At 69.7% G+C, this 57671-nt stretch carries 49 protein-coding genes and 1 pseudogene (1 of these 50 running past the window's edge); 19 read left to right on the top strand and 31 right to left on the bottom strand.

Going from position 1 to position 57671, the window contains the following annotated elements; translation table 11 throughout:
- The first annotated feature begins 73 nt into the window (after positions 1-73).
- From ACFYP5_RS14375 to ACFYP5_RS14395, 5 genes are all read left to right on the top strand, one after another.
- Complete coding sequence (locus ACFYP5_RS14375; protein WP_389034964.1) at positions 74-922, top strand: hypothetical protein; 849 nt, start codon at positions 74-76, stop codon at positions 920-922.
- On the top strand, positions 919-1944 hold the full coding sequence (locus ACFYP5_RS14380; protein WP_389034966.1) for an isopenicillin N synthase family dioxygenase: 1026 nt from the start codon (positions 919-921) through the stop codon (positions 1942-1944). The genes ACFYP5_RS14375 and ACFYP5_RS14380 overlap by 4 nt, the downstream gene beginning before the upstream one ends.
- A 43-nt stretch (positions 1945-1987) precedes the next feature.
- A complete protein-coding gene (locus ACFYP5_RS14385) occupies positions 1988-3526 on the top strand; it encodes an amino acid permease (RefSeq protein WP_389034969.1) in 1539 nt (512 codons plus the stop codon).
- 157 nt (positions 3527-3683) lie between these two features.
- Positions 3684-4643 (top strand): ADP-ribosylglycohydrolase family protein, encoded by a 960-nt coding sequence (locus ACFYP5_RS14390; RefSeq protein WP_389034971.1) that lies wholly within the window; start codon positions 3684-3686, stop codon positions 4641-4643.
- A gap of 278 nt (positions 4644-4921) precedes the next feature.
- Entirely contained in the window at positions 4922-5359 is a 438-nt protein-coding gene (locus tag ACFYP5_RS14395; protein WP_389034974.1) for an SPW repeat protein, read from the top strand.
- A 183-nt stretch (positions 5360-5542) separates the two neighbouring features.
- Here the strand turns inward: ACFYP5_RS14395 and ACFYP5_RS14400 are convergent, their stop codons facing one another.
- The gene (locus ACFYP5_RS14400) at positions 5543-6190 is read right to left on the bottom strand and encodes a TetR/AcrR family transcriptional regulator (protein WP_389034976.1); all 648 of its coding nucleotides are present in this window, start codon (positions 6188-6190) and stop codon (positions 5543-5545) included.
- Between the two features lie 201 nt (positions 6191-6391).
- On the opposite strand from ACFYP5_RS14400, the gene ACFYP5_RS14405 reads away from it, so the two are divergent.
- The 4 genes from ACFYP5_RS14405 to atzF are packed head-to-tail and all read left to right on the top strand — an operon-like array spanning position 6392 to position 13016.
- Entirely contained in the window at positions 6392-7210 is an 819-nt protein-coding gene (locus tag ACFYP5_RS14405) for an urea amidolyase associated protein UAAP1 (protein ID WP_389034978.1), read from the top strand.
- A complete protein-coding gene (locus ACFYP5_RS14410) occupies positions 7207-7842 on the top strand; it encodes an urea amidolyase associated protein UAAP2 (RefSeq protein ID WP_389034980.1) in 636 nt (211 codons plus the stop codon). The genes ACFYP5_RS14405 and ACFYP5_RS14410 overlap by 4 nt, the downstream gene beginning before the upstream one ends.
- Positions 7839-11363, top strand: coding sequence for a 5-oxoprolinase/urea amidolyase family protein (locus ACFYP5_RS14415; protein WP_389034982.1), 3525 nt, complete (start codon positions 7839-7841; stop codon positions 11361-11363). The genes ACFYP5_RS14410 and ACFYP5_RS14415 overlap by 4 nt, the downstream gene beginning before the upstream one ends.
- Before the next feature lie 9 nt (positions 11364-11372).
- Entirely contained in the window at positions 11373-13016 is a 1644-nt protein-coding gene (gene atzF / locus ACFYP5_RS14420; RefSeq protein WP_389034985.1) for an allophanate hydrolase, read from the top strand.
- Between the two features lie 124 nt (positions 13017-13140).
- Here atzF and ACFYP5_RS14425 read toward each other — a convergent pair whose 3' ends face one another.
- The 12 genes from ACFYP5_RS14425 to ACFYP5_RS14480 form a co-directional block, all read right to left on the bottom strand.
- Positions 13141-15972 (bottom strand): DEAD/DEAH box helicase, encoded by a 2832-nt coding sequence (locus tag ACFYP5_RS14425; RefSeq protein ID WP_389034988.1) that lies wholly within the window; start codon positions 15970-15972, stop codon positions 13141-13143.
- 50 nt (positions 15973-16022) lie between these two features.
- On the bottom strand, positions 16023-16913 hold the full coding sequence (locus ACFYP5_RS14430) for a diacylglycerol kinase (protein WP_389034991.1): 891 nt from the start codon (positions 16911-16913) through the stop codon (positions 16023-16025).
- A gap of 18 nt (positions 16914-16931) precedes the next feature.
- The gene (gene tatC / locus ACFYP5_RS14435) at positions 16932-17882 is read right to left on the bottom strand and encodes a twin-arginine translocase subunit TatC (RefSeq protein ID WP_389034993.1); all 951 of its coding nucleotides are present in this window, start codon (positions 17880-17882) and stop codon (positions 16932-16934) included.
- A 62-nt stretch (positions 17883-17944) separates the two neighbouring features.
- The gene (gene tatA, locus ACFYP5_RS14440) at positions 17945-18235 is read right to left on the bottom strand and encodes a Sec-independent protein translocase subunit TatA (RefSeq protein WP_030918467.1); all 291 of its coding nucleotides are present in this window, start codon (positions 18233-18235) and stop codon (positions 17945-17947) included.
- A gap of 241 nt (positions 18236-18476) precedes the next feature.
- A complete protein-coding gene (locus ACFYP5_RS14445; protein ID WP_030918463.1) occupies positions 18477-18674 on the bottom strand; it encodes a hypothetical protein in 198 nt (65 codons plus the stop codon).
- A 43-nt stretch (positions 18675-18717) separates the two neighbouring features.
- Positions 18718-18987 (bottom strand): hypothetical protein, encoded by a 270-nt coding sequence (locus ACFYP5_RS14450; protein WP_389034996.1) that lies wholly within the window; start codon positions 18985-18987, stop codon positions 18718-18720.
- An 18-nt stretch (positions 18988-19005) separates the two neighbouring features.
- Positions 19006-19962, bottom strand: coding sequence for a helix-turn-helix transcriptional regulator (locus tag ACFYP5_RS14455; RefSeq protein WP_389034999.1), 957 nt, complete (start codon positions 19960-19962; stop codon positions 19006-19008).
- A gap of 13 nt (positions 19963-19975) precedes the next feature.
- On the bottom strand, positions 19976-20929 hold the full coding sequence (locus ACFYP5_RS14460) for a helix-turn-helix transcriptional regulator (RefSeq protein WP_389035001.1): 954 nt from the start codon (positions 20927-20929) through the stop codon (positions 19976-19978).
- Between the two features lie 140 nt (positions 20930-21069).
- The gene (locus tag ACFYP5_RS14465; protein ID WP_266987638.1) at positions 21070-21441 is read right to left on the bottom strand and encodes an FKBP-type peptidyl-prolyl cis-trans isomerase; all 372 of its coding nucleotides are present in this window, start codon (positions 21439-21441) and stop codon (positions 21070-21072) included.
- Positions 21442-21484: 43 nt separating this feature from the next.
- Positions 21485-22420 (bottom strand): FKBP-type peptidyl-prolyl cis-trans isomerase, encoded by a 936-nt coding sequence (locus tag ACFYP5_RS14470; protein ID WP_389035005.1) that lies wholly within the window; start codon positions 22418-22420, stop codon positions 21485-21487.
- A gap of 125 nt (positions 22421-22545) precedes the next feature.
- On the bottom strand, positions 22546-23907 hold the full coding sequence (pafA, locus tag ACFYP5_RS14475; protein WP_313936447.1) for a Pup--protein ligase: 1362 nt from the start codon (positions 23905-23907) through the stop codon (positions 22546-22548).
- 9 nt (positions 23908-23916) lie between these two features.
- Positions 23917-25176, bottom strand: a complete 1260-nt coding sequence (locus tag ACFYP5_RS14480; protein WP_389035008.1) for an MFS transporter — start codon at positions 25174-25176, stop codon at positions 23917-23919.
- Positions 25177-25315: 139 nt separating this feature from the next.
- Between ACFYP5_RS14480 and ACFYP5_RS14485 the strand changes: the two genes are divergently transcribed.
- Positions 25316-26347, top strand: a complete 1032-nt coding sequence (locus ACFYP5_RS14485) for a LacI family DNA-binding transcriptional regulator (RefSeq protein WP_389035011.1) — start codon at positions 25316-25318, stop codon at positions 26345-26347.
- A 68-nt stretch (positions 26348-26415) separates the two neighbouring features.
- Here the strand turns inward: ACFYP5_RS14485 and prcA are convergent, their stop codons facing one another.
- The 6 genes and pseudogenes from prcA to arc all read right to left on the bottom strand — a co-directional run bounded on the left by prcA (position 26416) and on the right by arc (position 32232).
- The gene (prcA, locus tag ACFYP5_RS14490) at positions 26416-27231 is read right to left on the bottom strand and encodes a proteasome subunit alpha (RefSeq protein ID WP_389035014.1); all 816 of its coding nucleotides are present in this window, start codon (positions 27229-27231) and stop codon (positions 26416-26418) included.
- Positions 27232-27289: 58 nt separating this feature from the next.
- Positions 27290-28135 carry a proteasome subunit beta gene (gene prcB, locus ACFYP5_RS14495; RefSeq protein ID WP_389035016.1) on the bottom strand — a complete coding sequence of 282 codons (846 nt, stop codon included), beginning with the start codon at positions 28133-28135 and terminating at the stop codon, positions 27290-27292.
- Positions 28087-28272: pseudogene (locus ACFYP5_RS14500) on the bottom strand (endonuclease domain-containing protein); the annotation flags it as partial. The pseudogene ACFYP5_RS14500 and the gene prcB, both read right to left, overlap by 49 nt.
- A gap of 106 nt (positions 28273-28378) precedes the next feature.
- A complete protein-coding gene (locus tag ACFYP5_RS14505; protein ID WP_266421631.1) occupies positions 28379-28597 on the bottom strand; it encodes a ubiquitin-like protein Pup in 219 nt (72 codons plus the stop codon).
- A gap of 120 nt (positions 28598-28717) precedes the next feature.
- Positions 28718-30229, bottom strand: coding sequence for a depupylase/deamidase Dop (gene dop / locus ACFYP5_RS14510; RefSeq protein ID WP_389035020.1), 1512 nt, complete (start codon positions 30227-30229; stop codon positions 28718-28720).
- A 236-nt stretch (positions 30230-30465) separates the two neighbouring features.
- A complete protein-coding gene (arc, locus tag ACFYP5_RS14515; protein WP_389035023.1) occupies positions 30466-32232 on the bottom strand; it encodes a proteasome ATPase in 1767 nt (588 codons plus the stop codon).
- Between the two features lie 241 nt (positions 32233-32473).
- Between arc and ACFYP5_RS14520 the strand changes: the two genes are divergently transcribed.
- Positions 32474-32785, top strand: coding sequence for a ferredoxin (locus ACFYP5_RS14520; protein WP_030968477.1), 312 nt, complete (start codon positions 32474-32476; stop codon positions 32783-32785).
- A 39-nt stretch (positions 32786-32824) separates the two neighbouring features.
- Here the strand turns inward: ACFYP5_RS14520 and ACFYP5_RS14525 are convergent, their stop codons facing one another.
- The 3 genes from ACFYP5_RS14525 to ACFYP5_RS14535 all read right to left on the bottom strand — a co-directional run bounded on the left by ACFYP5_RS14525 (position 32825) and on the right by ACFYP5_RS14535 (position 35867).
- Complete coding sequence (locus ACFYP5_RS14525; RefSeq protein ID WP_389035025.1) at positions 32825-33406, bottom strand: hypothetical protein; 582 nt, start codon at positions 33404-33406, stop codon at positions 32825-32827.
- A gap of 256 nt (positions 33407-33662) precedes the next feature.
- Positions 33663-34568, bottom strand: coding sequence for a tRNA (adenine-N1)-methyltransferase (locus ACFYP5_RS14530; RefSeq protein WP_030918422.1), 906 nt, complete (start codon positions 34566-34568; stop codon positions 33663-33665).
- A gap of 51 nt (positions 34569-34619) precedes the next feature.
- Entirely contained in the window at positions 34620-35867 is a 1248-nt protein-coding gene (locus ACFYP5_RS14535; protein WP_389035341.1) for a site-2 protease family protein, read from the bottom strand.
- 171 nt (positions 35868-36038) lie between these two features.
- Between ACFYP5_RS14535 and ACFYP5_RS14540 the strand changes: the two genes are divergently transcribed.
- Entirely contained in the window at positions 36039-36884 is an 846-nt protein-coding gene (locus ACFYP5_RS14540; protein WP_389035343.1) for a RecB family exonuclease, read from the top strand.
- Positions 36885-36893: 9 nt separating this feature from the next.
- Positions 36894-37565 carry a response regulator gene (locus ACFYP5_RS14545; RefSeq protein ID WP_389035028.1) on the top strand — a complete coding sequence of 224 codons (672 nt, stop codon included), beginning with the start codon at positions 36894-36896 and terminating at the stop codon, positions 37563-37565.
- 45 nt (positions 37566-37610) lie between these two features.
- Here the strand turns inward: ACFYP5_RS14545 and ACFYP5_RS14550 are convergent, their stop codons facing one another.
- The 3 genes from ACFYP5_RS14550 to metH all read right to left on the bottom strand — a co-directional run bounded on the left by ACFYP5_RS14550 (position 37611) and on the right by metH (position 43909).
- Positions 37611-39212, bottom strand: coding sequence for an ABC transporter substrate-binding protein (locus ACFYP5_RS14550; RefSeq protein ID WP_389035029.1), 1602 nt, complete (start codon positions 39210-39212; stop codon positions 37611-37613).
- A 363-nt stretch (positions 39213-39575) separates the two neighbouring features.
- Positions 39576-40277 carry an HAD family hydrolase gene (locus ACFYP5_RS14555; protein ID WP_389035032.1) on the bottom strand — a complete coding sequence of 234 codons (702 nt, stop codon included), beginning with the start codon at positions 40275-40277 and terminating at the stop codon, positions 39576-39578.
- A 119-nt stretch (positions 40278-40396) separates the two neighbouring features.
- Positions 40397-43909 carry a methionine synthase gene (gene metH / locus ACFYP5_RS14560; RefSeq protein WP_389035035.1) on the bottom strand — a complete coding sequence of 1171 codons (3513 nt, stop codon included), beginning with the start codon at positions 43907-43909 and terminating at the stop codon, positions 40397-40399.
- A 239-nt stretch (positions 43910-44148) separates the two neighbouring features.
- On the opposite strand from metH, the gene ACFYP5_RS14565 reads away from it, so the two are divergent.
- From ACFYP5_RS14565 to ACFYP5_RS14585, 5 genes are all read left to right on the top strand, one after another.
- Positions 44149-44913 carry an IclR family transcriptional regulator gene (locus ACFYP5_RS14565; RefSeq protein WP_313936456.1) on the top strand — a complete coding sequence of 255 codons (765 nt, stop codon included), beginning with the start codon at positions 44149-44151 and terminating at the stop codon, positions 44911-44913.
- A gap of 231 nt (positions 44914-45144) precedes the next feature.
- Positions 45145-45936 carry an MIP/aquaporin family protein gene (locus tag ACFYP5_RS14570; protein ID WP_030918401.1) on the top strand — a complete coding sequence of 264 codons (792 nt, stop codon included), beginning with the start codon at positions 45145-45147 and terminating at the stop codon, positions 45934-45936.
- Positions 45937-45991: 55 nt separating this feature from the next.
- Entirely contained in the window at positions 45992-47518 is a 1527-nt protein-coding gene (gene glpK / locus ACFYP5_RS14575; RefSeq protein ID WP_389035038.1) for a glycerol kinase GlpK, read from the top strand.
- Between the two features lie 5 nt (positions 47519-47523).
- Positions 47524-49134 (top strand): FAD-dependent oxidoreductase, encoded by a 1611-nt coding sequence (locus ACFYP5_RS14580; protein ID WP_389035040.1) that lies wholly within the window; start codon positions 47524-47526, stop codon positions 49132-49134.
- A 352-nt stretch (positions 49135-49486) separates the two neighbouring features.
- Positions 49487-50158 (top strand): FadR/GntR family transcriptional regulator, encoded by a 672-nt coding sequence (locus tag ACFYP5_RS14585; protein WP_389035042.1) that lies wholly within the window; start codon positions 49487-49489, stop codon positions 50156-50158.
- A 123-nt stretch (positions 50159-50281) separates the two neighbouring features.
- On the opposite strand, the gene ACFYP5_RS14590 is transcribed toward ACFYP5_RS14585, so the two are convergent.
- The 5 genes from ACFYP5_RS14590 to ACFYP5_RS14610 form a co-directional block, all read right to left on the bottom strand.
- On the bottom strand, positions 50282-51334 hold the full coding sequence (locus ACFYP5_RS14590) for an ABC transporter permease (protein ID WP_389035045.1): 1053 nt from the start codon (positions 51332-51334) through the stop codon (positions 50282-50284).
- Positions 51331-52854, bottom strand: a complete 1524-nt coding sequence (locus tag ACFYP5_RS14595; protein WP_389035048.1) for a sugar ABC transporter ATP-binding protein — start codon at positions 52852-52854, stop codon at positions 51331-51333. The genes ACFYP5_RS14590 and ACFYP5_RS14595 overlap by 4 nt, the downstream gene beginning before the upstream one ends.
- Positions 52855-52856: 2 nt before the next feature.
- Complete coding sequence (locus ACFYP5_RS14600) at positions 52857-53897, bottom strand: sugar ABC transporter substrate-binding protein (RefSeq protein ID WP_389035050.1); 1041 nt, start codon at positions 53895-53897, stop codon at positions 52857-52859.
- An 85-nt stretch (positions 53898-53982) separates the two neighbouring features.
- Positions 53983-54762 carry an SDR family NAD(P)-dependent oxidoreductase gene (locus ACFYP5_RS14605; protein ID WP_389035053.1) on the bottom strand — a complete coding sequence of 260 codons (780 nt, stop codon included), beginning with the start codon at positions 54760-54762 and terminating at the stop codon, positions 53983-53985.
- Entirely contained in the window at positions 54759-56105 is a 1347-nt protein-coding gene (locus ACFYP5_RS14610) for an L-fuconate dehydratase (RefSeq protein WP_389035055.1), read from the bottom strand. The genes ACFYP5_RS14605 and ACFYP5_RS14610 overlap by 4 nt, the downstream gene beginning before the upstream one ends.
- A gap of 256 nt (positions 56106-56361) precedes the next feature.
- Between ACFYP5_RS14610 and ACFYP5_RS14615 the strand changes: the two genes are divergently transcribed.
- Positions 56362-57423 (top strand): PAC2 family protein, encoded by a 1062-nt coding sequence (locus ACFYP5_RS14615; RefSeq protein WP_389035058.1) that lies wholly within the window; start codon positions 56362-56364, stop codon positions 57421-57423.
- Between the two features lie 69 nt (positions 57424-57492).
- Here the strand turns inward: ACFYP5_RS14615 and ACFYP5_RS14620 are convergent, their stop codons facing one another.
- Positions 57493-57671: the end of an NPCBM/NEW2 domain-containing protein gene (locus ACFYP5_RS14620; RefSeq protein ID WP_389035061.1), read on the bottom strand. 2869 nt of this gene lie beyond the right edge of the window; the window shows 179 of its 3048 coding nt (coding positions 2870-3048); its start codon lies beyond the right edge, outside the window — the gene reads right to left on this strand; it ends in the stop codon at positions 57493-57495.

Raw genomic sequence — 57671 nt, forward strand, 5'->3', positions numbered from 1 at the left:
GGAAACAGGTTCTCCCTAATTTCTGTCATCCGACAGGAATGCGGCTCCGGCCGCTGCGCCGCAAGGGGCCGCCATGTCCGCGAAGCCGCACGCCATCCCGCCGTCCGTCCCCGAACTGACCGGTGTCTGGCACCGTTCGCTGCTCGTCGACGCGGACGGGCGCCGGGACACCACCACTTCGGTGACCTGGCTGCAGGGCCCTGCCCGGTACGCAGATCTGCGGCAGCCCGCGAACCACCCCCGCCACCCCGGCGTCACCTCCCTGTCCTGCCTCCCCTTCGAGGATCTTCTGGCACTCACCCGTCAGGAGGCCTTCGCAGGGCGGCTGCGGCAGCGCTCCGACGTGTTCCACTGGACCCGCACCCTCGATTTCGGGCCCGCCGGACTCCCGGACGCCGGGCGGCTGCGCCGTGAGGGCTCCGTGCTCGTCGAGACGGGCGTGCACGTCGCGTACCTCGAACACTGGCGCCCGGTGCGCAGCGCCGGACCGTCCGCCGCCGTCGAGCTGTTCGATCCGGAGAGCGGCTGCACGGGGCTGCTGGTCCGGGCCGGCGACCGGTTCGCCCTGGTGCGCGACCGCGCCGAACCGCTGCCCGCCGATGCCTCGCCGGCCGAACTGGTACGCGGCGCAGCCGACATCGGCCGGGCCCGTGCCCTCCTCGACTTCGAGCTCTCCCTCGGGCGGATCGAACACTGCCGGTGGACCGTCGAGCGCTCGACGCTGCCCCACCGTGTGGGTGCCGAGACGGCCCCGGCCCTCGACGGCTGCGCGGGACTGGTGGTGAACGACGTGCGGCCCGACGGGACCCCGTACACCCGGGCCTTCGAGGTCACCGCCGCCGAGGGACTTCTCGCCGCCCTCCACTCCACCGGAACCACTGCCCTCGCCGCATCCGCGCCCGCCCCGGAAGGCATCCGTTGACGTCCCCGACCTCCTTCACCGAGCTCCCGGTCGTGGACATCACAGCCCTGCGCATCGGCCGCCGCCCCGATGAACGCGCCGACGCGGTGGCCGAGTTGGGGCGCGCCGCCCGCGAGACCGGCTTCCTCTACCTCTCGGGTCACGGAATCGACCCCGCTCTCTTCGACCGGCTCCTCGATGCCGCGAAGGCGTTCTTCGCCCAGCCCGCCGAGGAGAAGATGGCCTGCTGGATCGGGAAGTCGTCCAACCACCGCGGTTACGTCCCCGAGGGCGAGGAAGTCTTCGCCGGCGCCACCGCCGACCGCAAGGAGGCCTTCGACCTCTCCCTCGAACTCCCCGACGTCACCGGTCCGTTGCTCGGACCCAACCAGTGGCCGGCACTGTCCGGGTTCCGTGAGCCGGTCACCGCCTGGTACGACGCCGTCCTCGCCCTGGGCCACACCCTGTTCGGGGGTTTCGCCGAGGCGCTCGGTCTGCAACGGGACGCGTTCGCCCCGTATCTCACCCGGCCCACCAGCCAGCTCCGGCTCATCCACTACCCGTACGACCCGACGGCGGAGGACCGTCCCGGCATCGGCGCCCACACCGACTACGAATGCTTCACCCTGCTGCGCCCCACCGCCCCCGGCCTGGAGGTGATGAACGGCGCCGGCGAGTGGATCGACGCACCGCCGCTCGACGACTGCTTCGTCGTCAACACCGGTGATCTGCTGGAGCTCTGGACCAACGGCGAGTTCGCCGCCACCTCCCACCGGGTCCGCAAGGTCACCGAGGAGCGCTACTCCTTCCCGCTGTTCTGCACAGTCGACTACGACACCCCCATCGCCCCGCTGCCTGCCTTCACCGGTCCCGGCAGACCCGCGCGCACCGGTGTCATCGCCGGCGAGCACCTCTACGCGCAGACCATCCAGACCTTCGGCTATCTCGGGCGGCGGACGGCCGACGGCAAGACGACGCTGCCGGAGGGCGCCCTGCCCCTCTCCTCGTTCGGCCAGGAAGCACGCCACGCCCCTCGTTCCTGAACTCCCTCCCTCCCCTTCCCCGTCCCTGAGAGCAGGTGCTGCCATGTCCGTCACCGCCCCCACCGACGTACTCCCCGATCCACCCGTCCCCGCAGAACCCGGCTCCCCCCTGCAGGAGTTCGGGTACCGTCAGGAGCTCCACCGCAGCCTCGGCCGCTACGCCTCGTTCGCCGCGGGCTTCTCGTTCATCTCGGTGCTGACGACGGTCTTCCAGTTCTTCGCCGTCGGCTACTCCTTCGGCGGCCCGGTCTTCTTCTGGGCGTGGCCCGCGGTGCTGACCGGCCAGCTGCTGGTCGCCGCCTGCTTCGCCGAACTCGCCGCCCGCTACCCGATATCGGGCGCGATCTATCAGTGGTCGTCGCGGCTGTCCAACCCGACCTTCGGCTGGTTCGCGGGCTGGATCATGGTCATCGGCCAGATCGTGGTGGTCGCCGCGGCCGCACTGGCCCTGCAGATGGTGATGCCGCCCATCTGGCCGGGGTTCCAGCTGATCGGCGGCGACCCCGCGCCGTTGTCCCCGACGGGTGCCATGAACGCGGCACTGCTCGGCACCGTCCTGCTGGTCCTCACCACGCTGGTGAACATCCTCGACAACCGCGTGATGTCGGTCGTCAACCGGGTCGGTGTCACCGCCGAGATCATCGGCGCCGTGCTGATCGTGGTGCTGCTCCTCACCCACTCGGAACGCACCCCTTCCGTCACCTTCCATACCGGTGGCGCCGGGACGGGGGTGTTCGGCGCGCTGCTGGTGGGTTCGTTCACGGCCGCGTACGTCATGATCGGCTTCGACAGCGCGGGCGAGATGAGCGAGGAGACCCGCGACCCGCGCCGTACCGCGCCTCGTACCGTCCTCTCCGCCCTGGGCGCTGCCGGTCTGCTCGGCGGACTGCTGGTGCTGGGCGGGCTGCTGGCGGCACCCAGCCTGACCGACGGTCATCTCGCGGTCGACGGCATGAGTTACGTGCTGACCAGCAGCCTCGGCGACGGAGTCGGCCGGGTGCTCCTGGTCGACGTGGTGATCGCCATCGCGGTGGCGACGCTCGCCGTACAGACGGCGGCCTGCCGCATGCTGTTCTCGATGGCCCGCGACGGCCGGCTGCCTTGCTCGGCCCTGCTGTCGAAGGTGAACGCGCGTACCGGTATGCCGACCGCTCCGGCAGTCGTCGTGGGTGTGCTCTCGGCGGTCCTGCTGCTGCTCAACTTCGCGTCGCCCGACGCCTTCCTGGCGATCGGCACCACCTGCATCGTGATGCTTTACCTCGCGTACTCGATGGTGACGGGTCCGCTGCTGGTCCGCCGGCTGCGCGGTACGTTCGCCGCACGGACGGACGCCGTGGACGAGCAGGGCCGGCCGCTGTTCTCGCTGGGCCGCTGGGGCATTGCCGTCAACGCGCTCGCGCTGCTGTACGGGCTGGTGATGACCGTCAATCTGGCCTGGCCGCGGGCCGCGGTATACGACCCTGCGGGCGGGCACTGGTACTTCCAGTGGTTCACGGTCCTGTTCCTTGCCGCGACGGTCCTGATGGGCGCGGCGTACCAGGTGTACCGGAGCAGGTCGGTCTCCCGAAGGGCTGTCCCGTAATCCCTGGTGGATCGGCGCGCGGCGTCGGATGCGGTGCATCGCCAGGCGGAGGGGCGTCCTCATACTGGACGTTCGGGCGTTCCGACAACGCAGCGAGGTGCCGTAGCTGTCGTCGTGCGCCCGCCAGGGATTGCGGGACAGCTCTTAGGCTGAGTCCATGGACCAGGGGAGCAGGCAGGACCGGGTGGTGGGCGCCGTCGTCGGATCGGCGGTCGGTGACGCGCTCGGGGCGCCGTTCGAGTTCGGTCCGGCGGGTGTGTACACGACCCGGTTCCCGGAGGGTGCCGGCGCGATGTGCGGGGGCGGCGGCTGGGATCCGGGCGAGGCGACGGACGACACCCAGATGGCTGTCCTGGTCGGTGAGTCCCTGCTGGAGCGGGACGGGCTCGACCTCGCCGACATGTTCGGCAGGTTCCGGCAGTGGGCGGCGGGCGAGCCGAAGGACATCGGGCTGCAGACCGAGTACGTACTGACGAGCGGCGACCCCTGGGACGTGGCCGCCGCACTCCACTTCCAGGTCGAGGGGCGGGCGGCGGGCAACGGCTCGCTGATGCGGGCGGCGACCTCCGCCGTGTACTTCGCGCGGGCCGACGGCCCGGAGCCGGCGGCGCGGGCGGCAACAATGCACGCCGCCCGCCGGATCGCGGCACTGACGCACGGCGACCGGGCCGCCTGGGAGGGCACCGCCGTCCTCCATGACCTGATCCGGGTGGCACTGAACGGCGACGACCCGCTCACCGCCCTCCCGGGCGCGCTGGCCGCCGTATCCGACGATCAGCGCGAACGCTGGGCGTCGGTCCTCGCCCCCGACTGGCACCCAGGCCTGGCGACGGAGTTCAACGGGGCGGTGTGGCCGTGCCTGGGCACCGCGGTCTGGGTGCTGCGTACGACACGTACCTTCGAGGCCGCGCTGGCGGCCGCCATCGACGTGGGCGGGGACACCGACACGGTCGCGGCCGTGACCGGCGGCCTGGCCGGGGCGGTGCACGGGAGGAGTGCGATCCCGTCGCGCTGGACGGAGCCGCTGCATGTACCGCTGCCGGGGTTCGGGGACCGGGTCCTGAGAACGGCGCAGCTGACGGCCCTGGCCCGTCGCCTGGATTCGCACAGTTCCTGAGGGCTGTCCCGTCATCCTTGGCGGGCGCACGACGACGGCCACGGCACCTCGCTGCGTTCTCGGAACGCCCCAGTACGACCGCTATGAGGACGCCCCTCGCCTGGCGATGCACCGCAACCGACGCCGCGCGCTGATTCACCACGGATTACGGGACAGCCCTTATGGGCGAAACATGCACATAAGGCCCAGATAAGCGCAGAATGGTGGGAAGAGGCGCCTACCGCACGTCACCCTCACACCCCGCGGTCGGGCCTGCAGGATCGAAGGAGACGACTCTCATGTCCAACGTCTCACACACCCGCGCTGACATAGCCAGTCACCCGGATGTTTCCGAAATGCGGGAACGCTACGCCCGCATGCTCGGCGGTCGCGATGTGGCACTCGTGGACGGACCGGTGTTCCTCGTCGGTCTCTACTGCGCCATCTCGCCCTGGGTGCTCCACTTCACCGCGAGCCAGCCCACACTCGTGCAGCACAACCTGATCATGGGGATCGCGATCGCGGTGCTGGGACTCGGGTTCACCGTGATGCCGGCCCGGATGTACGGCCTGAGCTGGGCCATCTGTGCCATGGGTATCTGGATGATCCTGTCGCCGTGGATCGTCGGCAGCAGCCCCGACATGGGCGTCATCCTCAACAACGTCATCATCGGCGGTCTGGCTCTGGTGCTCGGGCTCGTATGCGTCGGTGCCTCGATGAAGAGCAGTCGGACCTAGCACCTGCCCGGCGGATCGCCGCCGGGCCGGACGGAGGACGGAAAGCCGTCGGCCGGTCCGCACCGAGCGGGCCGGCCGAGGCGTGCCCCGCCCGCACCCCGCATGCCTGCGGGCGCCCGGCCGGCCGACGCGTGGCCGGCCGGCCTCGATGCCACACACCCCCTGGCCAAGCGGGCAGGCCCGTCAGTCGGGCCGCGCCCCCACAATTCGCGTCCCCACAATTCTCAACGCCGCATCCGCCGTCGCCGCCGCGAACGCGGCTGCCGACCGTTCCGGCCCCGAGCGGCGGACCAGGATCACGCCCTCGATGAGGCCGAAGACCAGATCGGTACGGAGCGCCAGTTCCCCCTCGTCCAGCGCCGCCCCTGCCCGGGTCGCCGCCAGCAGCTTCCCGTACGCCCCTTTCAGCTCGTCCCGCACCCGGTGGAAGCCGGCGAACCGCTCGGCCCGCACCTCGGGCAGTACGTAGAGGGCGCCCAGGTTGTACGGGCCGCCGCACAGCAGCGCCACGTCGGAGCGACACAGCTCCCACAGCCGGTTCTCGGCGGCTGTCGCATCGTCGGCGAGCAGCTTCCCGGCCAGCGCCAACGACGGAGTGACCGTGGATTCCAGGAGCTCCGCCAGGAGGTCCTCCTTGCCCGCGACGTAGTGGTACATCGTCGCCTGCCGCATGCCGGCCCGTTCCGCGACGGCCCGGGTGGTGGTCGCGGCGTACCCGCGGGTGGTGAACAGTTCGGCGGCGGCGGTCAGCAGTTCTTCGCGCGCGGACAGTCCGCTGTCCGCGCGCTGCTGGGCGCGCGGCCGGCCGACCCGTCTCCCGGTGGTGGACATGGGTCGATCGTCGCACATCGGTGCCCGCCCCGATCTTGGTGAGCACTCGGTAACTCCCGTGCAACGGACGGGCAATGGCCCCGACTCGCCCGCGTCCTAATTTCTGTCACGCGACAGAAATGCGTGACGGAAATGCACCGACAAGGGTGCGCGACAGCAGTGCGCGATCGACCCAGTCACGTCGAGCCGGAGGGTCCAGCCATGGCGACAGCGACGACACACGGAGCCCGGGACCACGCCCGCGCCCAGCACGGCACCCGTACCGGAACGATGCCGGTGGTACCCGCGAGCGACTGGCCCGCGGCCGTGCCCGGCACGCCGGTCTGGGCCGAGACCGTGGCAGGGGGCAACTACACCCACCGGGTACTCGCCCGCGGCACCGAGCTCCGGCTCACCGATCTCGCGGGCGACGCCTGCGCCCATCTGCTGCTGTACGTGGACGGGCGTCCTTGGGAGCGGCTCAACACCGCGGACACCGTCAAGGTCCAGTGGAACGCCTACCTCGGCGCCGACCGGCTGCTCCTCTCCGACCAGGGGCGGGTCCTCGCCTCGGTGGTCGCCGACGGCTCGGGCCGGCACGACGCCCTGTGCGGCACGTCGACCCTCGTACGCAACACCGAGCGGTACGGGGACGGCGCCCCGCAGTCGCCGTCCCCGGCCGGCCGGGAGCTGCTGAAGCTCGCTGCCGCGAAGAACGGACTCGGCCCGCGCGATCTGCCCCCCTCGCTCTCCTTCTTCCAGGGTGTCGAGGTACGGGAGGACGGCGCCCTGGACTTCACCGGCTCCGCCGGACCGGGCGCGTCGGTGACGCTCCGCGCCGAGCAAGCCCTGACCGTGCTCATCGCCAACGTCCCGCATCCGCTGGACCCGCGCCCCGACTACGTCTGCACCCCGCTGGAGGTGCTGGCCTGGCGCGCCCGCCCGACTGCGCCCGGGGACCAGCTCTGGGACGCCACACCGGAGGGCCGCCGGGCCTTCCTCAACACGCTCGACTTCCTCACCGCCAGGGGGCTCGCATGACCGTCGCCACCACTGTCACCGGCACCGTCCGCAGCTCGGAGGTGATCCCCGCGCGAGCCGCCTGGTCCGCCGTCGTCCACGCCGGCGAACAACTCACTCTGACCGATCTGCACGGCAACCAGGCCGTGGACTTCCTGGTGTACGACGCCCAGGACACCGCCGTCCGTTACAGCGCCCCGGACACCGTCCACGCGCAGGGCAGCATCTTCCTCACCACCGGCAGCGTGCTGCTGTCCGACGAGCACACCCCGCTGATGACGGTCACCGAGGACACCTGCGGCCGCCACGACACGGTCGGCGGCGCCTGCTCCAAGGAGTCCAACACCCTGCGCTACGGACACCACACCTGGTCGCAGCACGCCTGTGTGGACAACTTCCTCGTGGAGGGCGCCCGGTACGGGCTCGGCAAGCGCGATCTGGTCTCCAACATCAACTGGTACATGAACGTCCCCGTGGAGAAGGACGGCACGCTCGGCATCGTCGACGGCATCTCCGCCCCCGGTCTGCGGGTCACCCTGCGAGCCGAACGGGACGTCCTGGTCCTGGTCTCCAACTGCCCGCAGATCAACAACCCCTGCAACGGTTTCGACCCGACGGCCGTCGAAGCCACCATCAGCGAGGCCACCCCATGACGAACTTCGACACACTGCTGGTGGCCAACCGGGGCGAGATCGCGGTACGGATCATCCGCACCGCTCACCGCCTCGGTCTCCGTACGGTCGCGGTCTTCTCCGATCCCGACCGCTCGGCGCCCCATGTCCGCCTCGCCGACACGGCGGTACGGCTGGGTCCCGCGCCCGCCAAGGAGTCGTACCTCGACGCCGACCTGGTGCTGAAGGCCGCCAAGGACACCGGGGCAGGGGCCATCCACCCCGGCTACGGCTTCCTCTCCGAGGACGCCGGGTTCGCCCGGCGCTGCGAGGACGCGGGGATCGTCTTCGTCGGCCCGACCGCCGAGCAGCTGGAGCTGTTCGGAGCGAAGCACACCGCTCGCGCGGCAGCCGAGGCCGCGGGCGTACCGCTCGCCCCCGGCACCGGGCTGCTCCCCGATCTGCCGTCGGCGGTGGCCGCGGCCGGCCGCATCGGCTATCCCGTGATGCTCAAGGCGACCGGCGGTGGCGGCGGTATCGGCATGTCGGCATGTCGATCCGCCGACGAACTCGTCGACGCCTGGGAGCGGGTGCAGCGGGTCGCCGCCGCGTCCTTCTCCTCCGCCGGTGTCTTCCTCGAACGCCTCGTGGAGGACGCCCGCCATGTCGAGGTGCAGGTCTTCGGCGACGGCCGGGGCCGGGTGGTGACCTTCGGCGACCGCGACTGCTCCCTCCAGCGCCGCAACCAGAAGGTCCTGGAGGAGGCCCCCGCCCCGGGGCTGCCGCCGCACGTCCGTGAACAACTGACCGCGTCCGCGCAGGATCTGTGCGGTGCGGTCGGCTACCGCTCGGCGGGCACGGTGGAGTTCGTCTACGACGCGGCGCGCGCGGAGGCGTACTTCCTGGAGGTCAACACCCGCCTCCAGGTCGAACACCCGGTCACCGAGGAGATCTACGGCGTCGACCTCGTCGAGTGGATGCTGCGCCTCGCCCAGGGCGACACGGATGTCGTACGCGAACCGGATGCGCCGCGCGGCCATGCCGTCGAGGCCCGGGTCTACGCCGAGGACCCGACCCGCGACCACCGCCCCGGCGCGGGCCTGCTGACCCGGGTCGCGTTCCCCGAGGGAGTCCGTGTCGACACCTGGGTCGAGACGGGGACGGAGGTGACGACGTCGTACGACCCGATGCTGGCGAAGGTCGTCGCGTACGGCACCGACCGCGACGAGGCCCTCGCCCGGCTGGACGCCGCACTCGCCGCCACCCGGATCGACGGCATCGAGACCAACCTCGGACTGGTACGGGCCGCTCTGGCCGACGACCGGGTCCGCACCGCCGCGCACTCCACGGCCACGCTCGCCACCGTCGGCGACCCGACGCCGCGCATCGAGGTGATCTCCGGCGGCACCCTCACCACGGTGCAGGACTGGCCCGGCCGCACGGGGTACTGGCAGGTCGGCGTCCCGCCGTCGGGCCCGATGGACGACCTGTCGTTCCGCCTCGGCAACACCGCGCTCGGCAATGACGCGGGCGCACCCGGCCTGGAATGCACGCTTCAGGGCCCGGCCCTGCGGTTCACCCACCCGACCACGGTCTGTGTCACGGGCGCGCCCGCCCCCGTGACGGTCGACGGCGAACCGGTCGCGCTGTGGGAACCCGTCACCGTCCCTGCGGGCGCCACACTCTCGGTCGGCGCACCCGACGGACACGGTCTGCGTACGTACGTCCTCTTCGCCGGCGGCGGCCTGGACGTGCCCGGCTTCCTGGGCAGCGCGGCGACCTTCACCCTCGGCGGCTTCGGCGGACACGGCGGCCGGGCCCTGCGCACGGGCGATGTCCTGCACGGCGGCACGGTGCGCACCCCGAGCGCCCCCGTACCGGACGCCGACCGTCCGCGCATCGGTGGCAGCTGGCACATCGGCGCGGCCGAAGGCCCGCACGCCGCACCGGAATTCTTCACCGCGGAGGACATCCACGACTTCTACGCCGCCGACTGGAAGGTCCACTTCAACTCGGCCCGCACCGGTGTCCGCCTGGTCGGCCCCAAACCGCGCTGGGCCCGCTCCGACGGCGGCGAGGCCGGACTCCACCCCTCGAACATCCACGACACGCCGTACTCCGTGGGCGCCGTCGACTACACGGGAGACATGCCCGTGCTGCTCGGCCCCGACGGGCCGTCGCTGGGCGGCTTCGTCTGCCCGGCGACCGTGGTGACGGGCGAGCGGTGGAAGCTGGGCCAGCTGCGGCCCGGCGACACGGTCCGCTTCACACCGGTGACGATCGCCGGCGAGCGGCGCCCGGACATCGTCGACGGCGGCATCCTGTACCGGAGCGACGACGTCACGTACCGCCGCAGCGGCGACGACAACGTGCTGGTCGAGTACGGCCCGATGCAGCTGGACCTGGCCCTGCGGATGCGGGTGCACGCCCTGATGGAGGCGCTGACCGCGGCGGCCGTACCCGGCATCACCGGACTCACACCCGGCATCCGCTCGCTCCAGATCCAGACGGATCCGGAGCTCCTCCCCCAGCACCGGCTCCTGGCACTCCTCCACGCCACCGAGGCGTCGCTCCCGCCGACGGACGCTCTGACCGTGCCGTCGCGGACCGTGCATCTGCCGCTGTCCTGGGACGATCCGGCGACCCGTGAGGCCATCGCCCGCTACATGGCCGGGGTACGCGACGACGCCCCCTGGTGCCCGTGGAACATCGAGTTCATCCGCCGGGTGAACGGCCTGGACTCGGTCGACGACGTGTACCGCACGGTCTTCGACGCCGAGTATCTGGTGCTGGGCCTCGGCGACGTCTATCTGGGCGCGCCGGTCGCGACCCCGCTCGACCCCCGGCACCGCCTGGTCACCACCAAGTACAACCCGGCCCGCACCTGGACGGCCGAGAACTCGGTCGGCATCGGCGGCGCCTATCTCTGCGTCTACGGGATGGAGGGGCCGGGCGGTTACCAGTTCGTCGGGCGCACCACCCAGGTGTGGTCGGGGTGGCAGCAGCGCGGCGCTTTCGAACCCGGCTCACCGTGGCTGCTGAGGTTCTTCGACCGGATCAAGTGGTACCCGGTGGAGGCGGACGAACTCCTGGAGCTCCGCGCGGACATCGCGTCCGGCCGGTTCGTACCGCGGATCGAGGAGGGCGAGTTCTCCCTGGCGCGGTACGAGAAGTTCCTGGCCGACAACGCCGACTCGATCGCCGGTTTCCGCACCCGTCAGGGCGCCGCCTTCGCGGCGGAACGGGATGCCTGGGAGGCGGCCGGGGAGTTCGCACGGGCGGAGGCCGCCACGGAACCGGCGTCACCGGCCGCCGAAGTGACGGTGCCGTCGGGCGGCCGGCTGTTGGAGGCCGAGTTCGCGGCGTCGGTCTGGCGGCTGAACGTCGCCGCGGGCGACACGGTGACGGCGGGTCAGCCTCTTCTCGCACTGGAGGCTATGAAGATGGAGTCCCGGGTCCACGCCCCGGCGGACGGCGTCGTCGTGGAGATCCTCACCCGGCCGGGCGCCCAGGTGGAACCGGGCACGGCACTGCTGGTCCTGGCCCCGCCCCCCACGAACTGAGGAGCACACATGACCACGCCCACACCCGTGCTGGCCCGGGTTCGCGCCGCCCATGCCCGGATCGAGGCCGTCGACCGCCCGGAGATCTGGATCGACCTGCGCCCGCTGCCCGAGGTGGAGGCCGAGGCCGGAACTCTCGACGCCCGCGTGGCCGCGGGGGAACATCTCCCCCTCGCCGGCCGCTTGCTGGCCGTCAAGGGCAACATCGACGTCGCCGGCCTGCCCACCACCGCGGGCTGCCCGTCGTACGCGTACGAACCGACAGCCGACGCCCCGGCCGTGGCCCGCCTCCGTGCGGCCGGAGCCCTGGTGATCGGCACGACCAACCTCGACCAGTTCGCGACGGGGCTGGTCGGCACCCGCTCCCCCTACGGAGCGGTCCGCCACGCCCATGACCCGTCCCTGATCAGCGGAGGCTCCAGCTCCGGATCCGCGGTCGCCGTCGCGCTCGGCATCGCCGACCTGTCGCTCGGCACCGACACCGCGGGCTCCGGCCGGATCCCGGCCGCGTTCAACGGGATCGTGGGCCTGAAGCCGACCCGCGGCCTGGTCCCGACGGAGGGTGTGGTCCCGGCCTGCGCAAGCCTGGACTGTGTCACCGTCTTCGCCCGTACGCTCCCCGAGGCCGAGCAGGCGCTCGCCCTGATGAGCACGGCCGCGCCGCAGTCCGCGCCCGCCCGGACACCGGGTCCCTGGCGGATCGCGGTCCCGGCGACCGGGCAGCTGGGCGAGCTGGACCCCGGCTGGGCGGAGGCGTACGAGGCAGCGGCCGGCCGCCTCCGCGCGGCGGGCGCGCACCTGCAACCGGTGGACCTGGCCCCCTTCCTCGAAGCGGCCGCCCTGCTGTACGAGGGAGCGTTCGTGGCCGAGCGCTACACGGCGGTCGGCGCATTCATCGACACAGCCCCCGCCGCCGATCTCGACCCCACCGTCGCCCACATCATCACGGCGGCCCGGGACGTCCCGGCACACCGTCTGTTCGCCGACCGGGACCGACTGGCGGTTCTGCGCGAAGCCGCCATGACGGCCCTCTCCGACGCCGACGCCCTGCTCCTGCCCACCGCCCCGGGTCACCCCGCGCCGGCGGAGGTGGCCGCGGACCCACTGGGCGCCAACGCACGGCTGGGCCGGTTCACCAACTCCACCAACCTGTTCGACCTGTGCGCGGTGGCCGCCCCGGCAGGCGACGTGGCCGGACGCCCCTTCGGCGTGATGCTGATCGGTCCGGCCCACACGGATGAACGCCTGGCCCGCATCACCGCGCTGCTGACCCCGCCCGCCAGGCTCGTCGTCGCAGGCGCTCATCTGACGGGCCAGCCCCTGAATCCTCAACTTCTCGCCGTGGGTGCCCAGTTGCTCCGTACGACGACCACAGCCCCCGTGTACCGCCTGCACGCCCTGCGCACCGAGCCGCCCAAGCCCGGCCTGGAACGGGTCGGCGAAGGCGGCGCCGCGATCGAGGTGGAGGTGTGGGAACTGCCCCCTGAGGGTCTGGGCCGCCTCACCTCGGAGCTCCCGTCCCCCATGGCGCTGGGCCGGGTGGAACTCTCGGACGGCACAACCGCCCCCGGTTTCCTGTGCGAGCCCTACGCCCTGCGCAACGCGACGGACATCACGGTGCACGGCGGCTGGCGCGCCTACCTCGGCCGCTGACCGGGAGCACGGTCGGCGCGGTCCTGTCCGCCGGCCCCCGGCCCTCACCCCCGGGACCGGCGGCCCGATCCGCCCGGCCCCGCCCTGTCGCCGCCGAGGGCTGAGGGCCGGGGCAGAGGCCCCGTCACCCCACCGAGCTGTAAGCCACGACCCCCCGCAGCACCGCATCCATCGCCTTACGCGCATTGCGAGCCACGGAGCTGTCCCCGCCCCCCGGTGCCGCGGCAGCGATCTGCCCCAGCACATCGATCACCTGCTTGCACCACCGCACGAAGTCCCCTGCCGGCATCTCCGCCTCGCGCAGCACCTCGTCCAGCGTCCGCCCCGACGCCCACATGTAGACCGCCCAGGCGAACCCGAGATCGGGCTCCCGCTGCCCGACCCCCTCCGCCTGGTTGATCTTGAAGTCCTCCTCCAGCGCGTCGAGCCGCCCCCAGATATGGACCATCTCGGCCATCGCCGTCTTCGCCGGCCCGGACGGCAGCTTCGGCGCCACCGCGTCGTCCGCCTGCCGCGCCTCGTACACCAGCGCCGACACACACGCGGCGAGCTCCGCCGGGTTCAGGTCTTCCCACACCCCGGCCCGCAGGCACTCGCTCGCCAGCAGGTCCAGCTCGCCGTACAGCCGGGCCAGCCGCCGCCCGTGCTCGGTGACCTCGTTGCCCCGCAGGTAGTCCAGCTCGGTGAGGAGCGCGACGATCCGGTCGAAGGTGCGGGCAATCGTGTTCGTCCGCCCCTCGATCCGCCGCTCCAGCTGCTTCGTGTCCCGCTGCAGGCGGTGGTACCGCTCCGCCCACCGCGCATGGTCCTCGCGCTCGGCGCACCCATGGCAGGGGTGGGCCCGCAACTCGGCCCGGTAGCGGGCGATTTGCTGGTCGTCGGCGGCCTCGGCCCGGCCCCTGCGGTGCCGCTCCGGCACGATGTGCCCCGCCTTCGTCCGCAGCGCCGAGGCCAGATCGCGCCTGGACTGCGGCGACCGCGGGTTGAACGACTTGGGCACCCGCATCCGCTCCACGGCCTCGACCGGCACGGGGAAGTCGATCGCGGCGAGCCGCTTGACCTGCCGCTCGGAGGTCAGCACCAACGGCCGTGGCCCGTCGTAGTATTCGAGCCCCCGGTGACCGTTGACCCGCCCGGCCGGCAGCCCCGGGTCCAGCACCAGCGCCAGCCCGGCGAACTTCCCGGTCGGAACGTGGATGACGTCGCCCGGCTTCAGCTTCTCCAGGGACGCCGCAGCCGCCGCCCGACGCTGCGACGCACCGTGCTTGGCGAGCTCCGTCTCCCGCTCCTTGAGGTCGCGGCGCAGTCGCGCGTACTCCTCGAAGTCACCGAGGTGGCAGGTCATGCCCTCGCGGTAACCCGCCAGGCCCTCCTCGTTCTTCTGCACCTGCCGGGAGATCCCGACGACCGACCGGTCGGCCTGGAACTGTGCGAACGAGGTCTCCAGCAGCTCGCGCGACCGGTGCCGCCCGAACTGGTGCACCAGGTTGACGGCCATGTTGTACGAGGGCCGGAAGCTGGACCGCAGCGGATAGGTGCGCGTACCCGCGAGTCCGGCCAGCGCTCCCGGGTCCATGCCGCGCTGCCACAGCACCACCGCATGGCCCTCGACATCGATCCCGCGTCGCCCGGCACGACCGGTCAGCTGGGTGTACTCGCCGGGGGTGATGTCCGCGTGCTGCTCGCCGTTCCACTTGACGAGCTTCTCCAACACCACGGAGCGCGCGGGCATGTTAATGCCGAGGGCGAGGGTCTCCGTCGCGAAGACCGCCTTGACCAGCCCGCGTACGAACAGCTCCTCGACGACCTCCTTGAAGGTCGGCAGCATGCCCGCGTGGTGCGCGGCGATACCCCGCTCCAGCCCTTCGAGCCATTCGTAGTAGCCGAGGACATGGAGGTCCTCGCCGGGGATGGACGCGGTCCGCTCCTCGACGATCTCCCGCACCAGCCGGCGCCTGCCCTCGTCGTTGAGCCGCAGTCCGGCCTGCAGACACTGCTGCACGGCGGCCTCGCAGCCGGCCCGGCTGAAGATGAACGTGATCGCGGGCAGCAGCCCTTCCGCGTCCAGCCGGTCGATGACCTCGGGCCTGGACGGGGTCCAGATCCGGCTGCGCTGGCGCCGCTCGCGTTCGCGGTCCGCCTCGCGCACCATCTTTCCGCGCCGGCGCTCGCGCGGGTTGTACCCGCGCTGGTTCTCCATGCGGGCGAGCCGGACGAGGTCGGGGTTGACCTCTCGGCGGCCGGCGCCACGGCCGCCGTGGTCGGTCTCCTCCTCGAAGAGGTCGTACATCCGGCGGCCGGCCAGCACGTGCTGCCAGAGCGGCACGGGCCGGCTCTCGGCGACGATCACTTCGGTGTCGCCGCGGACGGTGTCCAGCCAGTCGCCGAACTCCTCGGCGTTGGACACGGTCGCCGACAGCGACACCAGCGTCACCGAATCCGGCAGATGAATGATCACTTCCTCCCACACCGCGCCACGGAAGCGGTCGGAGAGGTAGTGCACCTCGTCCATCACGACATGTCCGAGGCCGCGGAGCGCCTGCGAGCCCGCGTACAGCATGTTCCGCAGCACCTCGGTGGTCATGACGACCACCGGGGCATCGGCGTTGACGCTGTTGTCGCCGGTCAGCAGGCCGACCTTGTCCGCGCCGTAGCGCTTGACCAGATCGGCGTACTTCTGGTTCGACAGGGCCTTGATGGGCGTGGTGTAGAAGCACTTGCGGCCCTGACGGAGCGCGAGATGCACGGCGAACTCGCCGACGATCGTCTTGCCCGACCCGGTCGGGGCGGCGACCAGCACCCCCTTGCCCGCTTCCAGGGCCTTGCATGCCTCTATCTGGAACGGGTCCAGATCGAACTCGTACATCTCGCGGAAGGGCGCGAGTGCCGTGGCCTGCTCGGCGGCGCGGATCCGGAATGCCTGGTATCGCTCAGCTGGTGAGAGGTCCTCTGTCATCTTGCTTACGAGCGTACCCGTCACCTCTGACAGTCAGCGCGATCTTTATTTCACTGCACAAGAACCCTGACCGCTGCCGGCACGCACGTGGCGGTGAGCGGCAGCGCACCGAGCGGTTCGCCGTCCGCGTAGGCGGTGACGGAGGCGGCGGCCAGCTCGATCGACGAGACCCGGTGCACGGTGACCGCGGGGTGGTCGAGGTGCGTGCCCCGGTAGACCCGGGGGAACACCTTGAGCAGCGTCGTGCGGCTGCAGTCGCCGACGACGGTCACGTCGAAGAGCCCGTCGTCCATGACGGCGTCCGCACAGATCCGCATGCCCCCGCCGTAGGTGGAGCCGTTGCCGACCGCGATGAGTGTCGCCTCGATCTCCTGGACCGGCCCCCCGTCGAGCCTGATGCGGTACGGGATCGTCCGGAACGCGGCGAGTTCGGCGAGGATCGCGAGGTCGTACTTGAACCGTCCGCCGACCCAGCGCATCCGGTTGCCCCGGTCGTTGACCCGGGAGTCGAAGCCGGAGGCGAGCACGGACCCGAACCACCGGTCGCCGACCCGGCCGAGGTCGATGTCCCTGATCGCCCCGCCCTTGAGCGCCTCGGCGGCCAGCCGCCCCGCGGCGGCCGGGTCCCGTATCGGCAGACCGAGGGCGCGGGCGAAGTCGTTGCCGGTACCGACGGCGATCACACCGAGCGGCGTCATGGTCCCGGCCACGGCCTGGAGGGCGAGGGACATCATGCCGTCCCCACCCACGGCTATCAGTGCGCCGGTCCCGCCGTCGACCGCCTCACGGGCCCGCCGCAGCGCGTCGTCGGCGTCCTCGCCCAGGACCGTACGTACGGAGAATCCGGCGTCCCGCAATGCCGAAGCGGCCGGCTGCGCGGCGTGCGCGCCCCGGCCGCGTCCTGCGGTGGGATTGACGAAAAGGGTGATCTCGCTGGTCACCCGGGGGACCTTACAAGGTCAGGTGATGTCGTCGTAACCGTTCACCCGGTCACGGTCCGGCCCCGACTGCGCCGGCAGCGAACCGACGGACGAGACCGGTTCGATCTCACCGACGTCCTCAGGGGTGAGGTCCAGCTCCGACGCCTCGTCATCGGCGGGGCCCTCCGCCGCACGCTGTGCCTTGCGGCGGTCGTTGAGGAGGGAGAGCGCCGTCGCGCAGAAGTACAGGACCCAGATCGGCCCGGCGAGCGCCAGCATGGTCAGCGGGTCCGTACTGGGCGTCGCCAGTGCGGCGAAGACCGTGATGCCCATGATCATGCCGCGCCACCAGCCAAGCATCCGCTTGCCCGTGATGACGCCGCCGAGGTTCAGCATGACGAGCAGCAGGGGCAGCTCGAAGGAGAGCCCGAAGACCACCACCATGCGCGTGATCAGGTCCAGCAGGTCATCGAGCGGCAGCTGGTTGTCCAGACCGGCCGGCGAGAAGTCCAGAAGTACCTTGGCCATCGTGGGCAGCGTCTTGTACGCGAAGAAGCCACCGGCGAGGAAGAGCGGGAAGCCCGCGCCGACGAAGGCCAGCGAGTACTTCTTCTCGTGCCTGTGCAGTCCCGGGGCGATGAACGCCCAGAGCTGGTAGAGCCAGATCGGCGACGAAAGGACGACGCCTGCCATCAGGGAGACCTTGAGCGCAAGGGTGAACGGGGTCAGCAGGCCGTTCAGGACGATGCGCGCACAGGTGCCGTCCTCTTTCTTGGCGAGTTCGGCGAAGCTCGAATCGCAACCGACCGCCTTCAGCACCGGGTCGGTGAAGAACTCGATGATCCCCTTGTAGAAGAACGCGGCGACGATCGTGACGACGACGATCGCCAGGAGAGCCTTCGCCAGCCGGTTGCGCAGCTCACGCAGGTGCTCCACCAAGGGCATGCGGCCCTCGGGGTCCGTCTCCTGTTTGCGGGCAGACTTGAGCAACCCACGTCCTCATCTCGTGCAGCAGGCCGTCACCGATCACGGCGCCTGCGTCGGCCCGGTTGTCAGCGGTTGGTCGAGTCGGTCGGCTCGGCGACCGGTCGCGAACTCGTCACATCGCCGGGCGCGGCCTTGATCGTGCGCGGGGCCGCCTGGTCCTGAGCGGGGTCGTGCGGCGGGTCGGCGGGAGTGGCCGACGGGTTGCCCTCCGACTTCATGGCCTTGGCCTCGCTCTTGAGGATGCGGGCCGACTTGCCGAGCGAGCGAGCCATGTCAGGAAGCTTCTTCGCGCCGAACAGCAGAACAATGACGACGAGGATCAGGATGATCTCGGGAGCGCCGAGCCTTCCGAACATATGCGTGTACCTTCTCACCGAGGCAGCAGGGGTGGGGCTGATCGAACGTCGGACAGACGTCCGATCTTCGTACTGTCAGCGATCGTATCCCGCAGGAGTAAACGCAGGGCAATACCCATGCATCCTTGCGATTACGGCCCATGCCTCGCTCTCAGGGCCGCCAGTGCAGCGTACCCCCCGAACCTGAGAAACTGGAGGCCGCGCCCTCCCCGATCGACCGGCCCGACCCGAAGGACCTGGCCTATCGCAGGGATTCACCGGTGGCTGCGAGATCCGTGGCGGCCCGTTCGAGATCCTCGGCCGCCCGGTTGATGCGCTGAGTGGTGCGGGTGACCTGGTGCCCCAGGCGCTGGGCCTCGACGAAGACCTTGACGGCCAGCACGCCGAGGACGGCGATGCCGAGGAACCCCAGGGCGATGGCGAGCATGGGCCAGAACATGCGCAGAGCCTCGATATGTCTAGGTGGGCCGATGTCCGGAGTGCTACAGCCCGGCGTGGAGGCGGAGCGTCCGTACGCCGCCGCCGGTCAGGAGCTCAATGATCCGCTCCCCGGCGGGCTTGCGGACGGCTGCTCCGCACTCCGGGCAGGTGAAGGTGTAGAACGTGGTACGGCGGCTGGCGCCGATGGCGAGGCGCAGGGCGCCCGCCGCGAGCTCGAAGCGCCCGCGACAGTCCGGGCAGGCCGCCTTGAACCGTACGGACTCGGGTACCACCACGGTCGAGATACCCGACACCACAAACATATTGCCCATATCTCCTCAGGTATCCACTCAGGCCGGGCCGTCATAGGCGGCCAGCGCCGCCCGAGCCGCCTGCCGCGCACTCTGCGCCAGCTCCTGCGGGGCGACGATGTGCCCCTCCCCGCCGAGCCGCAGCGCCAGCCTGCGCAGCGAGGCCGGATCGGGGGTGCGCAACGTGATCCGCAGTCCGCCGTCGGCCAGTTCCTCCGCGCTGTCGTGCGGGTAGTACTCGGCGACCCAGCGGCCACCTGGCCCCACCTCGATCACGACCTCGGGATCCTCGGCCGCCGGCTGCACCAGCCCCTCGGAGAGATCCCGCAGTTCCAGCTCCGGGGGTGCGGACGGCTCGTCCAGCAGCCGGATCTCGGCGACCCGGTCCAGCCGGAACGTGCGCCGGTCCTCGGAGAGCCGGCACCAGGCCTCCATGTACGTGTGCCCCACTGCGAACAGCCGGATCGGGTCCACCTCGCGCTCGGTGAGCTCGTCGCGCGCGGGTGAGTAGTACCGCAGCCACAGCCTGCGCCGCTCGGAGATCGCCCGGTCGACATCGGCGAAGACGCCGCCCTCCGACTCGAAGGTGACCGAGAGGCGGGAGCTCGCCGCCGCCGCCTCGCCGGCCGCCGTCTCCAGCTTGGCGGTGGCCCGCAGCAGCGCCTGCCGGTCGCTCTCCCGCAGCCCCGGCAGCGTGGCCACGGCGCGCGCGGCGACCAGCAGAGCCGTCGCCTCGTCGGCCGCGAGCCGCAGCGGCTCGGCGACGTCGTCCGGGTTGTGCCACCAGATCCGGTCGCCGTCGGTGTCGATGTCCAGCAGATCGCCGCCGCGGAAGCTCGTCCCGCACATGGGGAGCACATCGAGGTCCGAGATCAGCTCGTCCTCGGTGATCCCGAAAGCACGGGCCACGTCCTGCACGTGGGCGCCGGGTCGCTCCCGGAGATACGTCACCAGGGACAGCAACCGGCGCGTCTGGTCGATCGCGTTCGTCGCCATGAATACGGTCCCCTCAGTCCTTGGCCACGGCGCGCAGCCGGTCCACCACATCGGCCCGCAGGTCCGCGGGTTCCTGCACGACGACGTCCGGGCCGAACTCGACGAGCCAGGCGTCCAGACCGTGCCCGTACGGGATCTCCAACTCGTCCCAGCCGTCTCCGAGTTCCCGCACGGATATCGCACGCGACCGCAGCGGGTAACCGGAACCCGACCGCAGCCTGATCAGCGCGGTCCGGGTCGCCGTCTCCCCGGCCCAGCTCTCGACGGTCTCCCGGACGGTCACCACATCGGGCACCTCGGCGGTGAAGGCCCCGGCCCGCGAGCGGACCCGGCCGGTGATCCTGGACAGCCGGAACACCCGCTCGGCGCCACGGCCCCGGTCCCAGCCCGCCAGATACCAGTGCCCGCGCCAGCACTCCAGTGTCCAGGGCTCGACCTGGCGCTGCTCGGGCCGGGCGGCGTTGGCCTTGCGGTAGTCGAAGGTGACCGGACGGCGGTCGCGGCACGCCAGCATCAACGGCTCGAATGCGGTCTCATGCACCGGAATGCGGGGTTCGAGTGCACTGTGAACCTCGTACGCGTCCTCGGCCTCCGGCATCCCCGCGGCCCGCAGCTTCTGCAGCGCCCCACTGGCCGCACCGGCGAGCCGGGCCTGCTGCCAGACCTTCGCGGCCAGACCGAGTGCCGCGGCCTCCTCGGCGTCCAGCGTGATCGGCGGCAGCCGGTTGCTGTCCCGGCGGGCCAGATAACCGGTGTCGCCGTCCAGGTTCTCCACGGTCTCGATGACCAGACCGAGCTCGCGCAGATCGTCCTTGTCGCGCTCGAACATCCGGTTGAAGGCATCGTCGGAGCCCGCTTCGAGGTACGCCTCGATGGACCCGCGCAGCTCGCGCTTGCTGAGCGGGCGCCGGGTCCCCAGCAGGCACAGCGCCAGGTTCATCAGCCGCTCGGCCTTGGCAATGGCCATCGACGCCCCTTTTCTACTTGCTCTACGACGATCGACCGTACCGCTCCCGGGTGTCCGGACGAAAGCGAGGGCCCACACCGGACGGAACGAGGGCCCGTGCAGTCGAGCACGGGCCCTCGTGATGCGTCCGGGGACGGATGTCAGACGGCGACCAGGTCGCAGACGAAGATCAGCGTCTCGCCCGGGGCGATACGGCCGCCGGCGCCGCGGTCACCGTAGGCAAGGTGCGCGGGGATGGTCAGCTGGCGACGGCCGCCGACCTTCATGCCCTGCACGCCCTGGTCCCAGCCGGAGATGACCTGACCGACACCCAGCTGGAACTGCAGCGGGGTGCCGCGGTTCCAGGAGGCGTCGAACTCCTCGCCGGTGGAGAAGGCCACGCCCACGTAGTGGACCTTGACCATGTCGCCGGCCTTGGCGACCGCGCCGTCGCCCTCCCAGATGTCCTTGATCTCCAGGTCGGCCGGCGGCTCGCCACCCGGGAAGTCGATCTCGGGCTTCTCGATGCTCACTGAACTGCTCCTCCAAATGATGAACTGGACAACCGGGACAGTCTTACATCTTCGCCAGCAGGTCCACGGCGAACACCAGGGTGGAATTGGCGGGGATGGACTGCTGCGCCTTGTCGCCGAACGCCTGGTCCGGCGGGATGACCAGCAGGACACGGCTGCCGATCTTCTTGCCGATCAGACCGTTCTTCAGGCCCTTGAGCGTGACCTGGGCCAGCGGGAAGGTCTGGGTCTTGCCCTGGGCGTAGGTGCTGTCGAACGTCTTTCCGTCCTTCCACAGCAGGCCCACGTAGTTCACGACGACGCTGTCGGTCTCCTTGATGACGTCGCCGTCGGACTCCAGGACGTAGTTGGAGACCAGCTTCTTCGGCGGGTCGGTCTTCTCCGGGATCTTGACCGACGGCGCCTTGCCGTCGGTGTTGGTGCCCACCTTCGGCAGGTCGACGTTGTCCTGGGCGACCGCGGTGCCCTTGGCGGACGTCGGGATCTGCGTGGCCTTCAGGATGTCCACGACGAAGACGAGAGTGGCGTTCGGCTTGATGTCGCCCTGGCCCTGTGCGCCGTAACCGAGGTCCGGCGGAATGACCAGCTCGACGCGGCTGCCGACCTTCTGGCCGACGAGGCCCTGGTCCCAGCCCTTGATGACCATGCCCGCACCGAGCGTCAGATCGAAGGGCTGCTTGCGGTCGAAACTGTTGTCGAACGGCTTGGTGGAGTCCCACGCCTGTCCGAGGTAGTTGACCTGGATCGCGTCGCCGTTCTTGAGCTTCGCGCCATCACCCTCACTGATGACCTGCGTCTTCAGCTCCTTGGGCGGATCGCCCTGTCCCTTGGACAAGGTGGGCTTCTCGCCGAACTTCGCCCCCGCGGTGATCGCGGGGAATCCGTTCTTCGAGGCGGAGTCGGAGCCCTTGCCGTCGCCACCGCACGCCGCCGTCAACAGCAGCAGGGGGACAACGAGAAGGGCGGCAAGTCGGCGCACTGGTTCCTCAGATCTCAGACGACACAGATGGTTGAGTCCCCGACACTCTAGGGCGTGCACAGGGCCCCGTACGAGGACGTACGGGGCCCGAGTCGCACAAGTGCCGAGGCGCGTCCTGCGCCGGCTCACATACCCGCGATCAGCTTCTCCACTCGGTCGTCCACCGAACGGAACGGGTCCTTGCACAACACCGTGCGCTGCGCCTGGTCGTTGAGCTTGAGATGGACCCAGTCGACGGTGAAGTCCCGCCGCTGCTCCTGCGCCCTTCGGATGAAGTCGCCGCGCAGCCGCGCCCGGGTGGTCTGCGGGGGCACCGATTTACCCTCGAAGATCTTCAGGTCGTTGCAGATACGGGCGGCCTGCCCCTTCCGCTCCAGCAGGTAGTACAGCCCGCGCCGACGGTGGATGTCGTGGTACGCCAGATCTATCTGGGCGACCCGCGGATGCGACATGGTCATGTTGTGCTTGGCCCGGTACCGCTCGATGAGCTTGTACTTCATCACCCAGTCGATCTCGGTGTCGATCCGGTCGAGGTCCTCGGCCTCGATCGCGTCGAGCGTGCGGCCCCACAGCTCCAGGACCTGGGCGACGGTGCCGGTGCGGATGCCGCGGCGATCGACGAAGTCCGCGGCCTTCTCGTAGTACTCGCGCTGCACCTCGATGGCCGACGCCTCACGGCCGCTGGCGAGGCGGACCTTGCGCTGCCCCGTGATGTCGTGGCTGACCTCGCGGATCGCCCGGATCGGGTTCTCCAGTGTCAGATCGCGCATCACCGTGCCCGCTTCGATCATCCGGAGCACCAGGTCCGTCGCGCCGACCTTGAGCAGCATCGTCGTCTCGGACATGTTCGAGTCGCCGACGATGACATGGAGGCGGCGGTACCGCTCCGCGTCGGCGTGCGGTTCGTCACGCGTGTTGATGATCGGACGGGAGCGCGTCGTCGCGGAACTGACGCCCTCCCAGATGTGCTCGGCACGTTGGCTGACGCAGTAGACCGCGCCGCGCGGGGTCTGCAGCACCTTGCCCGCTCCGCAGAGCAGCTGCCTCGTGACGAGGAAGGGAATGAGGATGTCCGCGAGCCGGGAGAATTCTCCGTGCCGTGCCACGAGGTAGTTCTCGTGACACCCGTAGGAGTTTCCCGCCGAATCGGTGTTGTTCTTGAAGAGATAGACGTCGCCCGCGATTCCCTCCTCGTGCAGGCGGCGTTCGGCGTCGACGAGCAGGCCTTCGAGAATGCGCTCGCCTGCCTTGTCGTGGGTGACCAGCTCGGTCAGATTGTCGCATTCGGGGGTTGCATATTCCGGATGCGATCCCACGTCGAGGTAGAGGCGGGCGCCGTTCCGCAGAAAGACATTGCTGCTGCGGCCCCATGACACAACACGGCGGAAGAGGTAGCGCGCCACTTCGTCAGGAGACAGTCGGCGCTGTCCCCTGAACGTGCACGTGACGCCGTACTCGTTCTCCAGCCCGAAAATGCGGCGGTCCATGACTGAACATTACGCCTGATGGCCCGAGCTGAAACCGGGTTCGACAGCACCGTTTCGATCATTTTCCGATACCCGCACAGCAACCGGCGTACGCCCGGGAACTGCGAGGACCCTTCCCGTGGCCAGCAGAACCAGCAGCGCAACCACCCCACCGGCCCCCGCGACGGCGAAGCCCTGCGCCGTCCCGCCCAGCTCTACGGCCGGGCCCGCCAAGGCCGTTCCCGCCGCCGCGCCGACTCCGAAGGTCGTCACGAGCCAGGAGAATGCCTCCGTCACCGTGCCCCGCGGAGCATGCCGGTCCACCACGATGAACGAGCACGCGATCGCGGGCGCCAGGAACACCCCGGCGAGCGCGGACAGTACGGTCATCGGCACCACCCCGGGCGTGAGCATGAGCGGCAGGTAGCCGAGCGCCAGCAGTGCGACGATGGCCCGCAGTCTGCGCTCCGGCGCCCCGGCCCACTGCCACGCCCCGTACGCCACGCCGCCGATCAGCGCGCCCAGTCCGAGCGCGGCCATCAGCCAGCCGTACACCGACTCCCGGCCGTGGTCGTCGGCGTACGCGACACCCGCCACCGTGATCGACCCCAGGGCGAGTCCGACGAAGAAGAAGGAACCGAGCAGCGCCAGCAGGCCCGGTGACCGCAGAGCGCCCAGCCAGTGCGCCTCGCGGGGCGCCGAACGCCAGGTGCGGGAGGGCTCCGAGACCACCACCGAGAGCGCCCCGAGCACCCCGATCGCGTTGATGACGAGCAGCGCGGCGGCGGGCGACCAGAGCGCGACCAGCACTGTCACCAGCAGCGGCCCCACCGTGAACATGACCTCCTGGGCCACCGCGTCCATGGCGTACGCGCGGTGCACCCGGTCCTCGCGCCCCAGGACCGTCGGCCACAGGGCCCGCAGGCCGCCCTCCAGCGGCGGTGTGCAGACGCCGGCCACCATCACGGCCGCGTAGGCCAGCGGCAGCGATCCGAGGCCCACCAGGGCCAGCAGGGCCATGCCCAGCGCGGACAGCACGGACGCGGGGAGCTGGACGCGAGGCTGGCCGTACAGGTCCACGGCCCGGCCCAGCAGCGGCTGCCCGACCGCCGTGGAGAGGCCGTACACCGCCGCGAGCGCCCCCGCGAGGGTGTAGCTGCCGCCCTCGGCGCGGGTGAACAGGACGATCGCGATGTGCGCCGTGCCGCTGGGCAGCCGGCCCACCAGTGTGCCGACCAGCAGCCGGGTGGCGTACCGCGCCCGGAGGATGTCCAGATATCCCGCGGCCATGTCTCGCCCCCATCTCTCTCGGACGTCCTTCCGACGCCCGACGTTTTACGTATAACGTCGAGGTTCATACGTACCATGTGCCCAGTCCACAGGTCCACCTCGCCGCTCGCACCAGCACCGCACCCGTCCGGAGGTCCCAGTGACCAGCGCATCACAGCCCGCCCCGGCCCGGCCCACCAGCCGCGACGTCGCGCGGGCCGCAGGCGTCTCGCAGGCCACCGTCTCCCTCGTGCTGGCCGACAAATGGCGTGGCAGGGTCTCCGAGGCCACCGCCGAGCGGGTCCGCAGCGCCACCCAGGACCTCGGCTACCGGCCGAATCTCGCCGCCCGCAGCCTCCGCCTCGGCCGCACCAGGACGGCGCTCCTGGTCGTCCCCGCCCTCACGAACGAGTTCTTCGCCCGCGTCTACACCGGCGCCGCCGCGGTCGCCGCGGAGCACGGCTTCGGGGTGGTCCTGTACCCCTCCCCCGACGGCACGGGGCCGGCCCGGGACCCCTTCGCCTCCGCCCGCGCCGCACTCGACGGGGTCATCGCCTCCTCGATGGCCGCCGACGCACTCGGCGCCCTGCACGGCGCCGACCTGCCCCTGGTCATGCTGGACAGCGATCCGGCGGACACGGGTGTCGCGGCCCACGTCAACCTCGACATCGCCGACGGCATGCGGCAGGTGACGGACCATCTGCTCGACCTCGGCCACCGCCGCTTCATCCACCTCGCGTCGGCCATCGACTCCTGGACCTTCGCCGTCCGCGCCCGGGCCGTCCACGAGGCCGTACAGCGGGTGCCGGGCACCGTCGTACGGACCGTGCCGGCAGCGCTCGACGTGCGGGCCGGCCGGGAGGCCGCGGAGCACGCGCTGGCCGCCCCCGGCCCCCGGCCGACCGCGATCATCTGCGACGACGACATCCTCGCCGCGGGCGCCTGCAAGGCGGCCCGCCGGTTCGGGCTCCGGGTCCCCGATGACGTCTCCGTCACCGGCTTCGACGATCTGGCCCTGGCGACCGCCGTCGAGCCCGAACTCACCACCGTGCGGCTCCCCGCGGAACAGGTCGGCGAGCGCGGCATGACCGCCCTTCTGGCCGTCCTGGACGGCCGCCCGGCCGAACCCGGCAGCCTGCCCGTGCACCTGGTCGTGCGCGGCTCCACCGCGCCCCCGCCGCCTCGGTCATGACTGTGCCCCGGCCCGCCGGGAACGGCGGACCGGGGCATGGACACAGCGATGGACCACTTCTCGGTGGACTACTCCACGTCGCCACCGGAATCACTGGACTTGGTGACATCCGTCGAGCTCGCGGAGGACTCGGAACCCTCGCCGTCCTCGATGTCGGAGGGGGCGTCCGTAGGCGCGGAGCCACCGTCCGCCTCCAGCAGCCGTGCCAGCTGCCGCCCGACGATCCGCTTGAACTTCCGCTGCTGAGGCCTCGTACGGTCCAGGACCGCCACCTCGAGACGCTCGGCGGGGATCTCCCGCTCACTCCCGTTGGGATCACGGGACAGCGCCTGCACGGCCAGCTTGAGCGCCTCGGCCAGCGTCATCCCGTCCCGGTGGCGCTGGTCCAGGAACGTACTGATCTGCTCCGCGTTGCCGCCGACCGCGACCGAGCCGTGCTCGTCCACGATCGAGCCGTCGTGCGGCAGCCGGTAGATCTGGTCGCCCTCGGGCCTGGCGCCCACTTCGGCGACCACCAGCTCCACCTCGTACGGCTTCTCGGCCGCACTGGAGAAAATGGTGCCCAGAGTCTGCGCATAGACGTTGGCCAGTCCGCGGGCCGTCACATCGTCACGGTCGTATGTGTATCCGCGCAGATCTGCGTACCGGACACCGCCGATACGCAGATTCTCGTACTCGTTGTACTTACCGGCAGCGGCGAAACCGATCCGGTCATAGATCTCGCTGAACTTGTGCAGCGCACGGGACGGGTTCTCGCCGACGAACACAATGCCGTCGGCGTACTGCAGCACAACCAGGCTGCGACCACGGGCGATGCCCTTCCGGGCGTATTCCGCCCGGTCGGCCATGGCCTGCTGAGGTGAGACATAGAACGGCGTCGACACCGGCTATCCGTCCCTTTCTGTCAGTGACGAGTCCATCGAAGAGGCCCTGGAACGGGAATCAGAGCAGCGCGGCACGCGGGCCGTCGGGCTGTTCCAGCCGGCGCTCCAGGATCGCCCGGGCGATCTCGGAGGATTCCGCCTCGGTGAGCCTCCTGAAGCCCTCGTCGGTGATGACGGTGACGATCGGATAGATCCGCCGGGCCACATCCGGACCACCGGTCGCCGAGTCGTCGTCCGCGGCGTCGTACAGCGCCTGTACGACCAGGGTGAGTGTCTGCTGCTCCGTCAGGTCCTCGCGGTAGAGCTTCTTCATCGACCCGCGGGCGAAGATCGATCCGGAGCCGGTGGCCGCGTAGCCCACCTCCTCGGACCGCCCGCCGGTGACGTCGTACGAGAAGATCCGGCCCTTCTCGCGGTCGACGTCGAAGCCGGCGAAGAGCGGGACCACGGCGAGGCCCTGCATGGCCATGGCCAGATTGCTGCGGATCATCGTGGAGAGCCGGTTCGCCTTGCCCTCCAGGGAGAGCTGGGCGCCCTCGACCTTCTCGAAGTGCTCCAGCTCCAGCTGGAAGAGCTTGACCATCTCCACCGCGAGACCGGCCGTGCCGGCGATGCCCACCGCCGAGTACTCGTCGGCCGGGAAGACCTTCTCGATGTCGCGCTGCGCGATCATGTTGCCCATCGTCGCCCGCCGGTCACCGGCGAGCACCACGCCGCCCGGGAACGTCGCGGCGACGATGGTCGTCCCGTGCGGTGCCTCGATGGCCCCCTGCAGGGGCGGCAGGTGCCGCTTGCCGGGGAGCATGTCGGGCGACTGGTCGGACAGGAAGTCCATGAACGAAGAGGATCCCGGCGTCAGGAAGGCAGCTGGTAGACGCCCGGTGCTACGAGTGTTGGCTTCCACGCGTTTCCCTCCAGGTATGCGATGGCCCTGCGGAAGGTGTCAGGATCATCTCCCAACGTGCCGATGGCCGAATTGCAGTTGAAGCACAGTACGCCACGGACCCTACCCGTCTCGTGGCGGTGATCCACATGGTCTGCGAGGGAAGCTTGCGGAGTCCGAAGTGCCTGTTGCGGCCGCGCGGCACGGGCTTCTTTCGCCCGTACCGCGCGCACCACCCCGCTCCCCCTTGTTCACATGAGTGGACTACTGTCCACCCTTCTGAACGAACGAACGGACGAAGTCCTCGGCGTTCTCCTCCAAGACGTCGTCGATCTCGTCCAGAACCGAGTCGACATCGTCGCTCAGCTTCTCCTGCCGATCCTTGAGGTCCTCCGAAGCCTGCGCGTCCTGCGCCTGCTCCTCGACCTCCTCGGTGGAGCGTGTCGCCTTCTGCTGTCCGCCGCCGGTGTCCTTGGTCGCCATGTAGCTCACCCCGCTCGGTTCGAAGCACTTGATCAGACCCTACCTACGGGGTCCGACATTGGCCCGGTACTTGTCTCAACGCACGGGGGCCATCTCGATGATTCCCTGATCGCGGCCATTTCAGCCGCCGGACAGCACCCGGACCAGCTCTTCCGCCGTACGACAGCGGTCCAGGAGCTCCTTGACGTGGTTACGGGTCCCGCGGAGGGGCTCCATGGTGGGCACCCGCTGCAGCGAGTCATGGCCCGGCAGATCGAAGATGACCGAGTCCCAGGAGGCGGCGGCGACGTCGTCCGCGTACTGTTCCAGGCAGCGGCCGCGGAAGTACGCCCTGGTGTCCTCCGGAGGCTTCGTACGGGCCTGCTCGACCTCGTTCTCGTCCAGCAGGCGCTTCATCTTGCCGCGGGCCGCCAGGCGGTTGTAGAGGCCCTTCTCGGCCCTCACGTCGGCGTACTGGAGGTCCACCAGGTGCAGCCGGGGCGCGTCCCAGTCCAGGCTGTCGCGCCGGCGGTAGCCCTCCATGAGCTCCCGCTTGGCGATCCAGTCGAGCTCCCCCGAGAGGCTCATCGGATCGTTCTCCAGCCGGTTGAGGGTGTCCTCCCAGCGCATCAGGACGTCCTTGGTCTGCTCGTCCGCGTCCGCCCCGTACCGCTCCTCGACGTATTTGCGGCCGAGCTCGAAGTACTCCATCTGGAGCTGCACCGCGGTGAGCGTCCGACCGCTGCGCAGCGTGATCAGGTGTTGCAGCGAGGGGTCGTGGGAGACGTGGTGCAGGGTGCGCACCGGCTGGTCGACGGCGAGGTCGACATTGATGAAGCCGTCCTCGATCATGGACAGGACGAGCGCGGTGGTGCCGAGCTTGAGATACGTGGAGATCTCCGACAGGTTCGCGTCGCCGATGATCACATGGAGGCGGCGGTACTTCTCGGCGTCGGAATGCGGCTCGTCGCGGGTGTTGATGATGGGGCGCTTGAGCGTGGTCTCCAGGCCGACCTCGACCTCGAAGTAGTCCGCCCGCTGGCTGATCTGGAAGCCGTGCTCGTGGCCGTCCTGGCCGATGCCGACGCGGCCGGCGCCCGTGACGACCTGGCGGGAGACGAAGAACGGGGTCAGGTGGCGCACGATGTCGGAGAACGGGGTCTCCCGCTTCATCAGGTAGTTCTCGTGCGTGCCGTACGAGGCGCCCTTGTTGTCGGTGTTGTTCTTGTAGAGGTGGATCGGCTGGGCGCCGGGCAGCTGAGCCGCGCGTTCGGCGGCCTCCGCCATGATGCGTTCGCCGGCCTTGTCCCAGAGGACGGCGTCCCGCGGGTTGGTGATCTCCGGCGAGCTGTACTCGGGGTGCGCATGGTCGACGTAGAGCCGTGCTCCGTTGGTGAGGATGACGTTGGCGAGGCCGATGTCCTCGTCGGTCAGCTGACTGGAGTCGGCGGTCTCGCGGGCGAGGTCGAAGCCTCGCGCGTCTCGCAGCGGGTTCTCCTCCTCGAAGTCCCAGCGGGCGCGTCGCGCCCGGTGCATCGCCGCCGCGTAGGCGTTGACGATCTGGGACGAGGTGAGCATGGCATTGGCGTTGGGGTGTCCGGGCACGGAGATGCCGTACTCCGTCTCGATGCCCATTACTCGCCGTACGGTCATGCGGCCCTCCTTGCCCGGCGGCGTTCCCTTCCGGGATCGGCGCTCAAGTACCGCTGCTTGTCCGGTGCGTGTGCGGTGCCCGTCCCCGCACTGCGCGACTGGGCGGTACGGAAGAGCCTAGAGCGCCTCTGCGCTGGTGGGGAGATCAATTACGTCATTGCTCCGGTGTCGTGGGAGCTGTCCGGAAAGCAACCGGCTGCGGATGCCCGGCCGGGCATCCGCAGCCGGTCTGCGTTCTACAGGTACTGCCCGGTGTTTGCCACTGTGTCGATGGAGCGACCCGTGTCTGCGCCCTCTTTTCCGGTGACGAGCGTACGGATGAAGACGATCCGCTCGCCCTTCTTGCCGGAGATCCTGGCCCAGTCGTCGGGGTTGGTCGTGTTGGGAAGGTCCTCGTTCTCCTTGAACTCGTCCACGCATGCCTGGAGGAGATGGGAGACGCGAAGGCCCTTCTGGCCCTGGTCGAGGAAGGCCTTGATGGCCATCTTCTTGGCCCGGTCGACGATGTTCTGGATCATCGCGCCGGAGTTGAAGTCCTTGAAGTACAGGACTTCCTTGTCGCCGTTGGCGTACGTGACCTCGAGGAAGCGGTTCTCCTCGGACTCGGTGTACATCCGCTCGACGACGGACTGGATCATGGCGTGCGCCGCGGCTTCCTTGGAGCCGGTGTGCTCGGCGAGGTCGTCCGCGTGCAGGGGCAGTGAAGCCGTGAGGTACTTCGCGAAGATGTCCTTCGCGGCCTCCGCGTCCGGACGCTCGATCTTGATCTTCACATCGAGTCGGCCGGGGCGCAGGATGGCCGGGTCGATCATGTCCTCGCGGTTGGAGGCGCCGATCACGATGACGTTCTCCAACCCCTCCACACCGTCGATCTCGGCGAGCAGCTGCGGGACGATGGTGTTCTCCACGTCCGAGCTGACGCCGGATCCGCGGGTACGGAAGAGTGACTCCATCTCGTCGAAGAAGACGATGACGGGGGTGCCCTCGCTCGCCTTCTCACGGGCCCGCTGGAAGACGAGGCGGATGTGCCGCTCGGTCTCACCGACGTACTTGTTGAGGAGCTCAGGACCCTTGATGTTGAGGAAGTAGCTCTTGCCGGCGGGCTGTCCGGTCACCTCGGCGACCTTCTTGGCCAGGGAGTTGGCGACGGCCTTGGCAATGAGAGTCTTGCCGCAACCGGGCGGGCCGTAGAGCAGGATGCCCTTCGGCGGCCGCAGTTCGTGCTCCTTGAAGAGGTCGGGGTGGAGGTAGGGGAGCTCGACCGCGTCCCGGATCAGCTCGATCTGGTCGCCCAGGCCGCCGATCTTGTCGTAGTCGATGTCCGGAACCTCTTCGAGGACGAGCTCCTCGACCTCGCTCTTCGGCACCACTTCGTAGACGTAGCCGGACCTGGGTTCGAGCAGCAGCGCGTCGCCGGGCCGGATGTTGATGTCGAGAAGCGGTTCGGCGAGCCGTACCACCCGTTCCTCGTCGGTGTGCCCGAGAACCAGGGCCCGCTCGCCGTCCTCGAGGATCTCCTTGAGGGTGACGATGTCCCCTGCCCGCTCGAATTCCATGGCCTCGACCACGTTGAGCGCTTCGTTGAGCATGACTTCCTGGCCACGCCGGAGGTCGTCGAGCTCGACGCTGGGGCTGACGTTCACCCGGAGCTTGCGGCCCCCGGTGAAGATGTCGCAGGTACCGTCCTCGTTGCCCTGCAGGAAGACTCCGAAGCCGGCCGGTGGCTGTGCGAGCCGGTCGACCTCCTCCTTGAGGGCGACGATCTGGTCGCGGGCCTCGCGCAGGGTGTTGGCGAGCCGCTCGTTCTGTGCTGAGACGCCTGCGAGGTTGGTCTGCAACTCGACGATCCGCTCTTCGAGAATCCTCGTATGGCGCGGAGAGTCGGCGAGCTTACGTCGCAGGACGGCGATTTCCTGCTCGAGATAGGCGACCTGGCCGGCTGGGTCTTCAGACCCCCGCCCGGGCCGGATGCCGCGGTTGATGTCGTCGTCGTGGGCTGCCACGGTCCTCACCTCCTCCAAGGGGAGCTGGACGCTTCCTGACCCTACCTGGGTGGGTGCTGATTGAAACCCCTAGATCACAAAGACTCCGGGACGTGTCCGATCTTCACCCTTGCGCTCTCCCTCACGCCAGGGGAATACCCACCCTTCAACATCGGAAAGCGGCCGGTTGTATCGTCGAACCGTTCAACACCCGTCAGGGCTGGCCATTTTTGGTTCGGATACGCAGGAAACGGCAGGAGAAATGACCGTGCAGCAGGACGCCCCGACCGGCAGCGACACGCAGGATCTGGAGGTCTGGATCGACCAGGACCTCTGCACCGGGGACGGCATCTGCGTGCAGTACGCACCCGAGGTGTTCGAGCTGGACATCGATGGTCTGGCGTATGTGAAGAGCAGCGAGGACGAGCTGCTGCAGGACAAGGGGGCGACGACGCCCGTTCCGCTGCCGCTGCTTCAGGACGTGGTCGATTCGGCCAAGGAGTGTCCCGGCGACTGCATTCATGTACGGCGCGTTTCGGACAGGGTCGAGGTCTACGGCCCCGAGGCTGCCTGATCCGGCCGCCCCGGCCGGTCTGCTACACGCAGTGACCGGTCAGGCGCCGCCCGTTTCGCCCTGCGCGGCACGGACGAAGGCGCCGTTCCGCCACTGCCAGGTCACCTTTTCCTGCTGGTCGGGGCAGCAACGCGGGACCTCGGCCGAGGAGTAGCCGAGGAGGGTGGCGGAGATGATCCCGTCACGCACGGTGAGGTCACCGACGCTCATCTTCTGCGCGGGGTCCACCAGGGTCGCAACGATCCGGGGTGCGGCCCCGCTTCCCTGTGTGAGGACATAGACGCCGCTGGGCGGCGTACCGGATCCGGCCGCGCAGTGGACCACCGCGACGGTCTCCGGGCGCCCGTCTCCGTCGAGGTCGCCCGGGGCCCGGTCGGCGACGGTGCTGTCCGCCGTCCCGCACTGGAGCGGAAAGGTCACACGGGCCGGATCGGGGGCCGCGACGGGCGCGGTGCCGTGCTGCGCGGTCGTGCGGTGGGAGGTCGAGGCCGAGGCGGTCGCGTCGTCGGGCTGGAGCATGCCTGCCCCGGCGATGACGGCGGCCATGGCGGTCGCGGTGGCGAGCCAGTGCATCGGCGTCGTGTCGGTGTGCGCGAGGTCCGGGAGCTCGGAGGTCTGCACGCGGGATGTCTCCTGTGGTTCCTGTGGTTCGGCGATGCCCGTGGACGACGGGACCGGTGGGGCGAACGCCGTAGGTGGGGGTGGCCAGCATCGTGCCATACCTCACAGGGCAGCGGAACGGGGGGGTAGGTACGGATCCCGATTCCCGGCGGCGGTCCCGTGCCGGCGGACTCCGCGCGGGCAACGAAAAGGCGCCGCCGCCGAGTTCCCGGGTCGGTCCGGGAACTCGGCGGCGGCGCCGGTGCGTTGCGCGGGGTCAGCCGCGGGAGGAGCCGCTCTGGCTGCCGGGGCCGTCGTAGTCCTCTCCGTAGGCCCCCTTGGCGGGCCGGCGGCGGCGCAGCGGGGCCTCCACACCGTCGGCGAGACGGCGGGCGGTGACGAGGAAGCCGGTGTGGCCGATCATGCGGTGGTCCGGGCGTACGGCCAGGCCCTCGACGTGCCAGTTGCGGATCATCGATTCCCAGGGCTGCGGCTCGGCGAAGCAGCCCATCTCGCGGATGGACTCGACGGTCCGGGCGAGCTGGGTGGTGGTGGCGACGTACGCGCAGAGGATGCCGCCGGGCACGAGCGCCTTGGCGACGGCGTCCAGGCACTCCCAGGGGGCGAGCATGTCGAGGATGACCCGGTCGACGTCGGTGTCGGACAGGTTGTCCTGCAGGTCGCCGACGGTGAGCTGCCACGCGGGGTGCGGTTCGCCGAAGTAGCGCTCGACGTTCTGCTGGGCGATCTCGGCGAAGTCCTCGCGGCGCTCGTACGAGTGCAGCATGCCCTGGTCGCCGATGGCGCGGAGCAGGAAGGTGGAGAGCGATCCGGAGCCGACGCCGGCCTCCACGACGCGGGCGCCGGGGAAGATGTCGGCGAACGCCAGGATCTGCCCCGCGTCCTTGGGGTAGACCACGGCGGCGCCGCGGGGCATGGACAGGACGTAGTCGGGGAGCAGGGGGCGCAGCGCGAGATAGGCGACGTTTCCCGTGGTTCGGACCACGCTGCCCTCGGGCGCACCGATCAGCTCGTCGTGCGGGAAAGAACCCTTGTGGGTGTGGAAGTTCTTTCCGGCTTCGAGCGTGAAGGTGTAGTGGCGTCCCTTGGGGTCGGTGAGCTGGACCTGGTCCCCGACCTTGAAGGGCCCACGTCGGCGGGCGGCACCGGTCGGTTCAGACATGTGACCAGCGTACCGGTGTTTCCCGGGGCTCCGACCGCCCCCCGGAGCGGCTCAGGCTGCGGGGCGGGCCATGGCGGCGACGAAGGCGCGTTCGACGTCGGCGGTGGAGAGGACGCCGTAGATCTCTCCGGTCTCCTCCAGGACGAGGTACTCGGTGGCCGGGCTGGCCCGGAGGGTGTCCAGGAGCGTCTCGCCGGACAGCTCGACGGAGATCTTCATGCCGTCGGTGAGGTCCTGGGCGAGGGTGCTCACCGCAACCCAGGGGCGGCGGTGTTCGGGGACCGAGCCGATGGCGGCCTCGCGGACGACGGCCTTGGGGTCGCCGTGGCCGTCGACGACGACAAGCGCGCGGGCGCCCGCCTCGTTGGCCCGGCGCAGCGCCTCGGAGAGCGGGGTGGCGGCCTCGACGGGGACGGCGCGCCGGGTCAGGGTGCGGGCGCGCAGCTCGGGGAGGTGTTCGCGCAGGCGGGCCATCCTCAGGCTGTTGCCCGCCCCGGTCCAGATGATGGCGCAGAGAATCGCGGCGAGCAGGGCGTCGGTGACGGTGTCCATGCCGCTGATGTCGTCGGTGTTGTTCCCGAACCCCCCGGTCTGGGTGAGGAGGGGGAGTCCGATGAGGACACTGACGGCGAGGGCGCGGCCGACCCAGGCCGCGGCGACGGTGCCGCTCATGGGGCGTCCGGTGATCTTCCAGACGACGGCCCGGAGCATACGGCCGCCGTCGAGCGGCAGCCCGGGCAGCAGGTTGAAGGCGGCGACGATGAGGTTGGAGATCATCAGCCCGGCGAGCAGGACGCCGGGGACGGTGCCGGGTTCGACGAACTTCATGCCGGCGTAGAAGACGCCGGCGAGGACCAGCGACAGGAGCGGGCCGACGAAGGCGAGGACGAATTCGCGGCCGGGGGTCTCGGACTCCTTCTCGATCTCGGAGACACCGCCGAAGAACTGCAGCTGGATGCGGCGCACGGGGAGTTTGTAGCGGAGTGCGACCACGGTGTGGGCGAGTTCGTGGACGAGTACGGAGGCGTAGAAGGCGATCGCGAAGAAGAGGGAGACCAGATAGCGGGCCGTGCCGAGCTCGGGCAGCACCCGCTCGAGCTGGCCGCCGAAGACCCAGGTGATGAGTGCCGCGACGAGGAACCAACTGGGTGCGACGTATACCGGCACACCGAAGGGACGGCCCATCAGGAGGCCGCCGCCCGGCTCTCGGGGGCGTTGCGGTTTGCCGTTCTCGGGCGCGGCAGGGTCGGTTCCCCCTGCGCCGGGCTTCGGCCGGCCGCTGTCGCCGCTCTCGTCCACGGGGTCCCTTCGGTCGATGCCGTTAGGCAAGATCATGCAGTGTGCGAGGGTCTGTGGTCGATGGTATGCCGCTGAGTGTCAGTGGGGGGTCGTAGGGTCTTCGTCATGACTTCCGTGCCCCGGCCGCCGCAGCCACCCTCGTCCCTGTCGCCGTCGCGGGCGAGTGACTTCATGCAGTGTCCTCTGCTGTACCGGTTCCGGGTCATCGACAGGCTGCCGGAGAAGCCCAGCGAGGCAGCTACCCGGGGCACGCTGGTCCATGCGGTGCTGGAGCGGCTGTTCGACAATCCGGCGGTGGAGCGTACGGCCGGCCGGGCCACGGCGTTGATCCCCGGCCAGTGGGACCGGCTGCTGGAGTCGAAGCCGGAGCTGTCGGAGCTGTTCGCCGGCGATGCGGAGGGTGAGCGGCTCTCCCGTTGGCTGTCGGAGGCGGAGCGGCTGGTCGAGCGGTGGTTCTCGCTGGAGGATCCGACCCGGCTGGAGCCGGCCGAGCGGGAGCTGTTCGTCGAGACGGAGCTGGAGTCCGGGCTGCGGCTGCGCGGGGTGATCGACCGGATCGATGTGGCGCCGACGGGCGAGGTCCGGATCGTCGACTACAAGACGGGAAAGGCACCGCGGCCGGAGTACGCGGAGGGCGCCCTGTTCCAGATGAAGTTCTACGCCCTGGTGATCTGGCGGCTGAAGGGTGTGGTGCCGCGGCGGCTGCAGCTGGTCTATCTGGGCAGCGGCGACGTCATGACGTACGACCCGGTCGTGGCTGATCTGGAGCGGGTGGAGCGCAAGCTGCTGGCCCTGTGGGAAGCGATCCGGCTGGCCACGGAGACGGGCGAGTGGCGGCCCCGGCCGACGAAACTCTGCGGCTGGTGCGACCACCAGGCGGTCTGTCCGGAATTCGGCGGGACTCCCCCGGTATACCCGCTGTCCGTCCGGTCGGCGGAATCAGGGCAGGGTGGCCAGGGCACAATGGGCCCGGTCCGGGCCGGGACCGGCCGGCCTGCGGCCGTCGAAGGACCTTGAGGAGATCTGGTGGCAATCCGCGTCCTACTGGTCGATGACCAGCCGCTGCTGCGCACCGGCTTCCGGATGATTCTGGAGGCCGAGGGAGACCTTGCGGTGGTGGGTGAGGCCGGTGACGGCCTCCAGGCCCTCGATCAGGTGCGGGCGCTGCAGCCCGATGTGGTGCTGATGGACATCCGCATGCCGCGGATGGACGGCGTCGAGGCGACGCGTCAGATCACCGGGCCGGGCCGGGACGGTCCGGCGAAGGTGCTGGTGCTGACCACGTTCGATCTCGACGAGTACGTGGTGGAGGCGTTGCGCGCCGGTGCCAGCGGCTTTCTGCTGAAGGATGCTCCGGCCGATGAGCTGGTGCAGGCGATCCGGGTGGTCGCTGCGGGCGAGGCGATGCTCGCCCCGAGCATCACACGCAGGCTGCTCGACAAGTACGCGGACCATCTGCCGTCGGGCGAGGACGCCGTGCCGGACACGCTGCACACGCTGACCGAGCGTGAGGTGGAGGTGTTGAAGCTGGTGGCGCGCGGTCTGTCGAATGCGGAGATCGCCGCCGACCTGTTCGTCAGCGAGACGACGGTCAAGACACATGTGGGCCATGTGCTGACGAAGCTGGGGCTGCGCGACCGGGTGCAGGCCGCGGTGTACGCGTACGAGAGCGGGTTGGTGCGCCCCGGCGCCCAGTGATCCGGCCGGTGCGGCCGGGACGGGACGCCGGGATGGCACCGTGATTCAGACGGCGCTGCGGCCGAGCTCCCAGAGCTGCAGGTCGGCCGAGGAATTGACCGACCACTCGACGCCGGTGAGGCCGTCGCGGGAGGCGACGTACTGCTTGCCCTGCCAGACCGGAAGTACCGGCACGTCGGTGGCGACGATGTCCTGGAGCTTCTGGAAGGTCTTGGCGGCCGAGGCCCGGTCCTCCTCCCGGCGGGACTGCGGGATCAGCGTGTTCTGGGCCACTGCGGACCTGTACGGCGAGTTGAGGAAGTTGTTCCTGTCGAGGAACGGCGCCGTGTAGTTGTCCGGGTCCGGGAAGTCGGGGAACCAGCCCATGCCGTAGACGGCGTAGTCGCCGCGCTTCTGGGCGGGGCGGTACTTCGCCCAGGGGGTGCCCTGAACGTTGACGTCGAACAGCCCGGTGGCGTTGAGCTGCTTCTTCAGCGCCTTGAACTCGGTGGCGGTGGCGGGACCGTAGTGGTCGGTCGTGTAGTGCAGGGTGAATTTCACCGGCGTCTGGATGCCGGCGTCCTGCAGGATCGCGGCGGCCTTGGTGGTGCTGGGCTCGCCGTACTTGTTGTAGAACGAGTTGGTGTGCCCGGTGATGCTGGACGGGATGAGCGAGTAGAGCGGCTCGGCGGTGGCGCCGTAGACCTGACCGGCGATCTGGCCGCGGTCGACGACCTGGGCGATGGCCTGCCGGACGGCCTTGCTCTTCACCGCGGGGTCGGTGGTGTCGAAGGCGAGATAGCTGATGGCGAGGCCGGGCATCTCGGTGAGCTTGATGCCGTCCTTCGGCTGCTCCAGCATCTGCTGAGCCTGTCCGGGGGACATGGTGCGGGTCATCATGTCGATCTTCTGGGTGTCGAGCGCCTCGCCCATCGCCTTGGCGTCGGGGAAGAGGTCCAGCTCGACCTTGTCGTTGAGGACCTTCAGATCGCCCTTGTAGTGCGGGTTCCTGGTGAAGACGACCTTGACGACCTGGTCGTTCCTGACCTCCGGCTTCATCGTGTACGGACCGGAGCCGTCGACCTGGAAGCCGCTGCGCGGGGACCTCGCCGGGTACTTGCTCTTCTGCACGATGCCGGCGGCCGGGGTGGCGAGCTTGTACGGGAAGGTCGCGTCCGGCGTCTTCAGGTGGAAGATGACTTCGTCGTCACCGCTCGTCTCGATCGTGTCGATGTTGGCGAGCAGACCGACGGGGCCACTGTCGGACTTGATGTCGATGACGCGGTTGATGGAGTACTTGACGTCCTCGGCGGTGACAGGCGTGCCGTCGGCGAACGTGAGGCCACTGCGCAGCTTGCAGCGGTAGCTCTCGTTCTCCCGGTCGGTGAAGGTGCAGCTCCTGGCTGCCTCGGGGACGGGCTGGCCGCCGCCACGCGGCACGTGGGTCAGGGTCTGCACGGTCTGCCGCAGGACGTTCCAGACGCCTGCTTCGTAGCCTATGGCGGGATCGAGCGGCGCGGGGTTGTCCTCGGTGGCGACGAACTGGTCCGTGGTGCCGACAACGATGGCGGCCTTGCCATCGCTCCCGCCATCCGTCCCGCCGCAGGCGGCGAGTACGGGCGCGAGCAGGCCGACGACGGCCGGCAGCACCAGAGTCTTGCGGTTCATCTTGGACGTTCTCCCTCATCCGGCCATTGAGAAAACGACATTAGTAGGCGCCGCCGGTAATGCCGGACGGGTGCTCTGCGCTGCGTAATCGAATGATGAGGGAAATGGTCTGCGAGCCGTTTTCCCGAGCGGGGTACGTTCCGTACAGGACTTCACGAATCGGGACGAACGGGTGGATCAAAACGGACAGCTAGGTCGATCTTGAAGGGGCCCAAAAGCCCGGGGCGTGATAAAACTCACGCCCGAACCATTTCCTGGCTTTGGCATGCCCCCGCCTTACGCACACGCACGTAAGACGAAATGCGCACATCGCAACGGCGAGAGTTTCGCTGTTTATTCACAGAAATACTCTCGGTACACGTATCAACGCGCTCCGGTGACCAGTCCCCGGAGAAATGCGAGATCGACTTCTTCTAGGGAGCCCACGACGACCCGTCCGGAGGCGGGTGCGATCGGCGCCACGGACGGCACTGCGACGACCCGGCAGCCGGCCGCCTCCGCCGCGGCGACACCGGTCGCGGTGTCCTCGATGACCGCGCAGCGCTCCGGAGCCACCCCGAAGCCCGAGGCGGCGGTGAGATAGGGCTCCGGGTGCGGCTTCGTCCGGGAGACCTCGTCGCCTGCGACGGTGAGCGAGAAGTGGTGGCGCCCGACCGAGTCCAGCACCCGGTCGATGATGCGCCGGTGCGAGGCGGAGACCAGGGCGGTCGGCACCTCATGGGCCGCCAGCTCGGCGAGCAGCCGGGCGGCGCCCGGCATCAGCGGTACACCCCGGCCGATGCGCGCCTCGAAGCTGTCGTTGAGCAGCACGGTCAGCTCGGGGAGCGTGATGTCCGCACCGGTGACATCGATGAGGTAGCCGGCGCTGCGGGTCATCGGGCCGCCGACGACCACGTTCTTCCACGCCTCGTCCAGCCGGTGACCGAGGTGGGCGAAGACTTCGACTTCGGCGTCCCACCAGAAACCCTCGGTGTCGACCAGGGTGCCGTCCATGTCGAGAAAGACGGCCTGAAGGGCGGCGCCGTCGGCCATACGGGTCAAGGACGCGGAGACCGTACTGGTCATGCGGCACACCTTCCACGAGGGACGAGAAGGCCGGTCACCGTTTCCGGAGGAAAAGGCGACCGGCCTGCACTGGACCGACCAGTGTACGACTCGACCCGCGACAACGCGTCGATCATTTTCTACCGCGCGTTGAAGTACTTCGCCTCCGGGTGGTGGATGACGATCGCGTCGGTGGACTGCTCCGGGTGCAGCTGGAACTCCTCGGAGAGGTGCACCCCGATCCGCTCGGGCTGGAGCAGGTCGGCGATCTTCGCCCGGTCCTCGAGATCGGGGCAGGCGCCGTAGCCGAGGGAGAAGCGCGCACCGCGGTACTTCAGCGCGAACATGTCCTCGACGTCGGACGGGTCCTCGCCGCCGAAGCCGAGCTCGGAGCGGACCCGGGCGTGCCAGTACTCGGCGAGGGCCTCGGCCAGCTGGACGGAGAGGCCGTGCAGCTCCAGGTAGTCGCGGTAGGAGTTGGCTTCGAAGAGCTTGGCGGTCTCCCCGCCGATCTTCGAGCCGACCGTGACGACCTGGAGGCCGATCACATCCGTCTCGCCGGACTCCTCGGGACGGAAGAAGTCAGCAAGACAGAGGCGGCGGCCGCGGCGCTGGCGCGGGAAGGTGAAGCGGGTGCGCTCCGAGCCGTCCTCGTGGAGCAGGATCAGGTCGTCGCCCTTGGACACGCAGGGGAAGTAGCCGTAGACGACGGCGGCTTCCAGCAGGTTCTCCGTGTGCAGCTTGTCGAGCCAGCCACGCAGGTGCGGGCGGCCCTCGGTCTCCACGAGCTCCTCGTACGTCGGCCCGTCACCGGCGCGGGCCTGCTTCAGACCCCACTGCCCCTTGAAGAGCGCACCCTCGTCGAGCCAGGAGGCGTACTCCTTGAGCTGGATGCCCTTGACGACGCGGGTGCCCCAGAACGGGGGCTCGGGGACCGGGTTGTCGGTGGCGACGTCGGAGCGGACGCCCTCCTCCGGCTCGTCGACCTCCAGCACGGCGGTCTCCCGCTTGGGCACCCGGCGCTGCTTGAGCTCCGGGAGCGCGGCGCCGGGGACACCGCGCTTCACCGCGATCAGGGCATCCATCAGACGCAGGCCCTCGAACGCGTCGCGGGCGTAGCGGACCTCGCCCTCGTAGATCTCGTGAAGGTCCTGCTCGACATAGGCCCTGGTGAGAGCCGCGCCGCCGAGGATCACCGGATATTCGGCGGCCAGCTTGCGCTGGTTCAGCTCCTCCAGGTTCTCCTTCATGATCACGGTGGACTTCACCAGGAGGCCGGACATGCCGATGACATCGGCGCGGTGCTCCTGCGCGGCCTCCAGGATCGCGGAGACCGGCTGCTTGATGCCGATGTTGACGACGTTGAAGCCGTTGTTGGACAGGATGATGTCGACGAGGTTCTTACCGATGTCGTGGACGTCGCCACGGACGGTGGCCAGGACGATCGTGCCCTTGCCCTCCGCGTCGGACTTCTCCATGTGCGGTTCCAGGTAGGCCACGGCGGACTTCATGACCTCGGCGGACTGGAGCACGAACGGCAGCTGCATCTGGCCGGAACCGAACAGTTCGCCGACGACCTTCATGCCCTCGAGCAGTGTGTCGTTGACGATGTCGAGCGCCGGACGGGTCTGCAGTGCCTCGTCGAGGTCGGTCTCCAGGCCGTTCTTCTCACCGTCGATGATGCGGCGCTGGAGGCGCTCGTCGAGCGGCAGCGCGAGGAGCTCCTCGGCCTTGCCGGCCTTCATCGACTTCATGTTGACGCCCTCGAAGAGCTCCATGAGCCGCTGCAGCGGGTCGTAGCCTTCGGCGCGGCGGTCGTAGATGAGGTCGAGTGCGACCTTCACCTGCTCCTCCTCCAGGCGCGCGATCGGCAGGATCTTCGACGCGTGCACGATGGCGGAGTCGAGACCGGCCTTGACGCACTCGTCGAGGAAGACGGAGTTCAGGACGACTCGAGCGGCTGGGTTGAGACCGAAGGAGATGTTCGACAGGCCGAGCGTGGTCTGGACGTCGGGATGGCGTCGCTTGAGCTCGCGGATGGCACCGATGGTGGCGATGCCGTCCTTGCGGGACTCCTCCTGACCGGTGCAGATGGTGAAGGTCAGCGCGTCCATGAGGATGTCCGACTCGTGGACGCCCCAGTTGCCGGTCAGGTCATCGATCAGCCGCTCGGCGACGGCGACCTTGTGCTCGACGGTGCGGGCCTGGCCCTCCTCGTCGATGGTCAGGGCGATGAGCGCGGCGCCGTGCTCGACAGCCAGTGCGGTGACCTTGGCGAAGCGGGACTCCGGCCCGTCGCCGTCCTCGTAGTTGACCGAGTTGAGGACGGCCCGGCCGCCGAGCTTCTCCAGTCCGGCCCTAAGGACCGGCAGCTCGGTGGAGTCGAGCACGATCGGGAGCGTGGACGCGGTGGCGAAACGGCCGGCCAGCTCTTCCATGTCCGCGACTCCGTCGCGGCCGACGTAGTCGACGCAGAGGTCGAGCATGTGCGCGCCCTCGCGGATCTGGTCGCGCGCCATCTCCACGCAGTCGTCCCAGCGGGCCTCCAGCATGGCCTCGCGGAACTTCTTGGATCCGTTGGCGTTCGTACGCTCGCCGATGGCGAGGTACGAGGTGTCCTGACGGAACGGGACGGTCTGGTACAGCGAGGCGGCGCCGGGCTCGGGCCGCGGGTCGCGGGGGACGAGAGCCGCGCCGCGCACACGCTCGACGACCTGCCGCAGGTGCTCCGGAGTCGTACCGCAGCAGCCGCCGACCAGCGAGAGGCCGTATTCCTGGACGAACGTCTCCTGCGCGTCGGCCAGTCCTTCGGGGCCGAGCGGGAAGTGCGCACCGTCCTTGGTGAGCACCGGAAGTCCGGCGTTGGGCATGCAGAGCAACGGGATACGCGAGTGGCGCGTGAGGTAGCGCAGATGCTCGCTCATCTCCGCCGGGCCGGTCGAGCAGTTCAGGCCGATCATGTCGACGCCGAGCGGTTCGAGTGCGGTCAGCGCGGCACCGATCTCCGAGCCGAGCAGCATGGTGCCGGTCGTTTCGAACGCCAGCGAGCAGAGCAGCGGAAGGTCGCTGCCCATCGCCTCGAGCGCCCGTCGCGCACCCAGTACCGCGGCCTTGGTCTGCAGGAGGTCCTGCGTCGTCTCGATGATGAGCGCGTCCGCACCGCCGGCGATCAGGCCCTCGGCGTTCTGCTGGAAACCGTCGCGGAGCACGGTGTACGGCGCGTGGCCCAGCGTCGGCAGCTTGGTGCCGGGGCCGATGGAGCCGAGCACCCAGCGCTGCTGACCGGTGGAGGCGGTGAACTCGTCGGCCACCTCGCGGGCGATGCGCGCGCCGGACTCCGAGAGCTCGTGGATGCGCTCGGGAATGTCGTACTCGCCCAGGGCCGATGCGTTGGCGCCGAAGGTGTTCGTCTCGACACAGTCCACGCCGACCGCGAAGTACTCCTCGTGCACGGAGCGCACGATGTCCGGGCGGGTGACGTTGAGGATCTCGTTGCAGCCTTCGAGGTTCTGGAAGTCCTCAAGGGTGGGATCCTGCGCCTGGAGCATGGTGCCCATGGCACCGTCGGCCACGACCACTCGGGTGGCGAGCGCCTCGCGGAGGGCTTCGGCTCGGTTCCGGCTGTCGGCGGAAAGGGTCGGCAACGAGGCCATGGATGTGCTCCCAGGGATGCGACGGCTGTCGGCTTCACGGCTTCCGGAGGAGGCCGCACCTCGTCAGGGTAGCCGGGCAGCGCCTCGGAGCGTCACTGTGTCCCACGTGACGGACGGCATGCTGTGCGGGGGCCATCCGGATCCGAGCAGTCGAGCGGGTTCCCCGCACGACCGGGCATGGGTCGACATCGACCGATAGTGTTCAGCATTGTCGAACCACAATGGAGGAGTACGGCGTCATGGCCAAGAACATCCAGTCGCTCGAGCGGGCGGCGGCGATGCTGCGCCTGCTGGCAGGTGGCGAACGTCGGCTGGGGCTCTCCGACATCTCCTCCTCCCTGGGCCTGGCCAAGGGCACCGCACACGGCATCCTGCGCACACTCCAGCACGAGGGCTTCGTCGAACAGGACGCGGCGTCCGGGCGCTACCAACTGGGCGCCGAACTGCTGCGCCTGGGCAACAGCTATCTGGACGTCCACGAGCTGCGTGCGCGCGCCCTGGTCTGGACGGACGACCTGGCCCGCTCCAGCGGCGAGAGCGCCCATCTGGGCGTCCTGCACCAGCAGGGCGTGCTCATCGTCCACCACGTGTTCCGGCCCGACGACAGCCGGCAGGTCCTGGAGGTCGGGGCGATGCAGCCGCTGCACTCCACGGCACTGGGCAAGGTGCTGGCGGCGTACGACCCGGTGGCACACACGGAGGCCGTCGAAGGCGAGCGGCAGCCCTTCACCCCGCGCACCGTCACCGATCTGGAGGAGTTCGAGACGGTGCTCGATCTGACTCGGGCGCGCGGCTGGGCGGCCGACGTGGAGGAGACCTGGGAAGGAGTGGCCGCGGTGGCCGCCCCGATCCACGACCGGCGCCGGATGCCGGTGGGCGCGGTGGCGGTGACCGGCGCGGTGGAACGGGTCTGCTCCGGCGGCGAGCTGCGCCCCGAGCTGGTGGCCGCCGTACGGGACTGCGCGCGGGCGGTCTCCCGGGATCTCGGCGCCGGGCGCTTCTGACCGGTTTGACGGATCATCGATAACGATCGTGTTATCCGTCCCACAACCCTTGACGCTTCATTCACCAGGGAGAAACACTGCCGTTCATCGGTCGACATTGTCGAACGCCTAACGGCAATACGCGCTAGGGTGTGACAGTGCCAAGGGCCGGTGAAGCCCTCACCTGAGGGCGCGGACCACCGGAGGGACCCGGGGTTCGGCTTCCCTGGACGAAGGACAAAGGAGTCGCGGGTGTCCAGCTCCGACATCTTCATCGGCGAGACCATCGGTACCGCCGTACTCATCCTGCTCGGCGGTGGTGTCTGTGCCGCCGTCACTCTCAAGCACTCCAAGGCACAGAACGCCGGCTGGCTCTCGATCGCCTTCGGGTGGGGTTTCGCAGTACTGACGGCCGCGTATCTGGCCGGCGGCGTGTCCGGGGCCCACCTCAACCCCGCCGTCACGATCGGTCTCGCGATCAAGGGTGGTACCGCGTGGAGCGACGTACCGCTGTACATCGGCTCCCAGCTGCTCGGCGCGATGATCGGCGCGGTGCTGGTCTGGCTGACCTACTACGGACAGTTCCGGGCCCATCTGACGGACCCGGAGACCCTGTACAGCCGACCGAGTGAAGAGGGCATGGTCGACCAGGCCGCCGCCCCGAAGGCCGGCCCGGTGCTGGGCATCTTCTCGACCGGCCCGGAGATCCGGAATGCCGTGCAGAACGTGGTCACCGAGGTCATCGCCACCGTCGTGCTGGTCCTGGCGATCCTCACCCAGGGCCTGAACAACGACGGCAACGGGCTCGGCACGCTCGGCGCGCTGATCACCTCCCTGGTCGTCGTCAGCATCGGCCTCTCGCTCGGCGGCCCGACCGGTTACGCAATCAACCCCGTTCGCGACCTCGGTCCGCGTATCGTGCACGCGCTGCTGCCGCTGCCGAACAAGGGTGGCTCCGACTGGGGCTACGCCTGGATCCCGGTCGTCGGCCCCCTCATCGGCGGCGCGATCGCGGGCGGTCTCTACAACCTCGCCTTCGCGTGAACCGTAGAGCCCTGAGCCGTAACCCTCAGATCCCACAGACTTCCAGGAGCACACCGTGACCGACGCACACACCACCGGACCGTTCATCGCGGCGATCGACCAGGGCACCACGTCGAGCCGCTGCATCATCTTCGACAAGGACGGCCGGATCGTCTCCGTCGATCAGAAGGAGCACGCGCAGATCTTCCCGAAGCCGGGCTGGGTCGAGCACGACGCGGCCGAGATCTGGGAGAACGTCCAGGAAGTCGTCGCCGGCTCCGTCGTCAAGGCGGGTATCACCGCCGCCGACGTCAAGGCGATCGGCATCACCAACCAGCGCGAGACCACGCTGCTCTGGGACAAGAACACCGGTGAGCCCGTCCACAACGCCATCGTCTGGCAGGACACCCGCACGGACGCGCTCTGCAAGGAACTCGGCCGCAACGTCGGCCAGGACCGCTTCCGCCGCGAGACCGGGCTGCCGCTCGCCTCGTACTTCGCCGGCCCCAAGGTCCGCTGGTTGCTCGACAACGTCGAGGGCCTGCGCGAGCGCGCCGAGCGCGGCGACATCCTCTTCGGCACCATGGACTCCTGGGTCATCTGGAACCTGACCGGTGGCACCGAGGGCGGCGTCCATGTCACCGACGTCACCAACGCCTCGCGCACCCTGCTGATGAATCTGCACACCATGGCGTGGGACGACAAGATCCTCGCGTCCATGGACATCCCGGCGGCCGTGCTGCCCGAGATCCGCTCCTCCGCCGAGGTGTACGGCAGCGCAAAGGACGGCGTCCTGGCCGGCGTCCCGGTCGCGTCCGCGCTCGGCGACCAGCAGGCCGCCCTCTTCGGCCAGACCTGTTTCTCCGAGGGCGAGGCCAAGTCCACGTACGGCACCGGCACCTTCATGCTGATGAACACCGGTGAGACGCCCGTCAACTCGTACAACGGGCTGCTGACGACCGTCGGCTACCGGATCGGCGACCAGAAGCCGGTCTACGCCCTGGAAGGCTCCATCGCCGTCACCGGCTCGCTGGTGCAGTGGATGCGCGACCAGATGGGCCTGATCAACTCCGCGGCCGAGATCGAGACGCTGGCCTCGTCGGTCGAGGACAACGGCGGCGCGTACTTCGTGCCCGCCTTCTCCGGCCTGTTCGCCCCGTACTGGCGTTCCGATGCCCGCGGCATCATCGCCGGCTTGACCAGGTACGTCACCAAGGCGCACATCGCCCGTGCCGTACTGGAGGCCACCGCCTGGCAGACCCGCGAGATCACCGACGCCATGACCAAGGACTCGGGGGTCGAGCTGACGGCCCTCAAGGTCGACGGCGGCATGACCTCCAACAACTTGCTGATGCAGACGCTCGCCGACTTCCTGGACGCACCCGTGGTGCGTCCCATGGTCGCCGAGACGACCTGCCTCGGCGCCGCCTACGCCGCCGGTCTCGCCGTCGGCTTCTGGCCGGACACCGACGCGCTGCGCGCCAACTGGCGCCGGGCCGCCGAGTGGACCCCCCGCATGGACGCGGACACCCGCGACCGCGAGTACAAGAGCTGGCTCAAGGCCGTGGAACGGACCATGGGCTGGATCGAAGACGAGGAGTAATCGACATGACCACCCTGCAGAGCGTCCCGGCCCTCGGGACGCACCCGGCCTCCGGCTCCCTTCCGAGCCGCGCCGAGACTCGGGAGCAGCTCTCCAAGGCGACGTACGACCTCCTGGTGATCGGTGGCGGCATCCTGGGCATCTCCACCGCCTGGCACGCCGCGCAGTCCGGGCTGCGGGTGGCTCTGGTGGACGCCGGCGACTTCGCCGGCGCCACCTCCTCCGCCTCCTCCAAGCTGCTCCACGGCGGCCTGCGCTACCTGCAGACCGGCGCGGTGAAGCTGGTCGCGGAGAACCACTTCGAGCGACGTGCGGTGTCCCGTCAGGTGGCCCCGCACCTGGCCAACCCGCTCACCTTCTACCTGCCCGTCTACAAGGGCGGGCCGCACGGCGCGGCCAAGCTGGGCGCGGGTGTGTTCGCGTACTCGGCGCTGTCCGCGTTCGGTGACGGCGTCGGCCATGTGATCAGCCCGGCGAAGGCGCAGCGCGATGTGCCCGAGCTGCGTACGGACAACCTGAAGGCCGTCGCGGTGTACGGCGACGACCAGATGAACGATGCCCGGATGGCACTGATGACGGTCCGTGCGGCCGTCGACGCGGGCGCGGTCGTCCTCAACCACGCCGCGGTGACCGGGCTGCGGTTCACCAAGGGCCGGGTGACGGGCGCCGACCTGGAGGACCGTACGGACGGCACGGAGTTCGGCGTCACCGCCCGGCTCGTCCTGAACGCCACCGGACCGTGGGTCGACCACCTGCGGAAGATGGAGGACCCGGACGCGGCGCCTTCCATACGTCTGTCCAAGGGGGCGCACCTCGTCCTGAAGCGCACCCGCCCCTGGAAGGCGGCGCTCGCCACGCCGATCGACAAGTACCGCATCACGTTCGCCCTGCCCTGGGAGGACATGCTGCTGCTCGGTACGACCGACGAGGAGTACGACGGCGATCCGGCGGACGTCGCGGTCAACGAGAAGGACACCGCGCAGATCCTGGACGAGGCGGCGTTCTCGATCAAGGACCAGCAGCTGTCGCGTGACCTGATCACGTACTCCTTCGCGGGCCTGCGGGTACTGCCGGGCGGCCCCGGCGACACGTCCAAGGCCAAGCGCGAGACGGTCGTGACGGAGGGCCGCGGCGGGATGCTGTCGGTCGCCGGCGGCAAGTGGACGACGTTCCGTCACATCGGCCGTACGGTGATGAACAAGCTGGCCGCGCTCCCCGGGCACCCACTGGCCGAGGACATGGAGCCGATGGCCCGTCTGCCGAAGAAGCTCCCGCTGCCCGGCATCGCCAACCCGAACGCGGTCGCGCACCGGCTGCTGATCGACGGCGGAACGCCCGGACCCCGGATGGCCGCCGACACCGCGCGGCACCTCGCCACCCACTACGGCTCGCTCTCCTTCGACATCGCGCGGCTGGCGAACGACAACCCGGCGCTGGCCGAGCGCATCCACCCGGACGCGCCGGAGATCTGGGCGCAGGTCGCCTACGCGCGCGACCACGAGTGGGCCGAGACGGCCGACGACGTGCTGCGCCGCCGGACGACGCTGACGATCCGCGGCCTGGCCACGGACGAGATCCGGACCAAGGTCGAGGGCCTGCTGGCCGACAAGGGCTGAGGCGGGCGACGGGCACGCGGACGGGGGCGGCTTCCACGGGGGGAGCCGCCCCCGTCCGCGTACCGACCTACGCCCGTGCCCGCTGACCTGGCGCGGCCGGTGTGGCGCCGATCCCGCGCGATGTGACCTGGGGACAGCGGAAGGCATGAAGTTCTCGGTGCTCCGCCCCTGGAGCGGTTCACGGATCGCCCCGGTGGCACGGCGCGAGGCGCCGTCGGCGCTCCGGGACCGAGCGATCGGTCACCAGCTGCGGCAGACCCGGTTCATCCACCTGTTTCGACCCCCATAATGAAGGGAGACATCGGATGTCTTCTTCCGAGGTCTGATCCCGCCCGAATCCAGGAGGACCGTCATGGCTGTCACCGACGAGGCGATCGAGAAGATCAAGGGAATGATCGTCTCGGGCGCGCTACGGCCCGGCGACCGTCTGCCCAAGGAGAGCGAACTCGCGGCGGAGCTCGGGCTGTCCCGCAACTCGCTGCGCGAGGCGGTCCGCGCCCTTTCCCTGATCCGCATCCTCGATGTCCGGCAGGGCGACGGCACCTACGTCACCAGCCTCGACCCGCAGTTGCTGCTGGAGGCACTGAGCTTCGTCGTGGACTTCCACCGCGACGACACGGTGCTGGAGTTCCTGGCAGTCCGCCGGATCCTGGAGCCGGCCGCGACGGCCATGGCCGCGACCCGGATCACCGAGGCCCAACTCGGCGTTCTGAGTTCTCAGTTGGACGCGCTCGGCGCGCAGCCCTCGGTGGAGGAGCTGGTCGCCAGCGATCTGGAGTTCCACCGCGGCATCGTGCAGTCGTCCGGGAACTCGGTGCTCTGCTCCCTGCTCGACGGTCTCTCCGGGCCGACGACACGGGCCCGCGTCTGGCGCGGCCTGACGCAGGAGGACGCGGTCAGCCGCACGCTGCACGAGCACCGGGCGATCCTGTCGGCGCTGCGGGACCGGGACACGGAGGCGGCGCGGTCGTGGGCGACGGTGCATGTGGCGAGCGTGGAGCAGTGGCTGCGTTCGACGCTGTGACGCCGGCGGCGGGCTCATCCCGCTGCCCGCCCCTCCCCCACCGGGGCTCCGCCCCGGACCTCACGCGGCAAACGCCGGCGGGGCTGAACTTCTCAGCCCCGCCGGCGTTTGCGGACGTACGGGTCAGTCCTGTTTCTCACCGCTCGCGAAGCGCGAGATGACCAGCGCGACAATGATGATCGCGCCGTTGAGGAACTGGTTCCACAGAGCCGGGACGCCGCCCAGGGTCATCACATTGACCACCAACTGCAGCGTCAGTACGCCGGTCAGCGCACCGAACAGCGTGCCTCGCCCGCCCTTGAGGCTGATGCCGCCGATGACCGCCGCCGCGAACACCTGGAAGATCCAGCCGTTGCCCTGCGTCGCGGCGACCGCACCGTAGTGGCCGGTGTACAGGATGCCCGCGAAGGCCGCCAGCAGACCGCCGACGGCGAGCACGATCCAGGTGACCCGGTCGACCCGGATGCCGGCGGCGCGCGCCGCCTCCGGGTTGCCGCCGATCGCGTACAACGAGCGCCCGTGGCGCAGCCAGGCCAGCGCCGCGCCGCCGATCGCGAAGAGCACCAGGCAGATCCAGACCGCGGCCGGTGCGCCGAGCCACTCGCTCTTGCCCAGGTAGCGGAACGACTCCGGGACGTCGGTGATGGACTTGCCCTCGGTGATGCCGATGTGCAGGCCGCGCAGCATGGTGAGCATGCCGAGCGTCGCGATGAAGCCGTTGACTCGCAGCTTCAGCATCAGAAAGCCGTTGATCGCGCCGATCGCGAGGCCCACCAGCAGGCAGAGCGGGATCGCCGTCCAGGTGGGCAGCAGGCCGAGGCCGGCGAAGCGGCCGCCCTCGGTGGGCAGGACCAGCCACATCGCGACGACCGGCGCGATCCCGATGGTCGACTCCAGTGACAGGTCCATCCGTCCGCAGATGAGGATGAGTGCCTGGCCGAGGACCAGCAGGCTGAGCTCGGAGGACTGCTGGACGACGCTGATCAGGTTGTCGGAGGTGAGGAACACCGGCGAGACGATGAACCCGATCACCATCAGCACCAGGATCACCGGCACCAGGGAGAAGTCGCTCCACCGGATGAGCCTGAGCCGGCTCAGCGGGCTGTCCTCGCCCAGCCCGCCCTTCGGCCCTCCGTTGATGTCGCCGGCCGCCGGCGGCCGTATCGTGCCGGTCATTCCCTTTCCCCCACACCTTCCATGGCGGCGACGAGTTCCCCGTCGGTCCACCCGCTTGCGAATGCCCCGACCACGCGCCCGTGGAACAGGGCGAGCACCCGGTCACAGACCCGCAGATCGTCCAGCTCGTCCGAGACGACGACTGCGGCATTGCCTTCGTCGGCGACCCGCCGGACGACTCCCAGCAGTGAGTCCTTGGACTTGACGTCCACACCCGCGGTGGGCCGGACCGCGACCAGCACGCTCGGCTTCCGGGCCAGTGCGCGGGCGACCACCACCTTCTGCTGGTTTCCGCCCGAGAGGCCCGCGACGGGCTGTTCGGGACCCTGTGTCTTGATGTCCAGCGACTCGATCACCGACCGTGCGAACTCCCGGGTACGGGAGGGCAGCACGGTCCCCCACGGTCCGAGCTGGTCGGTGACCGTGAGCGTGGCGTTCTCGGCGACGCTGCGCCCGAGGACGAGTCCCTGGTCGTGCCGGTCCTCGGGGATGTACCCGATCCCGGCGTCCAGCGCGTGCGGCACGCTGCCGGACCGTACGGACCTCCCGTGTACGCGGACCGTGCCGCCGGTGGCCTTGCGCATCCCGGCGAGCGTCTCACCGAGCGCGGTGTTGCCGCTGGCCGCTGATCCGGCGAGGCCGAGCACCTCGCCGGGGCGGACCTGAAGATCCAGCGGCTCGAACTGGCCCTCCAGGGCAAGTCCTTCCGTACGCAGTACGGGCTCCGCAGACCCGTCCCGCACCGCCGCCGGCGCACCGCCCGCGTGCCAGGCGGCGGATCCGCCGCCCTGCTCGCCGGTCATCGCCGCGACCAGTTCGCTCTTGGCGAGGTCGGCGACCGGGGCGGTCAGGACATGGCGGGCGTCGCGGTAGACGGTGACCGCGGTGCACAGCTCGTACACCTCCTGCAGATGGTGGGAGATGAACAGGAACGCCACTCCCTGGCTCTGCAGTTCCCGGAGCTTGTCGAAGAGCCGGCCGATGCCCCGCGCGTCGAGCTGGGCGGTGGGTTCGTCGAGGACGATCAGCCGGGCGCCGAAGGACAGCGCCCGGGCGATCTCGACGAACTGCCGCTGCTCCACGGCGAGATCCCTGGCACGGGTGCGCGGGTCGACCTGTACCCCGTACTCGGCGAGGAGCTCCTCCGCGCGCCCGCGGAGCCTCCCCCAGCTGATCCAGCGCGACTCGTCGTCCAGCCGGCCGAGAAAGAGGTTCTCGGCGACGGTCAGATCGGGCACGACCATGGACTTCTGGTAGACGCATGCGACCTTCGACTGCCAGGCCGTCGTGTCCCCGAAGGCGGGCGCGGGCTCCCCGCCGAACCGGACCGTCCCCGCGTCCGCCTTGTGAAGTCCGGTCAGTACGCCCACCAGGGTGGACTTGCCCGCGCCGTTACGGCCGACGAGAGCATGGGACTCGCCGGGCTGCACGGTGAGCTGCACACCGTCGAGCGCCACGGTCGGCCCGAAGCGCTTGACGACGCCTTCCGCCTGTACGGCAGGTGGTGGTGCCAGGTCCATGGCTAGCTCTTCTTCTCCAGCTGATTGGCCCACAGCTTCGGGTCGTCGACGTTGTCCTTGGTCACCAGGGGCGCGGGAAGCTGGTCCTCGAAACCATTGGGAATCTTGATGATGTTCGAGTCGTGGTCGGTCGGGCCTTCCTTGAAGGTCTTGCCGTCCAGGGCCGCCTTGGCGTAGTACAGGGCGTACTTCGCGTACAGGTCGGCGGGCTGGGAGATCGTCGCGTCGATCTTGCCCGACCTGATGGCGTCGAACTCCTCCGGGATGCCGTCGTTCGAGATGATCGTGATGTGACCCGCCGTACCGGCCGGCTTCAACAGCTTCTTCTGCTCCAGGAGCGCGAGCGTGGGCTGCAGGAAGACGCCGCCGGCCTGCATGTAGATGCCGTTGATGTCGGGGTGTGCGGCGAGCGTCGACTGGAGTTTGGCGGACGCCACATCGCCCTTCCAGTCGGTGGCCAGCTCGAAAACCTTGATGCCCGGGTAGTCCTTGTCCATGCAGGCCTTGAAGGCCTGGGACCGGTCACGGCCGTTGATCGAGGACAGGTCGCCCTGGAACTCGACGACCTTGCCCTTGCCCTTCAGCTGCTCGCCGAGGTACTTGCAGGCGTTGGTGCCGTACGCCTTGTTGTCGGCGCGCACCACCATGTAGACGTTGCCCTTGTCGGGGCGGGTGTCGACGCTGACGACCGGGATCTTCTTGTCGTTCAGCGTGTTCAGCGACTCGGCGATGGCGCCGGTGTCCTGCGGGGCCATCACCACCGCCTTGGCGCCCTGGTCGGTGAAGGTCTGAACGTTGGCGACGAGCTTGCCTATGTCGTTCTGGGAGTTGGTCAGGGGCAGTGCCTTGACGTCGCCCGCCTTCACGCCCTTCTCGATGTAGCTCTGGTACGAGTTCCAGAAGTCGCTGTCGCTGCGCGGCAGGTCGATGCCGACCTTCCCGGCGCCGGCGCCGTCGTCGGTGGACTCGCGGTTGCAGCCCGCGAGGGCAGTGACGGCCAGCAGTACGGCGCAGGCTGCCGCACTTGTCGTACGCACTCTCATTGGTGTCCCGTCCTTTGTGGAGTACCGGCTCGGTGCTGGGTTGGCAAAGACTGGTGCGTGGGGCTCAAGGGGTGGTGGAGCGGGGTCAGTCGGCGGCGGGCCGAAGCCGCAGGCCCTGCATGCCGCCGTCGACGGCGAGTGCCGTGCCGGTGACGGAGGCGGCGGCGGGGCTCGCCAGGTAGACGATCGCGGCGGCCACCTCGTCGGCCGACACCAGCCGGCCCAGCGGCTGGCGGGCGTTGAGGGCTGCGCGCTCGGCCGCCGGGTCGTCGGCCTGACCGAGGAGCCGGCCGATCCACGGGGTGTCCGCGGTACCGGGGTTGACACAGTTGACGCGGACTCCTTCACGGACATGGTCGGCGGCCATGGCGAGGGTCAGCGAGAGGACAGCGCCCTTGCTGGCGCTGTACAGGGCGCGCTGCGGCAGCCCGGCGGTCGCCGCGATGGAGCAGGTCTGGGTGATGGAGACGGAGCCGGGGCGGCCGGCGGCCGCGCGCCGCAGATGGGGCAGGGCGTGCCGGGCGGTGCGGACCATGCCGAGGACGTTGATGTCCAGGACGCGGGTCCACTCGTCGTCGTCGTTGTCCTCGACGGTGCCGATGGAGCCGATGCCCGCGTTGGAGACCAGGGTGTGCAGACCACCCAGTTCGGCGGCGGCCCGGTCGACCGCGTCGCGTACGGCGTCGTCGTCGGTGACGTCCCCCTTGAGGGCGAGCGTGCCCGCGGGGGCGCCGGCGGTCTCCCGGTCGAGTACGGCGACGTCCGCGCCGCGCTCCAGCAGCAGGGTCGCGACGGCGGCCCCGATACCGGAGGCGCCGCCCGTCACCAGGGCGGACATCCCCTCGAAGTCCCTTGTACCGGTCATCGGTCGGCCTCCTCAGGCGTGTGGCGGGCCTGCCATACGGGGCCCTCCGGGTAGCGGTGTGCGGTGATCGAGGCGGGGAGCATCCGGGCGGAGAAGCCCGGGGCTCGCGGGGCGACGTAACGCCCCCCTTCGATCACGGTGGGGTCGGCGAAGTGTTCGTGGAGATGGTCGACGTACTCGATCACGCGGTTCTCCCAGCTGCCGGAGACGGCCACATAGTCGAACATCGACAGGTGCTGCACCAGCTCGCACAGTCCGACGCCGCCCGCGTGCGGGCAGACCGGCACGCCGAACTTGGCGGCGAGCAGCAGGATCGCCAAGTTCTCGTTGACGCCCGCCACGCGCGCGGCGTCGATCTGGACGAAGTCGACCGCGCCGGCCTGGAGCAGCTGCTTGAACACGACGCGGTTGGCGACGTGTTCACCGGTGGCGACCTTGATCGGCTGGCCGGCCCGTACGGCGGCGTGGCCGAGGATGTCGTCGGGGCTGGTCGGTTCCTCGATCCAGTGCGGGTCGTACGGCGCGAGGGCGGTCATCCAGTCCACCGCGTCGGCGACGTCCCACCGCTGGTTGGCGTCGACGGCGATCCTGATGTCAGGTCCGACGGCCTCGCGGGCCAGGGCGAGTCTGCGTTTGTCGTCGCCGAGGTCTCCGCCGACCTTCAGCTTGATCTGGGTGAAGCCGTCGGCGACGGCCTCCTTCGCGAGCCGGACCAGCTTTTCGTCGGAGTAGCCGAGCCAGCCCGGCGAGGTGGTGTACGCGGGGTAGCCCTCGGCGCGCAGCCGTTCGGCGCGCTCGGCGCGGCCCGGTTCGGCGGCCTGCAGGATTTCGAGGGCCTCGTCGGGGGTGAGGACATCGGTGAGGTAGCGGAAGTCGACGAGGGAGACGAGCTCCTGCGGCGTCATCTCGGAGAGGAACTGCCAGACGGGCCGGCCCGCCTGCTTGGCGGCCAGGTCCCAGGCGGCGTTGACGACCGCGCCGGCCGCCATGTGCATCACACCCTTCTCGGGGCCGAGCCAGCGCAGTTGCGAGTCATGGGTGAGCTCGCGGTACAGCGCGCCGAGATCGGCCGCGGTACGGGGGGCCGGGCGCCCGATCACGTACGGGCGCATCGCTTCGATGGCCGCTGCCATGACCTCGTTGCCGCGTCCGATGGTGAAGCAGAAGCCATGGCCCTCGATGGCGGTTCCGTCCGCTTCCGAGCCGAGCGGGGCACCGGTGCGCAGGACGACATAGGCGGCGGAGTAGTCGGGATCGGGGTTCATGGCGTCCGAGCCGTCCAGTTGCTCCGAGGTCGGAAAGCGGATGTCGTGGACCTCGAAGTCCGTGACGGTCTGACTCATGTGCGCCCCCAGGGGAATAACATCGGACCTCTGTTCCGGTCATCCGATGTATAGCGGTGCGACAGCCCCAACGTCCAGAGTTGAGACGAAATCCCCGCGACACAGCTCGGATGTATTCGGAGACAGATGCCCTGGTTGGACCGGTGATGCACCTCGTGGGGCCGGGTTCACCCGGCCGTGCACAGGGGCTGCGGCGGGAGAGGCCGGAAGCCGTAAGGTTGGTGCGTACGCAAGGGAACTTCGGAAGGAGGCCTGGGTGATCGAGCTCGAGGGGGTTCCCGAGCTGATCGACCCGGTCATGGTGGCCGCGTTCGAGGGATGGAACGACGCAGGTGACGCCGCTTCCACAGCGGTCGCGCACCTGGACCGGGAGTGGAAGGGCGAGGTCTTCGCGGCGCTCGACGCCGAGGACTACTACGACTTCCAGGTCAACAGGCCGACGGTGTGGCTGGACGGCGGGGTACGTAAGATCACCTGGCCGACCACCCGGCTCTCCGTGGTCCGCGTCGGCGGTGACAAGCCCCGCGATCTCGTCCTGGTCCGCGGTATCGAGCCGTCGATGCGCTGGCGCTCGTTCTGCAACGAGCTCCTGGGCTTCGCCCATGAGCTGGGCGTGGAGATGGTGGTGGTCCTGGGCGCACTGCTCGGCGACACCCCGCACACCCGCCCCGTGCCGGTCAGCGGGGTCACCTCCGATCCCGACCTGGCGCGGACCATGGACCTGGAGGAAACCCGGTACGAGGGTCCGACGGGCATCGTCGGCATCCTCCAGGAAGCCTGCACACATGCCGGTGTGCCGGCGGTGAGCCTGTGGGCGGCGGTGCCGCACTATGTGTCGCAACCGCCGAACCCGAAGGCGACCATGGCGCTGCTGAACCGCCTGGAGGACCTGATCGGCCTGCGCATCCCCCTGGGCGAACTGCCCGAGGACGCGCGCGCCTGGCAGCTCGGGGTCGACCAACTGGCCGCCGAGGACAGCGAAGTGGCCGAGTACGTGCAGACGCTCGAGGAGGCCAGGGACACCGCGGAGCTTCCCGAGGCGTCGGGCGAGGCCATCGCCCGGGAGTTCGAGCGGTATCTGCGGCGCCGGGACGTCGCGCCCGGCCAGGCGCCCGGCGGGCATGCCACCGAGAGCGGCGACGCCTCATACCTGCGCGACACGTCGAGCGGGCGGACCAGGCCGCCGAAGCCGCCGAAGCCGGAGCCAGGACCGCCGCAGGGAGCCCCGGGCGAGTCCGCTCAGGACAGGCCTTCCGACGACGAGACCGGTCCCGGTCCCGAGGACCCATCGGGTTCACCGGATTCATCGGAGGACTGAGGACGATACGGCAGTCCGTCGTGACCGGTCGAGCGCCGGGCGGGTGGGACCCGCCCGGCGCTCCTGCTGTCAGGAACAGCTGAACCGCGCCGCGGCCCAGTCCCCGTGGTCACCGGTCTTGGAACCGTTGGTGTCGGTGACCTTCAGGTGCACATGGCGCGCACCGGCGACGTCCACCTCGACCGGCACGGTCGCCGACGCCCCGGTCACCTTCGGCGACGTCCACAGCACCTCGCCGTCCGCCTCGA

The organism is Streptomyces sp. NPDC005262 (assembly GCF_042872425.1).
Taxonomy (GTDB): Bacteria; Actinomycetota; Actinomycetes; order Streptomycetales; family Streptomycetaceae; genus Streptomyces.

Bases quoted from the DNA above. Each gene is read 5' to 3' on its own strand.
- ACFYP5_RS14375 (WP_389034964.1), top strand. From the start codon at position 74: ATGTCCGCGAAGCCGCACGCCATCCCGCCGTCCGTCCCCGAACTGACC.
- ACFYP5_RS14385 (WP_389034969.1), top strand. From the start codon at position 1,988: ATGTCCGTCACCGCCCCCACCGACGTACTCCCCGATCCACCCGTCCCC.
- ACFYP5_RS14390 (WP_389034971.1), top strand. From the start codon at position 3,684: ATGGACCAGGGGAGCAGGCAGGACCGGGTGGTGGGCGCCGTCGTCGGA.
- ACFYP5_RS14395 (WP_389034974.1), top strand. From the start codon at position 4,922: ATGTCCAACGTCTCACACACCCGCGCTGACATAGCCAGTCACCCGGAT.
- ACFYP5_RS14400 (WP_389034976.1), bottom strand. From the start codon at position 6,190: ATGTCCACCACCGGGAGACGGGTCGGCCGGCCGCGCGCCCAGCAGCGC.
- ACFYP5_RS14405 (WP_389034978.1), top strand. From the start codon at position 6,392: ATGGCGACAGCGACGACACACGGAGCCCGGGACCACGCCCGCGCCCAG.
- ACFYP5_RS14410 (WP_389034980.1), top strand. From the start codon at position 7,207: ATGACCGTCGCCACCACTGTCACCGGCACCGTCCGCAGCTCGGAGGTG.
- ACFYP5_RS14415 (WP_389034982.1), top strand. From the start codon at position 7,839: ATGACGAACTTCGACACACTGCTGGTGGCCAACCGGGGCGAGATCGCG.
- atzF (WP_389034985.1), top strand. From the start codon at position 11,373: ATGACCACGCCCACACCCGTGCTGGCCCGGGTTCGCGCCGCCCATGCC.
- ACFYP5_RS14425 (WP_389034988.1), bottom strand. From the start codon at position 15,972: ATGACAGAGGACCTCTCACCAGCTGAGCGATACCAGGCATTCCGGATC.
- tatA (WP_030918467.1), bottom strand. From the start codon at position 18,235: ATGTTCGGAAGGCTCGGCGCTCCCGAGATCATCCTGATCCTCGTCGTC.
- ACFYP5_RS14445 (WP_030918463.1), bottom strand. From the start codon at position 18,674: ATGTTCTGGCCCATGCTCGCCATCGCCCTGGGGTTCCTCGGCATCGCC.
- ACFYP5_RS14450 (WP_389034996.1), bottom strand. From the start codon at position 18,987: ATGGGCAATATGTTTGTGGTGTCGGGTATCTCGACCGTGGTGGTACCC.
- ACFYP5_RS14455 (WP_389034999.1), bottom strand. From the start codon at position 19,962: ATGGCGACGAACGCGATCGACCAGACGCGCCGGTTGCTGTCCCTGGTG.
- ACFYP5_RS14460 (WP_389035001.1), bottom strand. From the start codon at position 20,929: ATGGCCATTGCCAAGGCCGAGCGGCTGATGAACCTGGCGCTGTGCCTG.
- pafA (WP_313936447.1), bottom strand. From the start codon at position 23,907: ATGGACCGCCGCATTTTCGGGCTGGAGAACGAGTACGGCGTCACGTGC.
- ACFYP5_RS14480 (WP_389035008.1), bottom strand. From the start codon at position 25,176: ATGGCCGCGGGATATCTGGACATCCTCCGGGCGCGGTACGCCACCCGG.
- ACFYP5_RS14505 (WP_266421631.1), bottom strand. From the start codon at position 28,597: ATGGCGACCAAGGACACCGGCGGCGGACAGCAGAAGGCGACACGCTCC.
- dop (WP_389035020.1), bottom strand. From the start codon at position 30,229: ATGACCGTACGGCGAGTAATGGGCATCGAGACGGAGTACGGCATCTCC.
- ACFYP5_RS14520 (WP_030968477.1), top strand. From the start codon at position 32,474: ATGACCGTGCAGCAGGACGCCCCGACCGGCAGCGACACGCAGGATCTG.
- ACFYP5_RS14530 (WP_030918422.1), bottom strand. From the start codon at position 34,568: ATGTCTGAACCGACCGGTGCCGCCCGCCGACGTGGGCCCTTCAAGGTC.
- ACFYP5_RS14540 (WP_389035343.1), top strand. From the start codon at position 36,039: ATGCAGTGTCCTCTGCTGTACCGGTTCCGGGTCATCGACAGGCTGCCG.
- ACFYP5_RS14550 (WP_389035029.1), bottom strand. From the start codon at position 39,212: ATGAACCGCAAGACTCTGGTGCTGCCGGCCGTCGTCGGCCTGCTCGCG.
- ACFYP5_RS14555 (WP_389035032.1), bottom strand. From the start codon at position 40,277: ATGACCAGTACGGTCTCCGCGTCCTTGACCCGTATGGCCGACGGCGCC.
- metH (WP_389035035.1), bottom strand. From the start codon at position 43,909: ATGGCCTCGTTGCCGACCCTTTCCGCCGACAGCCGGAACCGAGCCGAA.
- ACFYP5_RS14565 (WP_313936456.1), top strand. From the start codon at position 44,149: ATGGCCAAGAACATCCAGTCGCTCGAGCGGGCGGCGGCGATGCTGCGC.
- ACFYP5_RS14580 (WP_389035040.1), top strand. From the start codon at position 47,524: ATGACCACCCTGCAGAGCGTCCCGGCCCTCGGGACGCACCCGGCCTCC.
- ACFYP5_RS14585 (WP_389035042.1), top strand. From the start codon at position 49,487: ATGGCTGTCACCGACGAGGCGATCGAGAAGATCAAGGGAATGATCGTC.
- ACFYP5_RS14590 (WP_389035045.1), bottom strand. From the start codon at position 51,334: ATGACCGGCACGATACGGCCGCCGGCGGCCGGCGACATCAACGGAGGG.
- ACFYP5_RS14595 (WP_389035048.1), bottom strand. From the start codon at position 52,854: ATGGACCTGGCACCACCACCTGCCGTACAGGCGGAAGGCGTCGTCAAG.
- ACFYP5_RS14600 (WP_389035050.1), bottom strand. From the start codon at position 53,897: ATGAGAGTGCGTACGACAAGTGCGGCAGCCTGCGCCGTACTGCTGGCC.
- ACFYP5_RS14605 (WP_389035053.1), bottom strand. From the start codon at position 54,762: ATGACCGGTACAAGGGACTTCGAGGGGATGTCCGCCCTGGTGACGGGC.
- ACFYP5_RS14610 (WP_389035055.1), bottom strand. From the start codon at position 56,105: ATGAGTCAGACCGTCACGGACTTCGAGGTCCACGACATCCGCTTTCCG.